Source organism: Massilia eburnea (genome assembly GCF_009720745.1).
Classification (GTDB): domain Bacteria; phylum Pseudomonadota; class Gammaproteobacteria; order Burkholderiales; family Burkholderiaceae_D; genus Rugamonas; species Rugamonas eburnea.
In genome coordinates this window covers 113248-168844 of the sequence record NZ_WNKX01000005.1, presented here as the reverse complement: position 1 = coordinate 168844, position 55597 = coordinate 113248, and the positions used below count along the sequence as shown (strand labels likewise).

The window sequence follows — 55597 nt, the reverse complement described above, 5'->3', positions numbered from 1 at the left end:
CAACCGATTCCTACGTTTATGCCCTGAACGGCAAGTGGGATATCGGCGACCGCCTGAAGCTGGAGGGTGACCTGTCGTACCAGACCAGCAAGTACCACTCGGAATTCACAGCCACCCGGATCGATCGCGTTGCACCGTCGATTAACGTCGACTTCAATGCCGGCGGCAACAACACCGCCTTCCATTTCAACAACGATGCCGACCTGGCCGATCCGTCCAAGTGGAATGTGGCGCAGTTCTACGATAATGCCAACCGCAATCAGGGCAGCGCCGCGACGGCCAACCTGACCGGCGTCTACGATGCCAACTGGGGCGCGCTGCAGACGATCCAGTTCGGCGCGCGTTTCGACGACCGCAAGGCATCCGAGGCCAACCGGACACAATCGGCCTTCTTGGGCCGCAACCTCGCCTCACTGGGTCCGCAGTATTCCTCCACCAACGCGAACTTCGGCACCGACATCTCGGACGTTCCGCGTTCATGGGTGGAACCCAATGCCTATTACATCCGCGACAATATCGACGAGTGGCGCAAGCTGTATAACTCGGCCGATGCAAACTTCCTGACGACGGACAAACTGAGCCTGCAGAAGACGTTCGAGGTCGATGAGAAGACGAACAACCTCTTCCTGATGGGGAATACCCAGAGCGAGCTGTTCGGCCGCCGCCTGCGCGGCAATTTCGGCGTGCGCTACGTCAAGGTCGATACCGACATGACCTTCTATAAGGTGGATGCCACCACCAAGGCCGTGACGCCGTCCAGTGCCAGCAAGTCGACCAGCAAGGTCCTGCCCAGCATGACCCTGATTTACGACGCATCCCCGGACGTTGTGCTGCGCACCAACTACGGTGAGACACTGCGCCGCCCGAACTTCGGCGACCTGAATCCTGTCCTGCAGCTTGGTGACGATGTGTCGAAAGTGGGTTATGGCTCGGGCAGCGGCGGCAATCCGGACCTGAAGCCGACGCGTTCCAAGAACCTCGACCTGACGGCTGAATGGTACTTCCAGAAGGACAGCGCACTCTACGGCACTGTGTTCAAGCGTAAGATCGACGGCCTGGTCGTGAACTTGCGCCACAGGGTGCACGTCGATCCGGCCAACGACCCGTTCCGCAACTCGACTTCGGGCGGCGACCACACGAACGGCTACGACTACGTCATCAACTCGCCTGTCAACGCCTCCAACGGCACGATCAAGGGCGCCGAGCTCGGCTTGATCTACTTCCCGAAAGGGCTGCCGAGCCTGCTGGACGGCCTGGGATTCCAGGGCAGCTATACGCGGCTCACCTCGTCGCAGAACGTGCCTGACGCCAATGATGCCGGCGTCATCGTCGCCCAGCTCGAGACACCGTTCTTCGGCGTCTCCAGGAGCTCGTACAACGCCACCCTGGCCTACGAGAAGGGCCCGCTCAGCGCGCGCTTGTCTTATGTCTGGCGCTCCGGCTTCCTGGCCAGCAACGAAGCAGCCTTGTTTGCCAATCCGATCGGTATCTGGCGCCATCCGGAAAAGAGTGTGGACTTCCAGGTCTCTTACAAAATCAACGACAACATGTCGTTCGATATCAGTGGTGTCAACTTGACGAACGAAATGCAACAGCAGTATTACCATTTCGGCAATGCTGGTAACGCCCAGGTGAGCAATTTCGGCACGGTCCAGGTCGGACGTTCGATCTCGGCAGGCCTCCACTGGAAGATGTAAGCCCCAGCGGTCGAGAAGACCACACTGGCGAGACAGGGCGTTGCTCGGTTCACTCCGGCAACGCCCATTTTCATTAGACTTGACTTGCCCTGGCGCCGCCGTGCCGGGCCAGCGCCAGTTCGCTGCAGCTTTTCAGCGGCCGCGTTCGACGTCGTCGCGCTCTGGACGGGCGCCGTCGGGCAGCGATTCAACGTGATCGACATCGATATCGCCGCCGTCCGGCGCCGGTGTATCGCCGCCCACACTGGCGCGTTCACCGGTGCCCTCGGCATCGGTATCGCTGTCGAGTTCGGTGTCCCGGGGGCCTGGCGGGCGTGCGCCCTGCAGGTCACTGCCGGAATCGGATGAATCGCTGGGGCCGAGCGCCCCGGTGCCATGGCCCTTGCGCAGTTCGCGATCGGGCTCGACTGGCATATTGTCCGGATCGAGGGTACTGGTACCTGACATGATGTCCTCCTGTTTGCAATAATTTAACAAATACCGCATCCAGGGGGCGCAGTGTTGGAAGATGCCAACACTATGTTACTCAGGCAATATTATAGAAATATCTTCAGTTTTATTAGCTTTGTACCAAATTTTCACCGTATGTATAAGGTTTTCCCAAGATGTAGCTATCAAAAAATACGCAACTAATGCTTACGCCGGGCTTACGTTTGGCGCTTGATACAGATCAAAATCGCATTTACCTAAGGTCAAGACTAGTACAATTCAGGCTTGAACAAATTGCACAGGAGTGCCTGCAGAATGAGTAGTTTTGACGCAACAAACAAGCGCCTGAAAAATATTCATACTCGCATCCCCGAATTCCCGGAAGACCTGGTACGCCTGCTGCGCATGACCTATCACGTCCAGAAACGCATGAAAGATCTGGCGAATTCGGTATTGCGCAAGTATGACCTGGTCGATGCCAGCTACATGGTGCTGGCGGTGCTGTATGGTTCGGAGAACGAGACGTCGACCGCATCCAACCTGGGTGAAGCCTGCATGGAAAAGCCGGCCAACCTGACCCGGGTCTGCAACGATCTGGAAGCGCAAGGCCTGATCACCCGCGGCAACCGCCCGGGCGACCGCCGCTGCGTGATGATCACCCTGACCGACGCAGGCCGCAACCTGATCGAACTGGTGATGCCGGAAGTCTGGACGCGCACCACGCGCGCTTATGAAGGCTACAACAGCGACGACATCCGGGTGCAGGAACAGCTGTTCAAGCGCCAGCTCGCCAACCTCGACGTCACCGCCTGACGAGACGTAAAAAAGGGGACGCGCGTTAAAAAGGGGACGTACCCCATTTCCGCTTTGCGGAAATGGGGTACGTCCCCTTTTTAACGCGCGTCCCCTTTAGTCTTATTACTTCTGGGGCTTGGTGTGTTTCATCGCGTAGATGAGGTGCTCCCACCAGTGTTCGCGTGACTGTACGCCCAGCATGCACTGGCGGTCGATCTCGTCCTTGAAGACCCTGTCGCGGCATTGCATGTTCATCAGCGCATTGCGCTGGTTTTCCGCATTGACCACGGCCACCACCAGCCAGAACACCAGCCCGCTCAGCAGGACCACCAGGGTCCAGGCCAGGTGATTGACCCAGGTGTGCTGCACCAGGCCGGCCTCGTCCGGAGCCGATTCCCTGTATGCGCGCATCACGCCTTCTTCACGATCTTCCATGGTTTACTTTTTCGTTGCTGCGACTTTGGCCACCAGGTAGTCCGCTACGGCGATGGCTGCTGCCTGCGACTGCTCTTCCGGCTGGCCAGGGCGGCCGGCCAGGGTTGGTGAAGTCATATAGCGGCCATCGATGATCAGGGTCGGTGCATATTCCACCTTGTACTGGCCGATCAGGCTACCGATACGCTTCATTTTAGACTCGACGCCGAACGATTTATAGACGCTTTCGTACTTGGCCTTGTCGACGCCGGCGCTGACCACCACGGCAGTCACGTCTTCTTCACGCATCAGGCGCTTGTGTTCCTTGTGGATGGCGTCAAACAGCTTCTGGCTGGCGATTTCCGGGGTGCCCATGGTTTCCAGGGTCACGTAGGCGCGTGCCAGCGGGTCTTTTTCGTTGCGGGCAAAGTGGATGCGGCGGAAGTGAATCTTGTCGGCATTCTGCTTGACCCAAGCCGAGATGCGCGGCTCGAGCGCATTGCAGTGCGGGCAAGTGAACATGAAGAATTCGATGACTTCAACCTTCTTGCCAGAAGCTTCGGTCGGCACTGGGGAAATGGTCGTGTATTCAACGCCCTCTTTCGGCTCGGCGGCGTAGGCGCCGGCGGCGGTGAACATCAGGGCGGCAGAGGCAATCAGCAGTCGCAGCAAGCGCATGGTCATCCTTACAGATAAATGGTAAACGCCGCGAGATTACCATTTTTTGCGCGCTGTGATCAGCCCCGCCGGCCAAAATGGCGCCGACGGGGCTTTTTTAAGCCTGCTTTAAGCGCTTAGAAGTCGTAGCGCGCCGATACTTTCAGTTGGCGGCCGTTGTCCGGGTAGATACCGCCGCGGCAGGAGAAGGCCTGGCTGTAGTGCTCCTTGTCGAACATATTGAGCGCGGTCAGGGCCAGCTCCCACTGGCCGAACTTGCGCGCATAGCGGCCGTCGACAGTGGTGTAAGCCGGCATGCGGGCGTCGCAGCTGTTGTCGAAATCGCCGCCGTAGCGCTGCTTGCCGACGCGCTGTACGCCGATGTCGGCGCTCTGGCCGTCCGCTGGCAGCCATGCCAGGCGCACCGTCACGATGTTCTTCGGCACCAGCGCCAGTTCGCGGCCGGCGTTCGGGCCGGAACGGAACTCGGCGTCAACCATCTGCAAGTGGCCTTGCAACTGCCATTCCTTGGCGAAACGGTAGCTGCCATCGAGCTCGAAGCCCTTGCGCTGGGTCGGGTCGAGGTTGGTGTTGACGCTGAACGGGCCGACCTTCGCAAAGTAGATCTCGTTTTCCAGGCGGGCGCGGAAGATGCGTGCGTCGATCTTCGCTGCGCCTTGCGCGTAGCCGAGGCCAAGCTCGGCGTCATGCGAAGTCTGGGTTTCGAGCGGCTTGTTCGGCAGCAGGGTAAAGCCGTTTTCGTCGGCGTTGGCGACGCGGTAGCTCTGGCCAAACTTGGCCCAGGCGGTCAGGCCAGGTGCGGCCAGCATGCTGCCCTGGACTTCCCATGCGTTGTGGGATTGCTTGACGTTGTAATTCGAACCGAATCCGCTGGTGTCGACGGAATCCTTGTCGAACAGTTCGCGGCGCACGCCGCCGGCAAGGCGGAATTGCTGCGGACCGGCGAATTTCACTTCGTCGCGCACGTAGAGCGCCTTGCTGCGCTGGGTGGTATCGGCCAGCGCATTGGTCACGCGGTTCCAGTGTGCGAAGTCGAAGCCGGTCACCAGTTCGTTGAGCAGGCCATCGAACTGGCCCAGGTGGCGCAGGCGCGGGGAGAACTGAGTCTGCTTGCTGGTGGCGGCATACTGGTAAGTGCCGAACGAGCTGACGTAGGTGGCGTCCATGTCGCGCTTGCGGTGCGACAGTTCTGCGGCCAGGTCGAAGGCGCCGACCTTCTTGTCCCAAGCTGCGGTGTAGCGGTCGCTGTTCAATTTGCCGAAGTCGTCCGGGCTGGTGCTCATGCGCGGGTTGGCCTGGAACTCCGCCTCCGACAGGCTGCCGGCAAAGCGCTGGTCCTGGCGTGCAATATCGGCACGCAGGGACATGCGGCCGAAGTCGCCGTTGAATTGCACGCCGCCGTTAAAGCGCGACTGCTTGAAATCGGCGTTGTCGCGGTAGTTGTCGGTACGCTGGTGGCCGGCCGAGGCATCGATGGCGAAACCGTCGAAGCTCTGCACCACGCTGGCGCGCGCTTCGCCGCTGTTGAACTGTCCCAGTTCGGCGAAGACGTTGCCGCTATGCTCGCCGGCGCGCGGACGCCTGGTGACGATATTGATCACGCCGCCGGTGGCGCCCTCCCCATACAGGACGCTGGCGCCGCCGCGCATGATGTCGATATGCTCCACCATGTCGATCGGGATGTTGGACAGGATCGGGCTGGCCAGTTCGTTCTCGTTCAGGCGCACGCCGTCCAGCACGATCACCGCGTTCTGGTCGCCATTGGTGCCGAAGCCGCGCAGGTCGAGGCTGAAGTCGTCCGGGCTGCCGATCAGGCTTTGGCGGCCGTACACGCCGCCGATCTTGCGGATCGCTTCGTTGACGCTGGAAACGCCGGCATTGCGGATTTCGGCCGCGGAAATGGTGGTGGCGCCGATCGGCAGCAGCGATGGATCGCTGGCGAAGCGCGAACCGGTAATGACGACGGTGTCGGATTGGGCTTGGGCCGGTGCGGCGAAGCACAGGGCTACAGCTGCGGCCAGGGCGCAGCGCGAGGTGATGAAGGTCATGATCAAACAGTAGAAAGAGTATCCGCCTGCGTCCCCGCAGCCGGAATCCACAGAAGACGCACCCTGCGCGGGCGCGCTTCCACCTCCCTGGCCGGTATCCGGGCTGGCAAGACTGACCGTTCCACCTTCCTGCTGTCGTGACTGAGCGCAGTGGCTATTGGCGCGGCCTGCCGTCATCAAGACGGCGCTTGCGTACCGTTGCGGGGGCAGCACTATGCGTTTCCCGTTTAACTGCACCCATGAACAGGGTGCGGGCACCAAGGCGCCGACATTATATAGCAGCCGGTTTCGCCCCTTGAAAATATTGGCAATTAACTGATACTCGGGCTATATTTTCGCGTTGCAAATTATTTAATGGAGACATATGCGCATCGCACAAATATTGGCTGCGGTCGCCCTGCTGGGTGGCGTAGCGGTCCAGGCCACGCTGTGGGCGGAAGGCGGTACCCCCGCCACCGTGCCGGAGGCGGGCGCCGGCATCCCGCTGGCGCCGGCCAAAGCCGCCGCCGTTACCCAGCCTAGCGCCGCCGGCGCCTGGGGCGGCATCCGCAGCGGCCAGGAAGCCACGCTGTCCGACCGCGTGGTGGACTACAAGATCGAGGCCAGCCTGGACCCGGTCAAGCACACCGTGGACGGCAAGCAGCGCCTGACCTGGCGCAACCGCAGCAACGAGCCAGTGCGCAGCGTGTATGTGCACCTGTACCTGAACGCTTTCCAGAATGCCGGCAGCACCTTCTTCACCGAGCAGCGCAAGAGCGGCACGGGCTTCCGCACCGGCGTCGACACCAAGGACGGCGACTGGGGCTATATGGAGCTGCGCAGGGTGCAGCAAGGCGGCGCCAACGTGCCGTGGACATATGTGCATCCGGACGGCGGCCCGGCCACCGACCAGACCGTGGTGCGCATGGACCTGCCGCAGGCGGTGGCGCCGGGCGGCAGCACCACGCTCGATATCAATTTCTTCGACCAGTTGCCGCGCGTGGTCGCGCGCTCCGGCTACTTCGGCACCTTCCACCTGGTAGCGCAATGGTTCCCCAAGATTGGCGTGCTGGAATTGCCGGGCGAGCGCGGCGCCACCGCGGTGCGCTGGAATGCGCATGAATACCACGCGCAATCGGAGTTCTACGCCGACTTCGGCGCCTACGACGTCAAGCTCACCGTGCCCAATGCCTTCACCGTCGGCGCCACCGGCGAGCAGCAGGGCGAGCCTGTCGAAAAAGACGGCAAGAGGACCTACCACTTCATGCAAGGCGACGTGCACGATTTCGCCTGGACCGCCGACAGCCGCACCGCCAAGCCGCTGACCAGCACCTGGCATGGCGAAGGCAGCCCGGAAGTGAAGATCACCGTGCTGTTCCCGCCGGAATACGCTTCGCATGCGGAGCCGGCGCTGAAGTCGACCAAGGACTCGCTGGACTACTTCTCGCGCACACTGGGCCCCTACCCCTACAAGACTGTGACGGTGGTGGTACCGCCCTACAACGCCAACGAAGCGGGCGGCATGGAGTACCCGACCTTCTTCACCGCCGATAATTTCGGCGACGTCTCGCCCGGCACCATCGGTGAAGCAGGCCTGGACTTTGTCACCATCCACGAATTCGGCCATGGCTATTTCTACGGCATCCTGGCCAACAACGAGTTCGAAGAGCCAATGCTGGACGAAGGCCTGAACGAGTATTGGGACAACCGCATGCTGCACGCGATCGGCCGCAAATACTATGCCGCCAGCAGCCTGACGCGCCGCCTGGGCTTTGCCCCTCAGGTGGACTTCCTGCACATCGAGCGCCTCGGCACCCCGCGCGATGAACCCGCCGACCCGATTGGCCAGAATGCCTACGACCGCCTGCAGGGCGTTGGGCCGGTCTACTCGCGCACCGCGCTGGCCATGCACGACCTGGAAGCCCAGCTGGGCAAGGAAGTGCTGGAGCGCTCCTTCAAGGAGTTCTACCGCCGCTGGAAATTCCGCCACCCGAGCATCGCCGATCTGCGCGAAACGCTGGCGGAAGCAAGCGGCCAGCGCGCGCTGGTGGAAAAAGTCTTCGCCCAGCAGGTCTACAGTATCGAACGGGTTGACGACCGCGTCGCCAAATTCAGCAGCGACGAACTGGTGCCGCTGCCAGGCATACACCTGGTGAACGGCAAGCGCGCCGAGCTGACCGAAGACCAGGCCGAGGAACAGGCGGACAAGCAGCGCAAGGCGTGGGAGAAGGCGCATCCGGATGCCAAGCCCGGCACCGGTCCCTTCCCTTACCTGACCAGGGTCACTGTGCGCCGCCGCGGCGCCGACGTGCCGCAAGTACTGGTGGTGGAATTCGCCGACGGCAGCAAGGAGACCGTCAACTGGGGCGGTGCGGAGCGCTGGCATACCTTCGAGTGGACCAAGCCGGTGAAGGCGGTTTCGGCCCGCATCGACCCGGACAACAAGAACCTGCTCGACGTGAACAAGCTCGATGACAGCCGCACCCTGAAGGCCGACGGCAGCGCCGCACGCCGCTGGACCTTCGACTTCGCCGCCATTATCCAATCCCTGATTGCCCTGATTGCCACCGTATGAAGCTGACCACCAATTTGAAAAATGCGGCCCGCGCCGCCCTGCAATGGCGCCTGCTGCTGGTGTGGCTGGCCGCGGTGCTGCTGCCCGCCCTGCTGTTCGCCCTGCCCGTCTGGAGTACGCTGTCCGAGCTGCTGAACCATTCCGTGCGTGCGCCCGAACTGGCCCGTGCGCTGGACCTGGTCGCCGTCACCGACGTGCTGAGTGAATTGCGGCGCAACGCAGTCGCACTGCAAGCCGGCGCCCTCGCCGCGCTGGCCCTCACGCTACTACTGTCACCCTTCCTCACCGGGGTGATCACCACTGCCGGCCGCGCGCAGGAAACGGCGCGCTTCCGCGAGCTGTTCGCTGGCGGCATTGCGGAATATCCGCGCATGTTTCGCATGCTTCTGTGGGCCATCGTTCCGCTGGGCGTCGCCCTGGCCATCGGCGGCGCGCTGGGCGAGGCGGCAGAGAAGCATGCGTTGACCGTGGCACTGGAATCCGATGCCTCGCACTGGACGACTGCGGCGCACATCGTTACCGTGATCCTGCTGTTGCTGGCCAACCTGACCCTGGACGCGGGCCGCGCGCAACTGGCCATCGATCGCCGCCGCACCTCCGCCGTCAAGGCCTGGTGGTGGGGCGTCAAGCTGCTGCTGCGCCGTCCCGCTGCCATGCTGTGCGTTTATCTGGTGCTGACCGTCGGCGGCCTGCTGCTGGTGTCCGTGCTGGCCGTGGCGCGCCTGCAGGTGGCAGGAAGCAATGCCTTGCTGCTTGCGGCAGCCTTCGTGCTGGCCCAGCTTATCGCACTGACGCTGGCCTGGATGCGCGCGGCGCGCCTGTTTGCGCTGATGTCGGTATCTGCAGCGAATCGCTGACCGGAGTATATTGGTGGGCATGTCTACCTTGCCCACCTTCTTCCTGTCACACGGCGGCGGCCCCTGGCCCTGGATGCGTGACCAATTCGGCAACGCCTACGACCAGCTCGAGGCATCGCTGCGCGACTTGCCGCGCCAGGCTGGCGGCAAGCCGAAAGCCCTTCTCGTTGTCACCGCGCACTGGGAAGGCCGCGACTTCCTGCTGTCATCGTCGGCCAGGCCGCCGATGATCTATGACTATGGCGGTTTCCCGCCGCATACTTACCAGATCCAATATCCTGCTCCCGGTTCGCCGGAGCTGGCGCAACGCGTGGCTTCGCTGCTGGGCGATCGCGCCAGGCTTGATCCGGCGCGGGGGTTTGACCATGGCACGTTCAGCGCCATGTATCCGGCGTTTCCGGAAGCGGATGTACCGATCGTGCAGCTTTCGCTAAGGCATGGGCTGGATCCGGCCGAGCACCTGGAGATCGGGCGCTTGCTGCGCCCTTTGCGCGATGAGGGTGTACTGATCGTGGGCAGCGGTTTGAGTTACCACAACCTGCGCGCTTTCAATGCCGTGGGGGCTGAGGCGTCGCACGTGTTCGATGCCTGGCTGCGCGAGACCATGGCGGAGGCGCCGGCGGAACGTACCGCGCGCTTGCTGGAATGGGAACGGGCCCCGGCTGCGCGCATGGCCCATCCGCGTGAGGAGCATTTGCTGCCCTTGATGGTGGTAGTGGGTGCGGCGGAGGATGCGGTTGCGGAAGTGGTGTATCACGAGGACCGCTTCATGGGGGCGCTGGCGGTCAGCAGCTTCAAGCTGGGCTGAAACCGGTAAACCGGTGTCAGACCCGCAGGGTCCGACACCGGCCCGCGGCCGCCGCGTGTCAAGTGTCTACCCCTGCGGGTCTGACACTGAGGTACCGGTTTCAGGTACCCCGCTTGCCCTTCATGCGCTCGGCTTCTTTTTCAGCCGCCTTGCGCTCCGCCTCTTCAGCCTTGATACGTTCAGCCTCGGCATGCGCCACCAGGGCCTCTGCGCGCGTCGCCGGCGTCTCCAGCGAAATCCGCCCCAGCGCCCCGCTGCGGTAATCCTGCAGCAGCATGTGCGAGGCCTTCTCGAAATCCCAATCCCCGCCCTTCAAGCGGTAGCTGCGCAGCTGCGCCACGCGCTCGATCAGCGCCACGCCATCCATCGCCGACACGTCCGCCTTGTAGCGCGCCTTCAGCAAATCCGGATAGCGCTTCAGCAATTCTTCCGCCAGCCACACCGCCACTTCCTCCTCGATCAGCGCATTGGCGCCGATCGCGTGCGAGGCCGCCAGCGCCATACCATCGGAAGGCATTTCGATCTTCGGCCACAGCAAGCCGGGCGTATCGATCAGCACCGTTTCCAGATCGAGGTAAATCTTCTGCTGCTGCTTGGTGACGGCCGGCTCATCGCCCACCTTGGCCACGCGGCGCTTGAGCAGCGCGTTCATCAGGGTCGACTTCCCAACGTTGGGAATCCCCATGATCATCATGCGCAATGGCTTGGTCGGTTCATTGCGGTGTGGCGCCAGCTTGCGCGCCTTGGAGATCACCTTGGCGACGTCGGACGGCTTCTTGGTGGTCATCGCATAGGCGGTGACGGTCTTGTCCTGTTCGAAATGTCGGATCCAGGCCGCGGTGGCGTCCGGGTCGGCCAGGTCGATCTTGTTCAGGATTTTCAGGCAAGGACGCTGGCGGAACTTGCGCAGTTCCTCCACCAGCGGATTGCAGCTGGCCGCAGGCAGGCGCGCGTCAACCACTTCGATGACGACATCGACGTCGGCCATCTGTTCCGCCGCCTTTTTCTTGGCGGCGTTCATATGCCCGGGGAACCATTGGATAGACATGCTCTTGCCTTACGAATCGAATGAACAATCCGCCATTTTACCTCAAGACCACCCTTCCGAACGAGGTGTCGGTACGCGGGCCGGCGGCCTTGGGCGCAATGCCAAAACGACAAGTTTGCAGCCAATTCACCGCATCGCGCACCACCACCGGATCGAAGCGGGCCAATTCCGGCACGATGCGCTGCGGCTTGCCTTCAGCGTCGACCAGGAAGCGCAGTTTGACATAGGCGCGGTGATCGACTTGCCGGTCAAAGTCGTCGTAGCGCAGGAAATGCGATGACGGGGCACAAGTCCCCGGCAGAAGCTTGGGCCGCAGCGGCGCCGGACCTTCCAGCGTCCACGCATATTGAATGGGGAATTCGACGCCCTCGCGCGCCGCATCCAGCCCCGGCTTGAAACGGCAGCGCGCCAAGCCTGCCAGCGCCGCCTGGTCGAGGATGCTCCAGCCGCTGCCCTGCTTCACCTGCGCGTTACGCACGGCGCCGTCCAGTCCAATCTGGAATTGCAGCGTGGTGGAGCCTTCGATTTCGTAGCGCAGGGCTTCGCGCGGCCATTCGGGCGCGGTGCAGCTGGCCGGCGTAGCCAGCGACTGATAGGGGAATGTACTGGCCCCGGCCAGCGCAATCAACAGCGGCAGCATCTCAGAGTTCCGCCAGTGCCTTCACATGGGCGACCACGCTGCGGCCAAGCGCGGACAGGTTGTAGCCGCCCTCCAGGCAGCTGACGATGCGGCCTTGCGCGTGCTGGCGCGCCACTTCCATCACCTGCTGCGTCATCCAGGCGTAATCGGCCTCCACCAGGCCCATGCCGCCCAGATCATCTTCGCGGTGCGCGTCGAAACCGGCGGAGATGAAGATCATCTGCGGCCTGAAGGCATGCAGCGCGGGCAGCCACTTTTCCTGCACCAGCGCCCGCACGGTGTCGCCTTTGGAACCCGCAGGCACCGGCACATTCACGCGGTTCGGCGTCTCCGGCAGCACTTCGCAATACGGGTAGAACGGATGCTGGAAGAAGCTGACCATCAACGCGCGCGGTTCGTTCAGTAACGCCTCCTCGGTGCCGTTGCCGTGGTGGACGTCGAAGTCGACCACCGCCACGCGCTCCAGGCCGCGCACGTCGAGTGCGTGCTTGACGGCGATCGCTACATTATTGAACAGGCAGAACCCCATCGGCTCGGTGGGACGCGCATGGTGGCCCGGCGGGCGGACCGCGCAAAAGGCATTGTCGATCTCGCGGTCGATCACCGCATCGGTAGCCGCAATCGCCGCGCCGGCCGCGCGCCGCGCGGCATTCCAGCTGTGGGCATTGAGCGAGGTATCGCCATCGATCGGGTAGTACTCGCCGGCGGCCGGCAGATGGTCGCGCACGATGGCGATGGCGTTGGCGGTGTGGTTGCGCGCGATCGACTCCACCTCGGCCAGCGGCGCATCGCGGTGTTCCAGCAAGTCGTCGATGTGGGCGTTGATCATCTGGTCTGCAATGGCTTGCAGGCGCGCCGGGCATTCGGGATGCCAGTCGCCCATCTCGTGGCGCCGGCAGTCGGGATGGCTGTAAATAGCTGTGCTCATGAATCGCGTTCTCGCATAGAATGCGTCTAATCTACCACGCGGCGGGATGAGACCCCAAACCATGTATACCAAATTGCACGCCGTCGCAGCCCAGGTCGGCCAGGTCATCGTCGGCAAGGAATTGCAGGTGCGCCAGTCGCTGACCTGCCTGCTGGCCGGCGGCCACTTACTGCTGGAAGACTTGCCGGGGGTCGGCAAGACCACGCTGTCGCATGCCCTGGCGCTGTCGCTGGGCCTGCAATTCAACCGCATCCAGTTCACCAGCGACCTGCTGCCGGCCGACGTGGCCGGCGTGTCGATCTATGAACGCGAGCTGAACGCTTTCACCTTCCATCCCGGCCCGATCTTCACGCAAGTGCTGCTGGCCGACGAGATCAACCGCGCGACGCCGAAGACCCAGTCCGGGCTGCTGGAAGCGATGGAAGAGCGCCAGGTTTCCGCCGATGGCGTCACGCGTCCGCTGCCCGAACCATTCTTCGTGATCGCGACGCAGAACCCGACCCACCAGGTAGGCACCTTCCCGCTGCCGGAGTCGCAGCTGGACCGTTTCCTGATGTGCATCTCGCTCGGCTATCCCGACGCCGCCGCCGAACGCGCGCTGCTGATGGGCGAAGACCGCCGCCAGATGCTCAAGCACCTGCCGCCGTCCATGACGCCTGCCGAATTGTCGGCCGCCCAGCAATCGCTGCGCCAGATCCACGCCTCTCCCGCCCTGATCGATTACGTCCAGGCGCTGGCGCAAGCGTCGCGCCAGAACGGTTTCTTCGCCGAAGGCCTGAGCCCGCGCGCCGCGCTGGCCCTGCTGCAGGCGGCGCGCGCCTGGGCCGCGCTGGAAGGGCGCGACCATGTGATGCCGGAAGACGTGCAAGCCGTGCTGGTGCCGGTGTGCGCGCACCGCCTGCGTCCACTCAAGTCTTCGCACGGCACCGCGCTGGCCAGCCGCGACCTGGTGCTGCAGCTGCAAAAGTCCGTCCCGGTTTAAGGCCATGTTTGCCGCGACGCGGAGATGGCTGCAAGGCTGGATCTTCCAGCTGAAGGAAAAGGAACCGGGCGAAGTGCAGCTGGTAATGCGCCGCGTCTTCATCCTGCCCACCAAAGCCGGTATCGCCTTCGTCGGCCTGCTGCTGATCATGCTGATCGGCTCGGTCAACTACAGCCTGGGCCTGGGTTTCGTGCTGACCTTCTTCACCGGTTCCTGCGCCCTGGTCGATATGTATTTGACGGCCAAGAACCTGGCCTTCCTGCGCCTGGCGCCGGGCCGCTCGCAGCCGGTGTTCGCGGGCGCCGAGGCCCAGTTCGAACTGTATTTGCGCAACGACACACCGCGCGACCGCTATGCCGTCTGGCTCGGGTTCCAGGACGAAGGCGAGCCGCGCCAGGCGGTCGACGTCGCCTCCGGCAGCAGCGCCACCGTGATCCTGTCGCGCCCCACCAGGGAACGCGGCTGGCTGACCGCCCCGCGCGTGCGCCTGTTTTCACGCTTCCCGCTTGGTCTGTTTGGCGCCTGGGCCTATTGGCAGCCGGACCTGAGAGTGCTGGCCTACCCGCTGCCCGAAGTGGCGCCGCCGCCCCTGCCCACCAGCGGCGCCGCGCGCGAAGACGGTTACGGCACCGTGGGCCTGGATAATTTCTCCGGCATCCGCAACTACCAGCCGGGCGACCCGATGCGCCACCTGGCGTGGCGCCAGATCGCGCGCCTGCATCCTGCCGATGGCGGCAACCTGGTCAGCAAGCATTTCGAAGGCGGTGCGGTGTCCGACCTGCTGCTGGACCTGAACGCCCTGCCGCCCCTGCTCGATATTGAACTGCGGCTGTCGCGCCTCGCTGCCTGGGTGCTGGAAGCGGAACGGCGCGCCCTGCCCTACGCCCTGGACGTCGGCCACCGCAAAATCGCGCTCGGCCTGGGCGAACTGCATTGCGCCGACTGCCTGCGCGCCCTGGCCCTGTACGGCAAGGAGGACCCATGATCGCCGGCATCGCCAGGCTGGCCGGCCCGCTGACACGCGACAAGTCGGACACCCTGCTGTTGCTGCTGGCGTCGGTGCTGGTGCTGCTGCCCCACTTCGGCCATTTGCCGCTGTGGACCTCCGCCACCATTTGCCTCAGCCTGCTCTGGCGCGCAGCCGTCACCTTGCGCGGCAGCCGCCTGCCGCCATTGTGGCTGCTGCTGCCCGTCTCAGTGCTGGCGATGGGCGGCGTCTACCTGAACTTCCACACCCTGCTCGGACGCGAAGCGGGCGTCACCATGCTGTCCTTGCTGCTCACCTTCAAGCTGCTGGAAATGCATGCGCGGCGCGACCTGTTCGTGGTGATCTTCCTCTCCTTCTTCCTGCTGCTGACGAACTTCTTCTACTCGCAATCGATCGCCACCGCTGCGGTCATGGTCGTGACGATCATCGTGCTGCTGGCGGCCCAGATCACCTTCCAGTACACGGGCCATGTGCCGCCACTGGCCACGCGCCTGAAGCTGGCCGGCCGGGTCTTCCTCGTCGCCGCACCGCTGGGCGTGCTGCTGTTCATTGGCTTTCCGCGCATCCAGGGTCCGCTGTGGGGCTTGCCTGGCGACGCAGGCGGCGGCAAGAGCGGCATGTCCGACAGCATGTCGCCCGGCTCCATGACCAGCCTGGCCCTGTCGGAAGAAGTGGCCTTCCGCGCCAAGTTCAGCGGCGCCGCACCGCTGCAGCAGCAGTTGTACTGGCGCGGGCCCGTGCTGAGCCGCTACGACGGCCGCACCTGGTCGCGCATCGGCGAACTGCAATCGCCGCGCCAGCTGGCGCTCCTGCAGCGGCAGATCGCCTATGCCGGCCCATCCTATCCCTACGAAGTGACACTGGAACCGGGCCGCCGGCAATTCCTCTTCATGCTCGAGCTCAGCGAGCCGGTGTTCAGGATCGAAGAGGCCAGTCCCTCTTACACCAGCGAGCTGGAACAGCTGGTGCAGGCCGCCAGCGACAAGCGCCTGCGCTACGACAGCGTGGCCCATCCCGCCTATGTTGCGCAAACGCAGCTGGCGCCCGAAACGCTGCAAACCTGGCTGCAGCTGCCACAGGGATTCAACCCACGCACCTTGCGCTACGCCGCACAGATCCAGGCCCTGCGCGAAGAGAAAGGCGACGCCGCCGCCATCGCCGCCGTGCTGTCCAATTTCCGCGACCACTTTGAATACACGCTGGAACCCGACCGGCTGGGCCGCGACGGTGTCGACGAATTCCTGTTTGATACGCGCAAGGGCTTTTGCGAACACTTTTCCGGCGCCTTCGTCTACCTCATGCGCGCAGCCGGCCTGCCGGCGCGCGTGGTGAACGGCTACCAGGGCGGAGAGTTCAATCCCGTCGACGGCTACTACACCATTCGCCAGTCCGACGCCCACGCCTGGAGCGAAGTCTGGCTTGGCGACAAGCGCGGCTGGACGCGCTTCGACCCGACCGCCGCCGTAGCGCCGGAACGCATCCGCAGCAGCCTGTCGCAAACCTTGCCGCAAGCAGCGCCATTCGGCTTGCAAGGCTTAGCCAACCTGGCGCGCGACCAGGGTTCCTGGCTGGCGAAACTACGTTTTGGCATCAGTGCGGTCAATAATGCGTGGAACCAATGGATCCTCGATTACAATCCCAACAGGCAGGAGAATTTCCTCAAAGAACTGGCCACCGCCTTTGGCGACTGGCGCTTGCTGGCCGCCCTGGTGGCCTGCGCCGTGCTGGCATGGCTGGCCAGGCAGCGCTGGACCTGGCGCGTGCGCGATCCCGTCGATACCGCCTACCTTGCCTTCTGCCGCCAACTGGCGCGGCATGGCCTGTCGAAGGCGCCGGACGAAGGGCCGCTGGGCCTGTCGCAACGCGTGCGGCAACTTAATTTGCCACGCGAGAAAATAGCTGCCATGACCGCATTCCTGGAGCTGTATGGCGCGCTCAAATACGGCGCGCCGTCAGCGCACAAAGATAACCCAGTCGCACGGCTGAAAAGTTTGCTGAAGCAATCCCGATGACATTCTTAAAGAAACTCCCCCCCACCCTGCTGGCCATGGCTTGCCTTGGCATTGCCCTGCCGCCCGCCGCCGATGCGGCTGCGCGCAAGCCGGCCAAAGTCAAGAAAGCCCCGAAGAAGCCCGCCATCGATTACGAAGGCGAGTTCGTCAACTTCGGCCAATGGAAAGAAGTGCAGCAATTCATGGGCGACCTGGAACAGAAAGATGGCGTGCCCCTCGCCGACAGTGAAAAACTGTTTCTCGAACTGCGTTATATCGACGCCGCCGTGCAGCTGATGAAGCCCGCGCCGCCAGGCAAGCCGAAGAACTGGCAAGCCTACAGCGCCCGCTTCATCGAGCCGAAACGCATCGCCGCCGGCGTCGAGTTCTGGAACGCCAACCGCGAAGCACTGGCGCGCGCCGAAGCACAATACGGCGTGCCGGCGGAAATCATCGTCGGCATCCTCGGCGTGGAAACCATCTATGGCCGCGACATGGGCAAGTTCCGCGTGCTCGACGTGCTGGCCACGCTGGCCTTCGCCTACCCGCTCACACCTAACCGCGATGCGCGCATGGAATTCTTCCGCAGCGAACTGGAAGCGACCATCGTGGCGGCGCGCCAGGCCGGCTTCGACCCGCTGTCGCTGGTGGGCTCCTACGCCGGCGCGGTCGGCATGCCGCAATTCATGCCAGGGAATATCTACAAGCTGGGCGTGGATTTCGATGGCGACGGCAAGGTCGACTTGCGCAATTCTCCCGCCGATGCGATCGGCAGCGTGGCCAACTTCCTGGTGGCGCATGGCTGGAAGCGCGACGACCCGCCGACGCTGGCCTATCCAGCCACAGTATCGCCCGAGCGGGCCTGGGAAAAATACATCGGCACCGGACTGGAAGCGCAATACAGCGCCGAAGCCTTGCTGGCCGACGGGGTGCATCCGGCCGTCGACTTGCCGCCCGGCCTGTACGGCCTGGTCGATTTGCAAAACGGCTCGGAGCCGACGGAATACTGGGTTGGCAGCAATAACTTCTTTTCAATCACTCAGTACAACCGAAGTTATTTCTATGCCATGTCGGTGGTCGAACTGGGGAAAGCGGTAAAGCTTTCATTGGAGGAAACGATGTAACGGGTTGTAACTTGTGTGATAAGCAAGAGAACGGAATTACCATAACACAAAAATTCAGGTAGAATTCTCTCAGAATGTTGCGATAGGACAACGCGTTTCGAGAGCAATATACTATTTTTTGTTGCACGCAAGTACTGCTGACCGCACTGTTGTACAATTGTGTATATATTATGAAACTTGTTAAACAGGAATCCGTTTGCGGATTGAGGGTCGTTAGCAGGACAACTTTAGAGAAGGAACAGAGGACATGACCAACCAAGTCGGTAATGATATGAACAACGAGTCGGAAGGCGATGATCTGCTGCAGTACAATCCGAATCGCCTGCTCGACACCCTGATCGAAAACCTGCGCCTGAAGAACGATGCGGCCCTGTCGCGCGCTCTGGAAGTAGCGCCGCCTGTGATCTCCAAGATCCGCCACCACCGCCTGCCGGTTGGCGCTTCGCTGCTGATCCGCATGCACGAGGTTTCCGACCTGAGCATCCGTGACCTGCGTTACCTGATGGGTGACCGTCGCAACAAGTTCCGCATCAGCGACAAGCAGTTCAAGCCAAAAGAAGGCGCCGGCGGCTCGACCGAAAACAAGGGCTGATTGCAGTCATTGTTTTACCCTCCCCGCCCGGGGAGGGTGAGCACTGCTTTGCTCAAGCCGGGAACACCCCGGTCGACAGGTAGCGGTCGCCGCGATCGCAGACGATGAACACGATCGTCGCGTTCTCCACTTGCTGCGAAATGCGCAGCGCAATCTCACAGGCGCCTGCTGCCGAAATCCCGCAGAAGATGCCTTCCTCCGCAGCCAGCCGGCGCGCCATGCGCTCCGCAGCCGCTTGCGACACGTATTCCACCTGGTCCACGCGCGCCTTGTCGTAAATCTTCGGCAGATAGGCTTCCGGCCATTTGCGGATGCCCGGGATGGAAGAACCCTCTTCCGGCTGCGCGCCGATGATACGGATATCCTCGTTCTGCTCCTTGAGGAACTGCGACACGCCCATGATGGTGCCGGTGGTGCCCATGGCGGAAACGAAGTGCGTCACGCGGCCTTCGGTGTCGCGCCAGATTTCCGGACCGGTGGTTTCGTAGTGCGCGCGCGGATTGTCGCCATTGGCAAACTGGTCGAGGATGATGCCCTTGCCGTCCTTCTGCATCTGGTCCGCCAGGTCGCGCGCATATTCCATGCCGCCGGTCTTCGGCGTCAGGATGATGTTGGCGCCGTAAGCGGCCATGCTCATGCGCCGCTCTTCGCTCAGGTTTTCCGGCATCAGCAGCACCATCTTGTAGCCGCGGATGGCAGCAGCCATGGCCAGCGCGATGCCGGTATTGCCGCTGGTCGCTTCAATCAGGGTATCGCCCGGCTTGATCTGGCCGCGCTCCTCGGCACGGCGCAGCATCGACATGGCGGCGCGGTCCTTGACCGACCCCGCCGGATTGTCGCCTTCCAGCTTGCCCAGGATGATGTTGCCGCGGGCGGCCGCTTCGGCGCCAGGAATGCGCACCAGCTGCACCAGCGGGGTGTTACCGATGGTATCGGCGATTGTCTTGTATGCCATGTTTCCTGCTTTGCGTTTGTTCTGTCAAACGGCCATTCTATCCGCTTCGGCGGCGAGCTGCAGTGACATGAATACATATCCCAGGCTTTCGCCGTCGATGCGGAACATATCAGCGATCTCGCCGGTCTGGACGAAACCGCATTTGCGGTACAGCGCCTGCGCCGGCACATTGCCCGCCAAAACTTCGAGGTCGATCCATGCGAGGCCCTGTTCACGCGCCCAGGCGGCAGCCGTCGCCACCAGCGCCGCACCCAGGCCGTTGCGGCGCGCGGCGCGGTGCACACCCATGCCAAGCAGGCAGCGGTGGCGCGCCGGCGCCTCGGGACGCGAACGCAGGTCGATATGGCCAATGATCTCCCCTTCGCGCACGGCGACCCACACACGGCGCCAGCCCTGCTGCCCGAAGCTGGCCTGCAAGCCAGTGCTGAAGCCATTCGCCTTCTCCGGCGGGAAGCCGGCGCTGGTGCGCGGCATCGGCTGGAACAAGGGCGCGCCATCGCGCCCGTTATCGAGCAGGTGGTCGTTCAGGTAATGGAAGAAGCTGGCCAGTTCTTCGAATTCGAGCGGCCGGATGATAAAGGTCATGGCAAATCATATCAGGGCGTCGAATTGCTTTAAACTACATTCATTACGACAGGAGTACCATCCCATGAGCGATACAGAAGTCATCTCCATTCCGTCCAGTCTGGAGAGCCGCCGGCACCAGGTCAACCCGGTGCTGACCGAGCAGGAAATCAAGCGCCTGCACCGTTTTGGCACGGTGCGCCAATATGCGCGCGGCGTACGCATTCTCGAAGCGGGCCACACCTGTTTTGGCTTGATCGTTCAGCTGAAAGGCACCATCACCATCTGCAAATACGATGGCCTGGGCAATTCCGAATTTTTGGCCGAACACGGGCCAGGCGAATTTACCGCAGAGGTATCGCAGCTGTCGGGCCGCCCCTCCCTGGTCAACGCTACGGCGAAAGACGATGTCGAGGTGCTGGAAGTGACGCCGGAAAACCTGCGCGCCCTGGTGATTGCGGAAGCGGAACTGGGCGAGCGCATCGTGCGCGCCCTGATCCTGCGCCGTGTGGGCCTGCTGGAGCGCGAAGGCGGCGGCCTGGTGCTGGTTTCGCCGCCGGGCAATGCGGCCCTGTTCCACCTGCGTTCCTTCCTGAGCAGCAATGGCTACCCTTACCGCATCCTCGATCCGAAAGATGACGAGCAGGCGCAAGCCCTCTGCGAGTACTACCAGCCTGGCCCGGACGACTGGCCGCTAGTGGTGTGCCCGGATGGCGTGGTGAAGATGAACCCGAGCAATGCGGAAATCGGCTACTGCATTGGCCTGCTGCCCGATATCGATACCGAAAAACTGTGGGACGTGGTCGTGGTCGGCGCCGGTCCCGCCGGCCTGGCGACCTCGGTGTACGCCGGCTCGGAAGGCTTGTCCGTGCTCGCACTGGAGCAGCGGGCCTACGGCGGCCAGGCTGCGGCCAGTGCACGCATTGAAAACTATCTCGGTTTCCCGACCGGTGTCTCCGGCCGCGCACTGGCGGGCCGCGCCTTCGTGCAGGCACAAAAATTCGGTGTGGAAGTCGCCATACCCGCGCCGGCCACACGCCTGCTGTGCGACAGCTGGCCCTTGCGCGTGGAGATTGCGGGCGGCCAGATGGTGCGCGCCAAGACCGTGGTGCTGGCCAGCGGTGCGCGCTACAAGCGCCCTGGCCTCGACAACATCGGCGAATTCGAAGGACGCGGCATCTACTTCTGGGCCTCCCCCATCGAGGCCAAGCTGTGCAAGGCGGAAGAAGTGGTGCTGGTCGGCGGCGGCAACTCCGCCGGACAAGCGGCCGTCTTCCTCTCGGGCCACGCATCCAAGGTGCATATGGTGATCCGCGGCGACGGCCTGAAGGCCACCATGTCGACCTACCTGATCGACCGCATCAAGGCCACGCCGAACATCGAGCTGCACACGCATACCGAAATCGTGGCGCTGGAAGGCAACGACGACGGCCTGTCGCGCGTGACCTTCCGCTGCAAGGATACCGGCGCCATCGACAGCTGCGACGTTTGCCGCCTGTTCCTGTTCATCGGCGCCGACCCGAACACGGCCTGGCTGGCCGACTGCGGCGTAGAGGTGGATGCGCAAGGCTTCATCCGCACCGGCTTCGACGCGGTCAAGGACCAATGCCGCGCCAAAATGACGCTGGCCGACGCACCGCAGCGCGCGCCGCTGGAGACCAGCGTGCCGGGCGTGTTCGCGATTGGCGACGTGCGTTCGGGCTCCACCAAGCGCGTTGCCGCAGGCGTGGGCGAAGGCGCGGCCGTGGTATCGCAGATCCACGCCTTCCTGGCCAACCTGCCGGCCGAACAAGCCGTCTAAAGCCCCAGCGCGATCCCGGCGATCGCCAGGCTGTTGTTCACGCAATGGCAAGCCCAGGCCGCAGCAAATGCGCGGCCTGGGCCCTGCTTCCGGAAATGAAGGTAGATTGCCGCCAGCACCGCGCCAAACACGAAGGTGATGGCGCCTTGCAGCGCACCGCCGCCACCGAGCATATGCCCGGCGCTGAAGAGAGCTGCACTGGCAAACAGGCTGACCATCGAAGGCGCAGCTAAGCGCTGCATAAGCTCGATTGGCAGCCACTGGGCCACAGCAGTCTCAAAGACTGGAGCCCAGATACTTCCCATGAAGGCAATCAGCCACAAATTATTTGTCGCGAGCATCGCGTCCGCCGCTACCGCTTGGTCGGCCGGCGGCGTTCCGACGAGCAGCGTCAGTAACAGCTGCCCTGCAACAAAGGACGCCAGTCCTGCAAGACCGCCTGCCAACACCGGTTGCCGTGACAGGCGGGCCAGCGTTGCGTGCATCTAGCGCAGCGGCGTCGGGTAGCTGGCGGGGCTAGCGTTGCCGTCCTTGTCGATCGCCTGGATGCCGAAGAAGAAGTTGTCCTTCGAGAGGCTGATCTTGGCGTCGGTCACGTTGCCGACGAACAGGCTGGCCTGCCAGTCGGCGGCGCCGCTCTCGCGCCATACGATGCGGTAGCCGGCAATGTCCGGCTCCTTGTTCGCTTGCCAGACAAAGGCCGTATCGTTTTCCAGCTCCTTGGTGCGCACCTGCACCTTGGCCGGCGCGGCGGGCGCATTGGCCAGGGTCGCCAGGGCCGCGGCATTCACGCGCGCCACCTGGGCGATGTAATTGAAGTCGTCGAATTCGGGCAAATCGCCGTACACCTTGCCATTCTCGGTGCGCAGGTTCTGGTGCTGGTGGCTGAAGTCTTCCGCCGGCTCGGTGAAGCGCAGGGCCGCATAACCCTTCTCCAGGAAAGGCATGTGGTCGCCGCCGCGCAGGTAACGGTCACGGCGCTGGATCACGTTCACCTTGAAGCCGGGCACGTAGCGTTCGCCCTGCTCTTTCACATGGCGCGCCAGCTGGCGCGACAAAGAATCATTCTCCCCGCCGGTAGACACCAGCATGCGCGTCGTCTCGCTGGTCTCCTTCTCGACCGGCAGGCCCTCGGCGAACAGGCGCACCGACTTGCCGTTGCTGTTGCCATGTTCGTCGTGCGAGCTGCCGATGATGTCGTTGGTGAACATGCCGGCGATATTGACGCCTTTCGCCTTCGCCTGCTCCGCATAATGGCGCGCACCAAGCAAGCCCTGCTCCTCGCCGGCGACGGCCATGAAGACCAGGGTGGCGTCGAATTTGTACTTGGCCATGACGCAGGCCATTTCCATCACCGCCGCGGTGCCGGAAGCGTCGTCATTGGCGCCGGGAGCGTCATTCTTTGCATCCATGATGTCGCTGTTGCGCGAGTCATAGTGGCCGCTGACCACATAAACGCGGTCTTTTGATTCGGCTTGCGCGCCAGGCAGCGTTGCGACCACGTTCACCACTTCGGTCGGGCGGCTGATGCGGGCGGAGACCGGCGCGATATGGCTGTCGAAAGCCACTTGCAGCCTGCCCGCGCCGCAACGCTCCATCTCAGACTTGATCCAGCGCCGCGCGGCCCCAATGCCGACCGTGTCGGATTCGGTTTCCGACATGGTGTGGCGCGTCTTGAAGCTGACCAGCTTGCGGATATTGGATTCAATGCGTTGCGCGGAAATTTCGCCGACGATCTTGTCGACTTGCGGCTGGTGGCGGTCTGTGTCCGGCGCGGCAGCGAAGGCGCTGGAAGCGGCCGCAGCGATTGCCGCGGCCAGCAGGGTGTATTTGGAATAAGCCATCTTGTGAGCAGGCGCCCCTAGTCATTTGTGCCTCATCTTAACGAAAGGCGACGCCCGCAGCAATGGCTTACTTCCAAGGCTTATTTCTTCTTCATGCTCTCTTTATGCGGCGCCGCGCTGTCGAGGGGTTTGCCATTCACCGTCAGCCCGGCTTCCGACAGCTTGGCGGCATTCTTGCCGCCGATGCCTTTGACGCGCTGTTCCAGGTCGGCCCAATCCTTGAACTCACCTTTTGCACGTTCGGTCATGATGGCCTTGGTCTTGGCCGGGCCAATGCCCTTGATGCTATCGAGTGCGGCCGCATCGGCCTTGTTGACGTCAACCTGGGCGAACGCCATGCCCATGCAAGCCACCAGCGTGGCGACGGCGAACAGCAGTTTCCTGATCATGATTGCCTCCAAATGTGGACACGAGAAGACCTCGTGCCGACACAACGTCCCGCGCGCCGGCCCGCTGACACGGGCTGCGCGGGATTTGAGGCAGATCAATCAACGTACAACTAATTCCACACGACGGTTCTTTGCGCGGCCCTCATCGCTGGCATTGCTGGCCACTGGCGCCATGTTCGCCACACCCTTCGGCAACATCCGGTTGGCGGGAATGCCGTACTTGGACGCCAGCGCATCGGCCACCGCCTGCGCGCGCTTCTGGGACAGGGCCAGGTTGGCTTCGAACTCGCCCTGGTCGTCGGTATGGCCGACGATAAAGACTTTCATCTTGGGCTGCGCCTGCAATGCCTTGGCCATCTGTTCCAGCTGCTCGCTGGACTGCTCGCGGATGACGGCCTTGTTGGTATCGAAGGTCACGCCGTACAACGCCACCTTGCCATCGCGCTGCAATCCTTCCTGGATGGCGCGCGTATCAACGGTGACCTTACCGCCCTCCATCACGGCAGGCTCGACGATCTGCACGAACTGGCGCACGCGCTGGAATTCAGGGAAGTCGGTCAAGCCGACCTGGACATAGGTATTGCCGCCCGGACCAGGCTTGACCGCGCTGATCAGGTGGAAGCGCGGCTGGTTGGCGCTGTTGAACATATTGGAGACCAAAGGATTGAATTCCTTCCAGTTCGCCTCGCGCGGCCACTCCTGCACCAGGCGCTGCGTGTTGGCCTTCTCACATTGATCGGTCTCGCAGGCATAGAGTGTCTTGAAGCCGGCTGCGGTCAAAGCCTGCTGGTAGTTGCGGTAAACCTCCAGCGCGCTACGGCCTTTCGGACCCCAGTAGAAGCGGTTGGCGGTCTTGCCCTCCACCTTGCGCAGCACCGGCTTGCCGGCCTCGGTATCGACGATTTGTGCCGGCCCCAGGTTCTCGCCGCCGAACATATAGAGCATCGAGCCCTCATAGCGGTGTAGCAAAGGATGGTCGCTGCCGCCGGCGATATCTTTGCTGAAATTGGGTTGGGCGTTTGCTTGGATCGAAATGGCGGCAAGGACAGCGAGGAGATAGGCGCGCATGGCAATCGTCGGTGGTTGATCGAATTGCCAATATAACAAAGAAGCTCCGCTTGCCGCGCCGGTAATCAGATGCCAGATTTACCACAAAATTAGAAATTGCGATGGCGCAACTAAAGATGTCCTGCCATACTTGAATTTTTGGCAATTTCAATCACCAATGCGCTCCTTGCATACCCTTAAATCCGAACTGCTGCGTATGGCGCTTTATGCCGTGCTGGCACTGGCCCTTGTCCCGACGGTCACCCTGCTTTTCAGCGGACATGTACTGAAAACCTGGGACCGTCAATTTATCGAAGCCATTGACGGCGACTTACGCAAGTCTGGCGAATCGGCGGCGGAACGCGAGCAAGTCCTAGCCCGCTTTCGCGCCAATCCGCCATCCACCGTGTGCGGCAACAATGATCCGGCGCTGGCGGACTACCGGGCCCGCGCTTGCGATCCGTGGGGCGACCAGTGGCAGTTCTACTGGGCGCACACGATCTCCAAAGCCATGCTGTTCTGGGGAGCCGCCGTGGCCGCAGTCATCGCCGCGCTATGCGTGGCCGCCCAACGCGACCGCGACGCCCAGTACCGCAGCCTGCTGATCGGCTGGCGCCTGCTGTCGTGGTCTGGCGCGGTTGAAGTGGTGGTACAGAATGCGATGCTGGCCTGGCTCTCGTTCTGGCTCACGGCCTGGTACCTCGAAAGGTATTCGGTCAAGCTGGTAATGCTCACTGGCATTGGCGCCGCTGCTGCCGCAGTGGTAGCCGTGGCCCAGATTTTTGCACGCACCAAATGGAAGTTCGAAGTCGAAGGTGAACTTGTGCGCGAACAGGATGCGCCGGCATTGTGGCAGCGCGTGCGCAACCTGGCCCAGACGCTGGGCACCGAACCGCCACGCCAGATCATCGGCGGCATCGATACCAACTTCTTCGTCACGGAAAGCCCGATCACGCTGGCCAAAGGGACTGTCGACGGGCGCAGCCTGTTCGTCAGCCTCCCGCTGCTTCGCGTGCTGGACCAGCGCGAAGCAGACGCCGTGCTGGCGCACGAACTTGCGCACTTCAGCGGCGGCGACACCGAACGCAGCGCAAAACTCGGCCCTGCGCTGTCGCAGTTCGACGGCTACATTGGCGCCATGCGCGGCAAGGTGATGACGCTGGTCGCCTTCTACCCGCTGATCGTGTACCGCACCGCACTGGAACTGGGCCTGATGCGCGAAAGCCGCGCACGCGAATTCCTGGCCGACCGCGCTGCCGCGCAGGCGGTTTCCGGACGGCCGCTGATTTCGGCACTGATCAAGATTTCCGCCTACGGCAACTATCGCGGCCAGATTGAAGAAGAGCTGTTCCAGCGCGGCGAACGCCATGAAGGTGAAATCGGCATTTCGGCCTACGTTGCGCAAGGCCTGAAGCCTTTCGCCTACTCCGACAAATTCCAGGATGCGATGGACGGCGCCAACATCCCGCACCCATTCGACTCACACCCCAAGCTGACCGAACGCATGGAGAATGTCAGCAGCCCGATTCCCGCCAAGCTGTTTGGCGCCGTCGTGGCGACCGAGGTGACGGCGAGCTGGTACAGCGAGATCCTGAACGCAGCCGACATCGAGAGCCGCCTCTGGAGCGCCTACGAATCACGCTTCGCCCAGGCGCATGAGCACGTGCTGGCCTATCGCTACCTGCCATCGAATGAACAGGAGCTTGCCATCGTATTGAAGTACTTCCCGCCACAGGATTTCGGCGCGGTTGCGGTAGCGTATGACGGCGTCACCGTCGCCAAGGACCAAAGCAATTACGGCTGGGACCAGATCAAGGGCATCAATTACGAAGACGGCTACGGCGGCGACGTGCTGAAGCTGACGGTGAAAGACCCAGGCAGCGGCAAGACCTCAACGAAGAAGGTGAAGCTGCCCGGCATCAAGCCCCACCGCGAACTGCTGAAGCAAACGCTCGGCGGCTACCGTCACCGGCACCAGGTCTCGCGCCAACAATCATAAAAGTCGGCGGAAGAAAAAAAGGGGACGTAACACATTTTCGGCTTTGCCGAAAATGTGTTACGTCCCCTTTTTTTCTTCCGCCCCCGAACTTTAGGCGAATAGTTCGTCGCGGGTGACGGTGGCGGTGCCGAGCTTGCCGACCACGATGCCGCCGGCGCGGTTGGCGGTTTCCACCGCTTCCTGCCAGCCGGCGCCGGAGCCCAGCATGGCGGCCATGGTGGCGATCACGGTGTCGCCGGCGCCGGAGACGTCGAACACTTCGCGGGCGCTGGCCTGGACGTTGAAGATGCCGCTGTCCGTGAACAAGGTCATGCCCTCTTCCGATCGGGTCAGCAGCAGTGCGTCCAGCGACAACTCTGCGCGCAAGTTCTGGGCTTTGGTGACCAGCTGTTCTTCGCTGCTCCAGCTGCCGACGATGCGCTTCAGTTCCGATTTGTTCGGGGTCAGCACGGTGGCGCCTTTGTAGGGCGAGAAGTCGTCGCCTTTCGGGTCGACCATCACGATCTTGCCGGCCGCGCGGGCGGTGGCGATCATTTCTGCGACGTCGACCAGGCCGCCCTTGTTGTAGTCGGACAGCACGATCACGTCGTATTCCGGCAGCAGGGTCTTGAACTGCACCAGCTTGTTACGCAGCACCGATTCGCTTGGCGCTTCTTCAAAGTCGATGCGGACCATCTGCTGCTGGCGGCCGATCACGCGCAGCTTGATGATGGTGGAGATGGCGTTGTCGTGCTTCAGGTAGCTGTGGATGCCGCCGCCTTGTAACAGCTGCTCTACTTCGGCGCCTGCTTCGTCGGCGCCGATGATGCCGAGCAGGCCGGCGTGCGCGCCCAGTGCGGCTGCATTACGTGCGACGTTGGCGGCGCCGCCCAGGCGGGCTTCGCGGCGTTCGATGCGTACCACGGGAACCGGGGCTTCCGGCGAGATGCGGCTGACGTCGCCGAACCAGTAGCGGTCGAGCATGACGTCGCCGGCGACGAGGATGCGTACTTTGTCGAGTGCGGGTGCTTTGCTCATGGTCTTAATTCATTACGTTGAGTTCTTCGGTGCGGCGCGGCGGGTAGGAATCCCAGCGGCTGCAGCCCGGGCAGTGCCAGTAGAACTGGCGCGCTTTGAAGCCGCAGTGGCTGCATTGGTAGCGGGCCAGCTTTTGCGTGTAGCCGTGCACCAGGTTCTTGACCATCGACAGCTCGGACAGCACCGAGGCCGGGGCATCCATCATGCGCGCTTCCAGCAGCTTGTCGAGGCCGAGCAGGGTTGGAGTGCGGCGCAGTTCATCGATCACCAGCTGCTTGGCGGTTTCCACGCCTTCCAGCTCGATGACGGCCTTGAACACCACTTCCAGCAGGTCGATCGAGGACGCTTGCTCGAGGTAGGATTTCAGCAGGCTGACGCCTTCCTGCGGGCGGCCTACCTTGCGGTAGCCATCCATCAGGCGCGTTGCCACCAGCGCGGTGTGCGGTACGGATTGCTGTTCGACGCGGCGCCACATCATCAGCGCGGCTTCGGTGTCGCCCTTGGCCAGCAAGGCGTCGCCGCACAGGATGGTGGCGCGTACGCTGGCGCGGTCGGCGTGCAGGGCTTTTTCCAGCAACAGTTCCGCTTCTTCGGGCTTCATGTGAACCAGCGCGTCCTGCGCCAGCTCGCAATAGAACTGGGAGATCTCTTTCTGGCGCGAGCCGGCGCCGGCGTCCTGCAGCGCGACGGCTGCATCGATCGCGCGCTGCCATTCTTTTTCGCGCTGGTAGATCTCGAGCAGGGCTTTGCGGCCTTGCACGGCGTAAGAGGTATCGAGCAGGCGGGTGTAGGTTTCTTCGGCGCGGTCCAGCAGGCCGGCTTTCAGGTAATCCTGGCCCAGCTCATATTCGGCGTGGGCGCGCTGCTCGGCCGGCAGGTCGGGCCGCGACAGGAGGTTCTGGTGTACGCGGATGGCGCGCTCCGTTTCGCCGCGGCGGCGGAACAGGTTTCCCAGTGCGAAGTGCATGTCGGCCGTTTCGGGATCGAGCTTGACGATCTCGATGAAGGAGTCGATCGCCTTGTCCGGCTGGTCGTTCAGCAGGTGGTTCAGGCCGCGGAAGTAGCCGCGCGGCAGGGTGCGCGATTCGGATACCACGGCGCGGATATCGACGCGGGCGGCGATCCAGCCCAGGGTGAAGAAGGCTGGGATGCCCAGCAGCCACCAGAATTCAAATTCCATATTTTTCTTATTGCTGGGTGTTGATGCTGTCCGGCATAGGGCGCTCGTTCACTTGCATGGCGGCGCTTTGCAGGGATTGGATGGTGGATTTCTGCTTGTTCGATTCGCGGCGCTGGCGGAACAAGGTTGGGGTGAGCGCAAGGATGCACAGGGCGGCGCCGGCGACGAAGAAGGCCAGCAGCATCAGCACCAGAGGGCCGCGCAGCTCGTAATTCAGGAACAGGTGCAGGTCGACTTCCTGCGTGTTTTTCAGGGCAAAACCAAAGAACAGGACAAACAGGACAACGCCGAAGGCGGTTGAAATAAATTTCATTCTCGGTTCCTATCTTTTTAAACCCGGTAAACCTGGGTCAGGCACAAGTGCCTGACCCTGTACGGTCTCGCAGCCGCAGGCCGCTGATCAGACAGGGGCTGACCCTCGGGTCAGACCCAGGTTTACCGGGTTTAAAACAACAAAAAAAGGGGCAGGCAAATGCCCGCCCCTTCATTCTACTTTGCCGGAGACTCAGTCCTCAATGATCGGTTGCCCGACCATCGCATCGACCCGCTCGCGCAGCTGCTTGCCAGGCTTGAAGTGCGGCACCCGTTTTTCAGGGACCATCACCTTGTCGCCGGACTTGGGATTGCGCCCAATGCGTGGCGGCCGCGAATTCAGGGCAAAGCTGCCAAAACCACGGATCTCGATGCGCTGGCCGTCGGCCAAGGCGTTGGTCATCGCATCGAGGATGGTCTTGACGGCATACTCCGCATCTTTAGCCACCAGCTGGGAGTAACGCTCAGCCAGTCGGTTGATCAATTCGGACTTAGTCATCTAAGTGCTCGGTAGATTAGTTCTTGTTGTCGAACTTAGCTTTCAGCAGCGCGCCCAGGCTGGTGGTGCCGGAAGCGGCGCTGGAATCAGCGGCCATCTTCGACATCACTTCAGCAGTTTCTGCGTTGTCTTTAGCTTTGATCGACAGCTGGATCGAACGTGCCTTGCGATCGATGTTGATCACCAGGGCTTCCACGGAATCGCCAACCTTCAGGTGGGTGCCGGCATCTTCCACGCGGTCGCGGGAGATTTCGGAAGCGCGCAGGTAGCCTTCAACTTCTTCGGACAGGGCGATCACGGCGCCTTTTGGCTCAACCGACTTAACGGTACCGGTGACCAGGGAGCCCTTGTCGTTCATGGCTGCGAAGTTGTTGAATGGATCGCCTTCCAGTTGCTTAACGCCCAGGGAAACGCGCTCACGCTCAACGTCGATTGCCAGAACCACGGCTTCCAGTTCGTCACCTTTCTTGAACTTGCGTACGGCTTCTTCGCCGGACTCGGTCCAGGACAGGTCGGACAGGTGCACCAGGCCGTCGATGTTGCCTGGCAGGCCGATGAACACGCCGAAGTCGGTGATCGACTTGATTGCGCCTTTGACCTTATCGCCCTTCTTGTGGGTCATGCCGAAGTCGTCCCAAGGGTTGGCCTTGCACTGCTTCATACCCAGGGAGATACGACGACGCTCTTCGTCGATTTCCAGGACCATGACTTCAACTTCGTCGCCCAGTTGAACGACTTTGTTAGGAGCCACGTTCTTGTTGGTCCAGTCCATTTCGGACACGTGAACCAGGCCTTCGATGCCCTGTTCAACTTCAACGAACGCACCGTAGTCGGTCAGGTTGGTGACTTTACCGAACAGGCGGGTGCCTTGTGGGTAACGACGGGACAGACCGGTCCAAGGATCGTCGCCCAGTTGCTTCACGCCCAGGGACACACGGTTCTTCTCTTGATCGTACTTCAGGACCTTGGCGGTGATTTCCTGGCCAACGGTCAGGACTTCGGATGGGTGACGTACACGACGCCATGCCAGGTCGGTGATGTGCAGCAGGCCGTCGATGCCGCCCAGGTCAACGAACGCACCGTAGTCGGTGATGTTCTTGACGACGCCGGTTACCACGGTGCCTTCTTTCAGGGTTTCCATCAGCTTCTGACGCTCTTCGCCCATCGAAGCTTCGATGACGGCGCGGCGGGACAGAACCACGTTGTTGCGCTTGCGGTCCAGCTTGATAACCTTGAACTCGAGGGTCTTGCCTTCGAATGGGGTGGTGTCCTTGACTGGACGGGTGTCTACCAGCGAACCTGGCAGGAAAGCACGGATGCCGTTGGTCAGAACGGTCAGGCCGCCCTTGACTTTGCCATTGACGGTACCAACGACGATCTCGCCGGATTCCATTGCTTTTTCCAGTGCCAGCCACGATGCCAGGCGCTTGGCCTTGTCACGGGACAGGATGGTATCGCCGAAACCATTTTCCAGCGATTCGATGGCCACGGAAACGAAGTCGCCTACTTTGACTTCCAGTTCGCCTTGGTCATTCTTGAATTCTTCAACAGGAATGAAAGCTTCCGATTTCAGGCCTGCGTTGACGATCACAAAGTTGTGGTCCAGACGCACGACTTCAGCGGAGATCACTTCGCCAGAGCGCATGTCTTGACGCGACAGGGACTCTTCGAAGAGGGCTGCAAAACTTTCCATTATTTATTTCCAGGTTAGCCAGTAAGGCCCGCACTATGCGGCTTCAACTGGGTTGAGGGTTGAACAAAAACAGCTATTTATTTATGGGCAGCGGCCCACCATTTCAACACCTGCTCGGTCGCTTCATCAGCGTTCATGGCAGACGTATCGAGGAGGTACGCACCCTCTGCCGGCGCCAGCGGCGCAATGGCCCGGTTCATATCCCGGTCGTCGCGCGCTTTCAAATCCATCAGCAGGTCTTGCATACTAGCAGAAATTCCCTTTCCGATCAATTGCTTATAGCGGCGATCGGCACGCGCTTCCACAGAGGCGGTCAAAAACACCTTCAGCTGGGCGTGCGGGAAGATGACGGAGCCCATGTCGCGGCCGTCTGCGACCAGGCCTGGTGTCTTACGGAAACTCAGTTGCAGGCCGTACAGGGCTTGCCTTACCGCCGGCAGGGCGGCGATTTTTGATGCTGTATTGCCAACTTCTTCGGCGCGGATGGCGTCGGTGACGTTTTCTTGCGACAAATAGATGGCGTCGCCGGCGAAATGGATGTTGAGGTGCTCGGCCAGCTTGGCCAGGGCGTGCTCGTCGTTCAGGTTGGTTTCGCGGCGCAGCGCCTGCAGCGCGGTCAGGCGGTACAGGGCGCCGGAATCGAGGAGGTGGAAGCCAAGCTTGTCCGCGACCTTGTGGGCCACGGTGCCCTTGCCGCTAGCGGTCGGGCCGTCGATGGTGATGACTGGGATGTTCGATGTTGGCATAAATTTAATTTAGACCCGGTAAACCTGGGTCAGACCCAAGGGTCTGACCCAGTCCGCGGCGCTGGCGGTAGCGGGTCTGGTTGGCTAAAAGTTAAACGCTACCACGCTTCGCGATCGACGCGAACGCGGAAAAATACTCAGGGAACGTCTTCGCGACGCATTTTGGATCATTGATGCGCACCTTGGCGCCCTGGCGGATGTATCCATCCAGCGATGCCAGCGAGAAGCACATCGCCATGCGGTGGTCATCATAAGTGTCGATGGCGGCCGGCTGCAACACGGCAGGCGGCGTCACGGACAGCCAGTCAGCCCCCTCCTCCACCGTCGCGCCCAGTTTGCGCAGCTCAGTCGCCATGGCGGACAGGCGATCAGTCTCCTTCACGCGCCAGGACGCGATATTACGCAAGGTTGTGGTGCCCTCGGCATACAACGCAGCCACGGCAATCGTCATCGCGGCATCCGGAATATGGTTGAAGTCCATATCAACCGCCTTCAGCGGACCGGAAGCGCTGGCCTCAATCCAGTTATCGCCCATGACGATGGTTGCGCCCATCTGCTCCAGCGCCTGCGCAAAGCGCACATCGCCCTGGATCGATTCGCGGCCCACGCCCTGCACCCGCACCGGGCCACGGCCAATCGCGCCGGCAGCAAGGAAATAGGAGGCGCTGGAAGCGTCGCCTTCAACGTGGATGATGCCAGGGCTCTTGTAGGTCTGCCCGGCTGGAATGGTGAACGAAGACCAGCCATCCTGCTCGACCACACCGCCAAAGCGGCGGATCAGGTTCAGGGTGATCTCGATGTAAGGCTTGGAAATCAGCTCGCCTTCCACGTCGATGGTCACGGCATGTTCGCGCGCCATCAGCGGCGCCACCATCAGCAGCGCGGTCAGGAACTGGCTCGAGACATCGCCGCGCACGGACAGGCGCTGCGACTTGAACTCGCCGCTGCGGATGTGCAGCGGCGGGTAGCCCTTGTTCAGCGTGTATTCGATGTCGGCGCCGGCGGCGTTCAGGGCGTCCACCAGGTCGCCGATCGGACGCTCGTGCATGCGCGGCACGCCATGCACCTTGTAGTCGCCGCCGATCACGGCCAGGGCTGCGGTCAGCGGGCGGATCGCGGTGCCGGCATTGCCCATGAACAGGTCGGCGGTGCGCAGCGGCCAACTGCCCTTCACGCCTTTCACGACGTGCACGGTGCTTTCGCCTTCGCGGTGTTCGGCCCACTCCACGCCCAGCGAGCGCAGTGCGGCCAGCATCACGGCGGTATCGTCCGACGCCAGCAGGTCGATGACGCGCGTCTCGCCTTCGGCCAGAGCGGCCAGAAGCAGGATGCGGTTGGAGATGGATTTCGAGCCTGGCAGGCGCACCGTGCCCTCGGCGCGGGCGACCGGCAGCAGGTCGAGGTAATGCGGATAATCAGTCATGCGTGTTCCTTATTCTGCCGCCGCGTCTTTCGGCAGCGGCGGCTCAGCCGCCTCGATGGTCTCGATCCATTGCCGGCGCGCGCGCTGGGCGTTGGCATAGGTAGCTTCAAGGGCGGCGGCGTCGCCAGCGGCCAGGCTGGCGCGCAAACGGGTTAATTGTGCCAGATATGCATCCAGCTCAGTCAGGAGTGCGGCCTGGTTGGCGAGGCTGATGTCGCGCCACATTTCAGGCGAGCTGCCGGCGATGCGGGTGAAGTCGCGGAATCCGCTGGCAGCATATTGGAACAGCAAATCCGAGTGGGGCTTGCGCTCGATGTCGTCTACCAGCGCGTAGGCCAGCAGGTGGGGAAGATGGCTGACGGCGGCGAACACCTTGTCGTGATCTTCCGGGGTCAGGGTGTGGATGATGGCGCCGCAAGCCTTCCAGGCGGCGGCCACGCGGTCCACGGCGGCGGGGTCGTTCTCGGCCAGGGGCGTGAGGACGGTTTTTTTGCCTTTGTACAAGTCGACGATGGCGGCGTCGGGGCCGTTGGTTTCGCGGCCGGCGATGGGGTGGCCGGGGATGAATTGCCTGACCCGCTCGCCCATGACGGCGCGGGCTGCCGCGACCACGTCGGTTTTGGTGCTGCCGGCGTCGGTGACGATGGTGGTGGCGTCGAGGTGGGGCAGGATCGATTGCAGGATGCGGGCGGTTTGCGCGACTGGTGCGGCCAGCAGGATCAGGTCGGCGCCGGCGATTGCTTCCTCAAACCCGGTAAAGCCGGGTCTGACCCAAGGGTCAGACCCATGGACTGCGGCGGTTGCGGACTGGGGTCTGACCCTTGGGTCTGCCCCAGGTTTACCGGGTTGGGCGGCAGAGTCGATGATGCCCAGCTCGAGGGCCCGGGACAGGAATGCCTGCGACCGATCGACGCCGACGATATGCTTAACAACGCCAGCCTGCTTCAGCGCCCGCGCAAACGAGCCGCCGATCAGGCCAACGCCAAAAATAACAACCTTATTAAGCACGGTCCTCCGCCAGCGCCTTGCGCAGCGCAGTAATCAGCACCGCATTTTCCTGCGGCAGGCCGATGGAAATACGCAGCCACTGCGGCAGGCCGTAGTTCCCCACCGGACGCACGATCACTCCCTGCTTCAGCAGCGCCAGGTTGATGCGCGCGCCAGCCGCGTCATCATTACCGACGCGCACCAGCACGAAGTTGCCGTACGAAGGCACATACTCCAGCCCCATATCCTTGAACGCCTCAACGAACTGCTCGTAGCCGGCAGTATTGTTGGCCGCCGACTTGTCCAGGAATTCCTTATCGTTCAGCGCCGCAATCGCAGCCGCCTGCGCCAGCGAGTTCACATTGAACGGCTGGCGAATACGGTTCATCAGGTCGGTCACTTCCGGTTGCGCCAGCGCGAAGCCCACGCGCAGGCCGGCCAGGCCGTACGCCTTGGAGAAGGTGCGCGACACCAGCAGGTTCGGATATTTCTTGACCCATGCAGCGGACTCGTACTGGTCTTCCTTCTTCAGGAACTCGTTGTAAGCCTCGTCCAGCACCACGACCACGTTGGCGGGCACCTTCTGCAGAAAGGCCTCGATCTCGGCGCCGGTGACGAAGGTACCGGTCGGGTTGTTCGGGTTGGCGATGAACACCAGCTTGGTGTCCGCTTCAATCGCGGCAGCCATCGCATCCAGGTCGTGGCCATGGTTCTTGGCCGGCACCACGATGTGGCGCGCGCCGATGCCCTGGGTCGCCAGTGCGTACACGGCGAAGGAGTATTGCGAGTACACCACGGACTGGCCGCGCTCAACGAACGCGTGTGCAGCGATTTCCAGGATGTCGTTGGAGCCGTTGCCCAGGGTGATCCAATCCATCGGCACGTCGTAGCGCTTGGACAGCGCCATTTTCAGGTCGAAGGCGTTGGCATCCGGGTAGCGGCCCAGTTCAGCGGCGGCAGCGGCCATGGCCTTCTGCGCAGATTCCGGCACGCCGAACGGGTTTTCGTTCGATGCCAGCTTGACGATGGACTCTTCTTTCAGGCCGAACTCGCGCGCCACTTCGGAGATAGGCTTGCCAGCCTGGTAAGGGGCGATTGCGCGAACGTATTCAGGGCCGTAATTCTTGGACATGGATCTAATCTCTTTAAAGGTCAGGTGAGGCTGGTCGGGTAAGAGCCCAGCACTTTGAAGAAGGCAGCGTTGTCCTTGAGTTCGGACAAAGCCTTTGCCACGGACGGGTCTTGTACGTGCCCTTCGACGTCTACATAGAAATAATATTCCCAGGTGCCGACACGTGCCGGACGCGATTCAAAGCGCGTCATCGACACGCCGTGCTTGGCCAGTGGCGCCAGCAGCTGGTACACGGCGCCGGCCTTGTTCGGCACCGCCAAGATCACCGAGGTGTGGTCGCGGCCCGACGGGTTGGTCTGCAGGCTGCCGATCACCACGAAGCGGGTGCGGTTGTGCGGGTCGTCCTGGATGTGGGCGTTGACCACACCCAGGCCATACTGCCCGCCGGCGTGCTCACTGGCGATGGCGGCAATGGTCGGGTCCTGCCCTGCCATGCGCGCCGCTTCGGCATTCGAGGCCACGGCGCGGCGCTCGATATGCGGGAAATGTTCGTTCAGCCAGACCTGGCACTGGGCCAGCGCCTGCGAATGGGCGCAGATCACTTGCACGCCATCCATGGTGCCGGTCTTGGTCATCAGGCTGTGATGCACCGCGATGGCGATTTCGCCGGACACCAGGCAAGGCGTGGCCAGCATCAGGTCCAGCGTGCGGTTGACCGCGCCTTCCGAGGAATTCTCGACCGGCACCACGCCGAAATCGGCGGTGCCGGCTTCCGCTGCGCGGAAAACTTCATCGATGGAGGCGCATGGAATGCCGTCGACGGCGGTGCCGAATTGCGCGTACACCGCCTGCTCGCTGAAGGTGCCGGCCGGACCGAGATAGGCCACGGTGACGCGGCGCTCCAGCGCGCGGCAGGCCGACATGATTTCGCGGAAGATGGTCTGCACTTCGCGGCCGCCCAGCGGGCCGGGGTTGCGTTCGGCCACGCCGCGCAGCACCTGGGCTTCGCGCTCGGGACGGAATACGGGCGCGTTGGTTTCGGCTTTTACGTGCCCTACTTCCTGCGCTACTTTGGCGCGCTCGTTGAGCAGCGCCAGGATTTGCGCGTCGATCGAATCGATCTTTTCGCGGAGGGGTTTCAGTTTGTCTGTCATCAGTTTGCGTTCACTTTGTGCCGCCAAATCCGGCAATTCTGGGTCAGACCCAAGGGTCAGACCCTGATACGCGGCGGTCGCGGACGTTGGGTCTGCCCCTTGGGTCTGACCCAGGTTTACCGGGTTCAGCGCCCAGCAAATTCGTTCAAATAATCGACCAGCGCTTGCACGCCCTCGATCGGCATCGCGTTATAAATCGATGCCCGCATACCACCGACGGACTTGTGGCCCTTCAGCTGCAACAGCCCGCGCGCCTTCGCACCGGCCAGGAATGCTTCATTTTTAGACTCGTCGCGCAGGTAGAACGGGATATTCATGCGCGAGCGGTATTCTTTTGCGACGCGATTCTGGTAGAAGTCGTCGGCGTCGAGCGCCTGGTACAGCAGCTCGGCTTTCTCAATATTACGCTTTTCCATGGCGGCCACGCCGCCCTGCTTCTTCAGCCACTGGAACACCAGGCCGGCGATATAAATGCCGTAGGTGGGTGGCGTGTTGTACATCGATTCGTTTTCCGCCACGTTCTTGAAATCGAAGGCGGATGGGCAGAATGGCAGCGCCTTCCCGATCAGGTCATCGCGCACGATGACCACGGTGACGCCGGCCGGGCCGATATTCTTCTGCGCGCCGCCAAAGATGACACCGTACTTGCTCACTTCCACTGGCCGCGACAGGATATGGGACGACATGTCGGCCACGATATCGGTATCGCCCTGCACCGTCGGCACGAAATTGAACTCGACGCCGTCGATGGTTTCGTTGGTGCAGATATGCAGGTACGAGGCGCCAGGCGTCAGCTTCCATTCTTCCTGCACGGGGACGCGGTCGAAACCAGTGGCTTGCGACGAAGCCGCCACGTTGACGCGGGCATAGCGCGCCGCTTCCTTGATCGACTTGCTGGACCAGGAGCCGGTCTGGATGAAATCAATGGTACTGTCGGCGCCGCCGCACAGGTTCATCGGCAGCACGGCGTTCTGCGACAGGCCGCCGCCCTGCATGAACAGGATTTTGTAGTTGTCCGGCACGGCCAGCAGTTCGCGCAGGTCGCGCTCAGCGGCCTTGTAGATCGAAATGAATTCCGGACCACGGTGGCTCATCTCCATCACCGACATCCCGCTGCCATGCCAATCCAGCATTTCAGCGGCCGCCTGTTGCAGCACTTCCTTAGGCAGCACGGCCGGACCGGCCGAGAAATTGTAGATGTTCGCCACGATACTCATCCTCTGTTCCGTTACTCAAAAACTTCCATCACTTCGGCCATCAGCTTTTCGACGCGCGGCATCACGATCTGCTGCGAAACAGCCATCGATTCCGCCGCGATGGCAGGCGTTTTCGCCATCATCTTCTTGCCCAGCGGGGTGCGATAGAAAGCCGCCAGCTGGTTGATTTCTTCAAGGCTGTAATTGCGCGCGTAAATCTGGGTCACCGCCACTTGCATTTCGTCGATCAGCGCAGGATCGGCAAACATCGTGCGCATCTTGCCAACCATAACGGGCAGTTTGCTCTTTGCCAGTTCCAGCGCTTGTGCTTTCTGTTCGGCGTTGAGTTTCTTGTTTGCGTTGATTGCAGCCTCCATGGTCTGCGCCATGGCCGGCTCCATCTGCTGCATGCTGGCCTTCATGGTCTGCTCCATCAGGCTACGGTAATTCATCGAATCCAGCAGCTTGCTCACGGCAGAAACCACAGCCGGGTTGGGCGCCGGCGCGGCAGGTTTATCGGCGGCATGAGCGCTGACAAATGCAAAGGCAGCAACCAGGGATACGGCAAATTTCTTCATCGTGGCTTTCAATTTACTTCGTTTGTTGAATCACGCGCTTGGCGCGTTCCTGCACCAGCTTTTGCGCCACCTGGGCGCTTTCGCCCATCAGCACCGGCATCACTTCCAGCGACTTCTTGCCCACAGGGCTGCGGTAGAACGCTGTCAAGGCCTTCACTTCATCCGCCGTGAAATGGCTCGCATACAGCGGGATCAGCTGGTTGCACAACTGGTCGACCAGTTTCGGGTCGTTGAATTCCTTTTGCAATGCCACGGTCACGGCCGGCATGCGGCGGTCCACGATCGCCATCTCCATCGTGCGCTGCTGGTCGGTCAGGTTCGGCTTGTTGCGCACCACCTCCTCCGCGCGCATGCGCAGGAGCTGCGGCAAAGTCTTCGCCAGGTTCTGCACTGAGGCAGCCATATTGGCACGTGCATTGGTCGCGTCCATCAGTTCGCGGATTGAGGCGTCGCTCGCCGGCCCTGCATGGGCGCTGGCGGCGAGAGCGAATGCCATGGCTGCGAAGGCGATTTTCTTCATGCTCAGGCCTTATTTCTTGCGGAACTGTTCCATCGCCTTCTGGATGCGGGGCCCGGTGACGCGCTGGCTGATGGCCATGGACTCACCCATGATCTGCGGCATCAGTTGCAGGCTCTTCGCGCCGATTGGCGTGCGATAGTAGGCGGCAATCTGCTTCACTTCATCAGCACTGAAATGGCGCGCGTACAGCGCGACCACCTCGGTCTCCATCTCAGAAATGACTGCCGGGTCGTTCATGACGTTCCGGATCACTTCGGCCATCTTCGGCAGGTCCGCGTCGAGTTTTTTCATTTGCTCCTTGCGCTGTACATCCGTCAGGGAGGTATTGCCATTGATCGCAGCTTCGGCTTGCTGGCGCATCATGTTCGGCATGGCCTTGGACATCTGCTCCACCGACGCCTGCCAGGTCGCGCGGTAATGCATCGCATCGAGCAAATCACGCACTGCGGCAGTGGTCGCATTAGCCGGCGCAGGCTCAGCGGCGTAAGCGCCTTGCGCCAGGGCGAGGGAGGCAATCAGTGCTACGATGATTTTCTTCATTGTTTATTCGCTTTTCGAATTTGGAACGTTGAAAAAAACTAACGGGCCCGGCCTGATCGCTCAGACGGGGCCCGTTGCGGGTCAGCCTTATTCGGCTGCTTCGCCGCCTTCTGCTTCCGCCTCCGGCTCGTCGGCGTCTGCTTCGACGATGCGTTGCAAGCCCGAGAGCTTGGTGCCGTCCTCCACCGCAATCAAGGTCACGCCCTGGGTCGCACGGCCCATCTCGCGGATCTCCGAGACGCGGGTGCGAATCAGCACACCGCCGGTGGTGATCAGCATGATCTCGTCAGTCTTCTGCACCAAAGTCGCCGCCACTACCTTGCCGTTACGCTCGGAAGTCTGGATCGCGATCATGCCCTTGGTACCGCGGCCGTGGCGGGTGTACTCCGTGATCGGGGTACGCTTGCCGAAGCCGTTTTCGGTTGCGGTCAGCACCGACTGCTCTTCGTTCTCGGCCACCAGCAACGCGATCACGTTCTGGCCCTCTTCCAGGTTCATGCCGCGCACACCGCGCGCGGTACGGCCCATCGGACGCACATCGTTTTCGTCGAAGCGCACCGCCTTGCCGGCGTCGGAGAACAGCATTACGTCATGCTTGCCGTCGGTCAGCGCCGCACCGATCAGGAAGTCGCCTTCATCGAGGTCGACCGCGATGATGCCGGCCTTGCGCGGGTTGGAGAAGTCCTTCAGCGGGGTCTTCTTCACAGTACCCAGGCTGGTCGACATGAAGACGTAGTGGTCTTCCGGGAAGGTGCGGTTTTCGCCGGACAGCGGCAATACCACGGTGATCTTCTCGTTGTCCTGCAGCGGGAACATGTTCACGATCGGCTTGCCGCGCGAAGTACGCGACCCTTGCGGCACTTCCCACACCTTCAGCCAGTACATGCGGCCGCGGTTGGAGAAGCACAGGATGTAATCGTGCGTATTGGCGATGAACAGCTGGTCGATCCAGTCTTCATCCTTGGTCGCTGCCGCCTGCTTGCCGCGGCCGCCGCGCTTCTGGGCGCGGTATTCGGACAGCGGCTGGGCCTTCATATAGCCCATGTGCGACAGCGTCACCACCATGTCCTGCGGCGTGATCAGGTCTTCGGTCTCAAGGTCGGTCGCATTGTTCTCGATCGACGAACGGCGTGGATCCTTCTCGCCGAATTCCAGCTTGGAAGCGTTCAGTTCGTCGGTAATGATGGCGGTCACGCGGGCCGGCTTGGACAGGATGTCCAGCAGGTCGGCGATCAGGGCCATCACTTCCTTGTACTCGTTGACGATCTTGTCCTGTTCCAGGCCCGTCAGGCGCTGCAGGCGCATTTGCAGGATTTCGCCTGCCTGGTCGTCGGACAGCTTGTACAGGCCATCCGGCTGCATGCCGTAGTGCTTAGGCAGGTGCTCAGGACGGAAGGCTTCGATGCCAGCCTGGCCTTCTTCGCCGGTACGCTTCAGCATCTCGCGCACCAGGGACGAATCCCAGGCCTTGTTCATCAGTTCCTGCTTTGCGATCGGCGGCGTTGGCGCGGCCTTGATGATGGCGATGAATTCGTCGATGTTCGCCAGCGCCACAGCCAGGCCTTCCAGCACGTGGCCGCGCTCGCGGGCCTTGCGCAGTTCGAAGATGGTGCGGCGGGTGACGACTTCGCGGCGGTGCGACAGGAAAGTCGCCAGCAGGTCCTTCAGGTTCATCAGCTTCGGCTGGCCGTCCACCAGGGCGACCATGTTCATGCCGAAGGTGTCCTGCAACTGCGTCTGCTTGTACAGGTTGTTCAGCACCACTTCCGGCACTTCACCGCGTTTCAGCTCGATCACCACGCGCATGCCCGACTTGTCGGACTCGTCGCGGATGTCGGAAATGCCTTCCAGCTTCTTGTCGCGCACGTTTTCGGCGATGCGCTCCAGCAGGGACTTCTTGTTGACCTGGTATGGCAGCTCGTCGACGATGATCGCGGTGCGGCCGCCTTCCTTGCCGTATTCCTCGAAGTGGGTCTTGGCGCGCATGACGACGCGGCCACGGCCGGTGCGATAGCCATCGCGCACGCCGGACACGCCGTAAATGATGCCGCCGGTCGGGAAGTCCGGCGCCGGGATCAGTTCGATCAGTTCATCGATCGAGCAATCCGGGTTGGACAGCACGTGCAGCGCGCCATTGATCACTTCCGTCAGGTTGTGCGGCGGGATGTTGGTCGCCATACCCACTGCGATACCGGAAGAACCGTTGATCAGCAGGTTAGGAATCTTGGTCGGCAGGACGGTAGGCTCTTTCTCCTTGCCGTCATAGTTAGGCGCGAAATCGACGGTTTCCTTGTCGATGTCGGCCAGCAGTTCCTGCGAGATCTTGTCCAGGCGGCACTCGGTATAACGCATCGCCGCGGCATTGTCGCCGTCGATGGAACCGAAGTTACCCTGGCCGTCGACCAGCATGTAGCGCAGCGAGAAGTCCTGCGCCATACGCACCAGCGTGTCGTAAATCGACGCGTCGCCGTGCGGGTGGTACTTACCCATGACTTCACCCACGACGCGGGCGCACTTCACGTAAGGGCGGTTCCACACGTTGTTCAGTTCGTGCATCCCGAACAGGACGCGGCGGTGTACGGGCTTCAGGCCGTCGCGAGCGTCCGGCAGAGCTCGGCCAACGATCACGCTCATGGCGTAATCGAGGTAGCTCTTGCGCATCTCTTCTTCGAGGGAAATTGGGATTGTTTCTTTTGCGAATTGATCCATTGGCGGGTCGATCTATATTGTCCAGGCGTACAAGCCTGCGATTTTAGCATGGCGCCCGGTGGCCTTGGAGAAAGTCATCGGGTTGACACAAAAGCACCTTATTATGACCGCTGCGTTGCAACAAAACAACATTTTGGTCGGATACGCGAAACCGGCCTTTTCCCCGCCTTTTGATGTGCTTTTGCAAAATATGGCAAAATGGACGAGAAATTAATGGAAAATTTAGTTTCAGTAGCTTTACACCCGAATAAGGAAAAGACCAATATGAAGAAACTCCTCGCCACTCTGTTCGCTGCGTCTTCCGTTCTGGCAGGCCCTGTTCTGGCTCAAGAAAAGCCAACCGCACCGCCATTCGCACCAGTGACCCAGGACATCCAGGCCCCAACGCCAAAAAGCGCCTATGTGCAGGACCAGCGCGGCGTGATCGCCCGCAACCCTTTCGGCCTGTGCTGGCGCACCGGCTACTGGACCCCGGCTGACGCCGTGCCAGGTTGCGACCTGCCGCTGTGCACCCCACCGGAAGAATTGAAGGATGGCAAGTGCGTCCTGCCGCCAGCGCCGCCAGCACCCGAGCCAGCGCAGCCGCCAGTGGCCGTGCCGCCAGCACCAGCGCCAGCCGCTCCAGTGCCGACCGCTGAAAAAGTTTCCTTCGCAGCCGACGCATTCTTCGACTACGACAAGGCCGTCCTGAAGCCGGAAGCCAAGGAAAAGCTGGACGACATGGTCAGCAAGCTGAACAGCATCAACCTGGAAGTGATCATCGGCGTCGGCCACACCGACTCCATGGGCACCGACGCCTACAACGACAAGCTGTCCCTGCGCCGCGCAGAAGCCGTTAAAGCTTACCTGCTGAGCAAAGGCGTGGAAGCCAACCGCGTGTACACCGAAGGTAAAGGCGAGAAGCAGCCAATCGCGGACAACAAGACCGCCGAAGGCCGCGCCAAGAACCGTCGCGTGGAAATCGAGGTTGTAGGCACCAAGAAGTAATTCCCGGCGCACTCGCGCTATTGCCAGCCCCGCCCCGTGCGGGGCTTTTTTTTGGAAAAAGGGGACGTAACACATTTTTTTTCGCGAAATGTGTTACGTCCCCTTTTTCGCCCTCTGCTATCATCCCGCCTATGAACGCCGACCCATTAGAACTGCAAAAATTCAGCGAACTGGCCCATCACTGGTGGGATCCCACGTCCGAATTCAAACCCCTGCACGAAATCAATCCGCTGCGCCTGGAATGGATCAACGCCCGCGCCCCCCTGGCCGGGAAGAACGTGATCGACATCGGCTGCGGCGGGGGCATCCTGTCCGAATCCATGGCCCGCAAAGGCGCCAAGGTGACCGGCATCGACCTGTCCGAGAAAGCCTTGAAAGTGGCCGACCTGCATAGCCTTGAATCGGGCGTACCGGTGCGCTACAAACTGATCGCTGCCGAAGAAATGGCAGCGGCGGAAGCCGGCCAATTCGACGTCGTCACCTGCATGGAAATGCTGGAACACGTGCCCGATCCAGGCGCCATCGTGCGCGCCGCCGCCACCCTGGTGAAGCCGGGCGGCCACGTCTTCTTCTCCACCCTGAACCGCAACGCCAAGGCCTACCTGTTCGCGGTAATCGGCGCCGAATACCTGCTGCGCATGCTCCCCAAAGGCACGCACGATTATGAAAAATTCATCACGCCGGCCGAACTGTCGCAATACGCGCGCACCGCAGGATTGCAGGTAGATGCACTGAAAGGCATGGGCTACAATCCGCTGACCAAGGTCTATTCCTTGAACAACGACACCAGCGTCAATTACCTGGTGGCCTGCACCCGCCCTGAATAAGAAGCACTTTCCATGAGCCTGTACCCTGCCCCGCGCGCCATCCTGTTCGACCTGGATGGCACCCTGGCCGACACCGCGCCCGACCTGGCCGCCGCCCTCAACCTGCTGCGCACAGTACGCGGGCTGGAGCCGACGCCATACGAGCTGCTGCGTCCGCAGGCTTCGCATGGAGCGCGCGGCATGATTGGCGTGTCCTTCGGCCTGAAGCCGCAGGATGACGGCTTCGACGAACTGCGCGACGGCTTCTTCAGCAATTACGAAGCCGCGATGGTGGTGCACAGCACCCTGTTCGAAGGCGTCAACGAACTGCTGGCAGGCATTGCCGACGCCGGCCTGCGCTGGGGCATCGTGACCAACAAGCCAAAACGCTTCACCGACCCGCTGGTGCCGCAAATCGGCCTGGCGCTGGCCAGCTGCGTGATTTCCGGCGACACCACCCCGCACGCCAAACCCCACCCTGCCCCGCTGCTGGAGGCGGCATCCCGCCTCGGCCTGGCGCCGGAAGAATGCTGGTACGTCGGCGACGACCTGCGCGACATCCAGGCCGGGCACGCCGCAGGCATGCGCACCATCGCCTGCCAATGGGGTTATTGCGGCGCGATCGAACCGGCCGCCTGGGGCGCCGACCACCTGCTGGCTTCGCCGGCGGAATTGCTGGCCCTGATCCGCGCAACCGTTCCATCCCCGACTTCGTTGGCCGCCTAGAAACAACGTTATAACTTGCCCAACAGCAATAAGTTTCTATACTATAGTCAGTAGTACAGATCTGGAGACTTTATGAACGGCGACGACAACATCGAGGCTGCGCTGCCACCGCGCAGCAGCGCTCCCCAGCGCTGGGATGCCTCGGTTGCCGAGAGCCGCTTCTATTGGTACGACCTGCTGGTGAACGACCCGCTGGTGCCCGATTTTCGCGACCCGATCGGCCGCTACCAGCGCCGCATGCAGTTCGCGCTCGACGCGACCATGGAAAAGCACCTGCTGTTCTTCGTCGTCTCACGCCCCAGGCTGCGCTTCGACACCAAGAAGGGCGCGAGCTGGGGCTTCTTCGGCCTGAAGCTGACGGTGCCACTGCTGGCCGGCGTCGACAACCGTAAGGAATCGATCACGCTGGAACTGGAAGTGCCGTTCGAAGCCACGTTCAAGAAGCCGATCGTCACCCTGCACGACAAATACCTCACGCTGAACTGGGGCGCGCTGACGGAATGCTATTCCGCCCACGACCTGCTGCAGAAATTCCCCAATGAGCTGAAGTACGAAAGCACCGTGCAGTACGTCGGCATCACGCGCGACCCGCAAGCGCGCTTGGCCAAGGGCCGCCTGCCTGCCGTCAACCGCATTGTCGAAGAAAACGACGGCACGCTCGACACCTTCCTGCTGGTCAAGCGCATGGACGTCAACGTGGAAACCACCGTTGCCGACCCGATGGGCGAAGCCTCGACGCGCTCGCATGTCGAAGTGATGGAAGCGGCGCTGATCCGCTACTTCGAAGGCGAAAAGCCCGCCCACCACGGCACCATCGAAAGCAACAACAGGCGCGACCACCTGGCGCAGCTGGTCGACACGTACCAGCTGCAAAGCCTTACAGTCGACCTGGGCTTCAAGGAAGCCGACAGCTTCGACGACCTCAAGTCCGCCAACGCCCCGCTATCGCGCCGCCACCTGGTCGAATTCACGTTCGGCCCCGGCGGCGCCATCCACCCTTCCCGCCTGGCCGACGACGCCCGCCCGCTGATCTCCCTCGAAGAGTAACGCTCACGAAAAGATTCATGTAGAATAGAGTTTCCTTCTGTGGGGACGACCTGGTTTCGACGTGGGTTGCAAAGCAGAACAGGGCATACCGAGGGCTGGTCACCTCGTAAATACATCCAGAAACAAACTAACTGCAAACGATAACTCGTACGCACTGGCAGCTTAATCGCTGACCTGCCCGACAACACCTCGCCCTTCGGGTGTGGCCGCAAGGCCGTGTTGGGTCATTTAGAAGGGATCGGACTTCGAGGGTTCACTTCGAGAAGTCCTAAACTTAAGGTGAATCGCCTGTCCGCAGCGTGCACATCCGCGTCGTACAGGTTAAATTAAATGATAGTGCTAAGTATGTAGAACTGTCTGTAGAGTGCTTGCGGACGCGGGTTCGATTCCCGCCGTCTCCACCAACTGAACATCCCGTAGTATCCAACGCCGTCCCAGTGACGGCGTTTTCCATTCTGCGCCACGCCGCAACCCGTCCCATCGAATTCCAAAAAATCCCAACCGTTCCACCCCAAAATGGCGGTACGATTGGTGGTATTTCCAAAAAACCATCACGCAGTCTGACTTTGATTTGGGGGTATTGCCAATGAGCACGGTTATCACGGACTTGCAGATTCGCAACTTCCTGCGAACGGCCAAAACCAATGACAAGTTCTCGGTCGGCTGCCATGGTCTGCACATCAAAGTCAGTGCGGCTGGCACCCCGTACTGGCACATCAAGTACCGCCGCCCCGTCGATGGTAAAGAAAGTACTTACTCGCTGGATGAACCATACCCGTTCATCTCCCTGGCCGACGCAAAGGAAGAAGCACGTCGCGTGCGCAAGTTGCTCAAGTCCGGCATTGACCCGGTTGTTGAACGCCGACTTGCGCGGGCTTCACGGGTAGCGGAAAACCAGGTGACCTTTGAACAAGCTGGGCGTGAGTGGCTGGCCAAGAGCAAGGTCGAGTGGAGCGAAGTCCATTTCACCAAGTCCAAACGCGCCCTGGAGCGCGACGTGTTCCCTGACCTTGGCAAGCTACCCATCAGCGCCATCACCGCCGCCATGATCGCCCACACCATTGAAAAGGTATGCAAGCGCGGTGCGGTCGAAACCGGGAAGAGAGTCCTCCAGCACGTCACTGGCATTTTCCGCTTCGCCGACGGGAAGGACTACTGCAAACATAACCCAGCTTTATCGGTGCCGGAAGTCCTGCCGAAGGCGAAACAGAAGTCACGTATGTCCGCGCTGCTTGACTGGCGTGAACTTGGCGAAGTGATGCGCGCCGCAAAACAAGCGCGAGTCAGTCCAGCGGTGTACCACGCCCACCTGCTGCTTGCCCTCACGGGGACCCGCATCAGCAACGTTGTCGGCGCCTTTTGGTCGCAGTTTCACCTAGACCTGGAACAGCCGGAGTGGGTCATTCCCCGCAACCTGCTCAAGAAAAAAGATGCCCGCCTGCCGGACCTGGTCATCCCGCTCCCGCCAGAACTGACCCGGGTGTTGAAGGCTTGGCGCCAAGTCACCGGCGGCGAAGGCTTCGCATTTCCATCACCAAGTAAAGACAAGGAATCCGTTTCGCGTGAAGCGCTGGAGAAGTTCTATCGAGAGACGCTTGAACTGCGCGGCAAGCACACCCCGCACGGCTGGCGCAGCTCGATGACCACCTTGGCCAAAGACACCGGCATGGACAAGGACGCCATCAAGATTGCGACCGACCACGCGCACGCCAGTGATACCGAAATGCGCTACGACCGGGGCTGGCGCTGGCCGCAGCGCATTGAACTATTTGCTTGGTGGGAAAAGAAGCTGCTGGAAGAAGAAGCAGGTAACGTCATCCCCCTACCCCGTCCGCAGCGCTCCGTAACGAAATAGTGGACGGCTCTCACCCTTTGTCGCACCACAGCAACACCTATAGAAAATTTAAAATCCGCAGAACTCACAGGCTGGCCCTGCGGGGCTTCAGCAAGGACATCGGCTGCTGCTCGAACTCCCGGAAATTTAGGCGCACAGGGTTTCCCTGTGACGCACTGTTTTCTACCGAAATTGGGCCTGACAAAGCCGTATTTTCTATAGAGATTTCTGGGTAAGATGCAATCACCGACGCAGCCCAGCCCAAGCGAAACTGCCCTCCGGTAAAAAAGGCGACGCCCCAGGTACTTGGCGGTACCTGAGGCGTCTGATGTTGCAGTCACAGCGAACGCATGCTCACAGTGGCTATCCGTGCGGGATAGTTCAAGAGTAGCGCCGCGACAGGTTTCGGTCAATCGCTATCTTGCTATATATGGCGTGATCCGGTCCCTGCTGCCGCAGCTACTTTGTTCATTGTGGTTATGCGTTTGCCCCTACCCAAGGAGCATTACATGACTACTTTGCAGTTCCTCCGCCTCCCGGCAGTTAAAGCCCGCACCGGCAAATCCCGTAGCGCGATCTACCGCGACATGCGCGCTGGTACGTTCCCGCAGTCGATCCGCGTGGGCTTGAACTCGGTCGCCTGGTCCTCCCAACACATCGACGATTGGCAAGCCGCCCGCCTGCAAGGCTTCCCGAAGTAAGGCCTGGCCAGCCCGCGCTGTGCCATCAGGTTTCCTTCGGGCGTACAACGCTCGACGCAAGCCCCTTAGCAGTTCAGCGCGACTGCTCACTTCGCCCTCGGCATCACATGTCGGCTGAAGCCTCCCGGCTCAGCATCCAAATTTGGATTCTCCGCGCCCCCCCAGAGCGGCGCCGCACCATTGAAAGGATTTACCATGGCCACCAACTCCGCAACCGTCATGCGCATCAAGACCCTTAGCCGCAAGACGACCCGCGCCAGCAGCAACGATGAAGTCCTGCACGTTTGCGCCCGTCACAACCTGCGCGAATTCCAATCCACTTGCCACGACCACGAAACCGGCAACATCAATCATCACCTCAGCGAATTGAACGTCATCCTGCGCGGCGCACACAGCGCTGACGAGGTCGCATCGCAAGCGCAAAAGCTGATGGACGCAGCCGAAGTAGCGGTCACCCGTGTCAACGCGACGATGGGGGCCGAAGTAGTATTCTCCCTGGACCCCGCCATGAAGCAGACCGCTACCGAGTACTTCCGTGATTGCGTGGATTGGCTCGCTGGCTACTACGGGGTACCAATCCTCAGCGCCGTTTGCCACTTCGACCAACCCATGCCGCATTGCCACGTCCTGTTGCTGCCACTGCGTGATGGCATCTGGCTGGGCAGCAAGCTGTTCGGTGATCGCGGCGCAGTCGCTGCATTGCATGAAGACCTGTACCGCAAGGTTGGGGCCAAGTACAACGTGCCACGCAGCGTCACCCGCAAGAAGGTCCCCTACAAGACGCGCCGCAAACAGTCATCCGAACTGGTTGCAGCGCTCCAGGCCAAGCCAGACTTGCTGAACGCAGCGCCAGTAGCCAACGCGCTCATCGAAATGATCCAGGTGGCCCCGGACAAACTGGCAAACGTTGTCTATAGCATGCTGGATAGCCAGAACGACCAGCACGATGACGGCCCCGCCGATATCGCCGCTTAAACTCTAAGAGGAAAGGCGCGGTGTAACGCACCTCGGAAAAACCCCTATCCTGTGTTAGCAGATTTGCCGTACCGACACAGGAGGGGGCTGGCGGGGCAAGACAAGCCGTGCAACGGGTCCCGCCAACAGTCGAAAACTCACGGTCCAAATTTGGAGCGTCAGCATAAGCCGGGGCTGAATATGCGGCTCAATTTTGAGCCACGACTTCATCGAACTTGAACCTGGTTTGCAGCAAGGTTTGCACCCTCTACGCGAGAGCCGCAGGGTGCGCACCATCAGCGTATTCTCGCGTAAAGGGCGTTGTTTTTCTGTTGCGCGGCCACCTGGGTACGCAGTACGCATTTCAGTACGCACCGTCTACACGCGAGAAAACAGGGCCGTCGATTGCCCTCACGCCTCGGCAGTCCGCCATCCTGCTCGACACCTGACCGCAAGGACGAAGAGTCCGAACGAAAAAACCGATATCCCGGCCAGGGGCATTAGCGCCGGTGGCGTGCCGGAAGGGTCCAACGCCATAGCGAACACTAGCGGGCCACTTGCCTTTGCCAACAATGCTGGTGCCGCCAGTGCGCCGGAAATCGCGCCATACTGCTTGCGGCCAAACATCGCCGCAGGCAACGTCCCTCGCAGAATCGTAAGGACACCGTTACTTAGCCCGTACAGAATGCTGAACACGCCAACCGCGTATGCGTACTTGCCGAACAGCGCGAGCGCAAGCAGTGCGGCAGGCAATGCGGCAAACGTGTACGCGCCAATGACGGCAGGCGGCGTGCCGGCGCCCCAGGTGCGCTCCAACAACCTCCCGATGACCTGCATCGGGCCAATCAGAGCCACCAGCAGAAGCGCCAATTCCATGCCATGCCCTAGGGTCTGAATGACACGAATCAGGTGAACAGACAACGCTGAGAAAATGAAGGCATTGAACGCGAAGGCCCCAACCAAAAGCCAGAATTGCGGCTGCCGCACGGCCTGCGGCAGCGTCACGCCAGCGTGCGGAGAGCTACCCAAATGTTCATGGTGTTGGCCACCAAGCATGAAATGCAGTGGCATGCACAAGACCACCTGCACAACAGCATATATCATCAAGGTGTCGCGCCACCCGACCCGGGTTGCCAACGCTTCGGTCAACGGCCAGAAGACCGTGCTGGCAAGCCCGCCCACTAAGGTCACCGTCGAAATTGCCTTTGCAGCATCACTCATCACCAACCTGTTCAGCGTAGCAAAAGCCGCCTCATACAAGGTCAGCGACATGGCCACTCCGAGTACGGACCATGCCACCACATAACCGCTGAATGAGCCAGCCGAAGCCATAACCCACAGCCCCACCGCCGCCGCAACAGAACCCAGCACCATGATCCAGCGCCCGCCATGCCGGTCAATCGCAATCCCGACTGGCGTCGCCGCAAGTCCGGCTACCAGCACGCACCATGAAAACGCACCAAAGGTCTGGCTGGCCGATAGCGCGAGGTCGGCTTGAATTCGGGTCGCCAACACGCCAAAAGCGTAGTACAGCATGCCCCAGGAGGTAATCTGTGTAACCGCCAATATGGCAATGGGTTTCCGGTTTTGCATTACCGCCCTTTCATAGCGCCGCCCGGCAGCAGCCTGGCATGAACATGGATAACACCTGCTGCACGAACGACGAACGCGCTGGATATTGGGATGGCTGGTACAGTCCCACTGCTACGGGATCATTTTCCTTCGGACTGTATCTGAACGTGCCGAACACTATGTCCCACATTACCAGCGCCCTGCCAAAGTTGCGATCACCCTCTTTAGCATTGTCCGCGTGATGCCAACGGTGAACCTCGTTGGTGCTAAACACATAGTTCAGCCAACCGCTTCGCAGCGGCAGGTTGGCGTGTTGCAGCATCAGGACTGGATAGGTCAAAGCCAAGTACCCAAAGATGACGTCGTTCGGCGTTCCGATCAGCAGCAGCGGCGCGAACCCGAGCACGTAGTTAATCCCATAGTTCAGCGGGTGAATACGGAAGTTATTCAACCAGTACAGGCGCTCGCTGCTGTGATGCAGTGCATGCAACCACCACAGGGCGGGCAGGCGGTGATGCAAGCGGTGCGACCAATAGCTGGTGAACTCGGCAATCGCGGCTGCGAGCACCACCTGCGCGAGAAACGGCCACTCAATTGGAAAGAGTGCCGAGCCAGCGGCCTGCACACTCGGTCCTACCACCGCAAGCAACACCACCGGCAGCATCCACTTCAGCAAGGGATCGATCACAGCGAAAAGCAATGTCGCGCTGGTGACGTCGGCGCGCAGGTCCCCTTGGTTAGCAGTCCAGCCGATCCGATATGGCAGATATCGTTCAGCAAATGCGGCGGCAATCAGGATCAGGACATTCGGGACAACCACCGCAAGTTCCAGGTCGATGCCAAAAGTCTTCGCGCCAAGGAACGAGCCTACGCTAAGCATTAAGCCCGCAGGAAGGAAATACCGGGCACCCAGGGTTTTAAACATAACGCCTCCACCTCTTTAAGCGCAGCAAGCGCTGGCTTTGGGAGCAGGGGCGCACGATGACAACGTTGAACAACCCAAACGGCCCTGTGCTTTCTCTGTCTCATCCAGCGCACAGCAAGCCGAACTTGCATCGACGGCGGGTCCGCCACAACAACCCGGCTCCGAAGCAGCGTTACCGTCGTAGGCGAAGTGGGTGTTACATACGCCTGTTTCTGGCAGGTCCAGCTGCACGTCATCAGCTGCGGCCATATCACCAACCAGACTCGCCACCACTGAACGAACCTGCTCATAACCAGTCGCCATGAGAAAATTCGGGGCGCGCCCATAGCTCTTGGCGCCGACCGCGTAGTAGCCCGGCTCAGGGTGGGCCAGCTCACGATGGCCGTGTGGACGGACCGTACCGCAGCTATGTTCATTCGGATCGATTAACGGGGCCAGTGCATCGGTACTCTCCAGCCAAGGATCGTGCCGAACACGCATTTCGCGGGTCAGCGTCAAGTCAGGGCGCGCTCCAGTCGCAGCAACTATGCGATCAATGCCGTCGATGGCTACCTGCTCGCCGTTTGGCGCCTCGCCAACGGCTTGGATGCCCTCAGTGGTCTGATGCAACGCGGTCATGCGGAAGTTAGTGTGCAATTCCAGCTTGCCAGAATCTCGCAGCGACTTCAGACGCAGGCCCAGTTGGCCGCGAGCTGGCAGGCCATCGGCGTCGCCGCCACCGAACACCCGCGCCAATTGATCGCCGCGAGTCGCCCACACGATGGACGTGCCAGGCACGGTTTCCGCGATGTCTGCCAGCGCCAGCAACGTGCCGGCTGCGGAGTGGCCCGCACCGACGACCAGCGTGCGCTTCCCGGCGTAAGTGGTGCGGTCGATCCCTGCAACATCAGGCATACCGTAAGCAATTTGTGCTGCCAAGCCAAGTTCACCCAATGCCGGCAGGCCATTTGCACCCAAGGGGTTCGGGTTCGCCCACGTCCCGGTGGCGTCAATCACGGCTTGCGCATGATAGTCGCGTTCACCATTCGGCCCCACCACTCGGATAACAAACGGCGCTTGTTCTCGCCCCCGGCTTTTCACCTTGTCGAAACCCTGTCGTGTCACCTGGATGACCTTGTGCCCCAGCTTCAAGGCCGACGCAATCTCTGGCAGCTCGGCCAACGGGGTAAGATACGCCTCCAACAGTTCGCCAGCGGTGGGTAGGCCATCGTGTGCCGGTGAACGCCAGCCACTCAGTTCCAGCAGTTTACGCGCCGCTTTATCAATGTTGTACTGCCAAGGCGAGAAGAGTCGCACATGCCTATAGGTGTTGAGGTTTGCGCCGATTTCATCGCCTCGTTCAAAGATGAGTGGGCGCAGGCCACGTTGAATCAAGTGAGCTGCTGCGGCCAAGCCCACAGGGCCAGCGCCAAGCACTGCAACTGGAAGTCCGTTCAAGGTCATCATGATGTTGTTCCTTTCGATCAGAGCTTGGCAACCATGGCGGTCGCCGATGCCGGGCATACGCCCTGGAATTCACGGGATGCTTGCAGGGCTGAAGGCGTATCAGCGCGGGCAATCTCACTAAAGCCTCGTTTGCTGAAGAAGGCAGCAGCGGTGGTGGTCAGCAGGTACAGCTCGACGACGCCACGTTCTTTTGCCTGAAGGCGTAGGTTCTGGAGGAGTTGCTGTCCCACTCCGGTGCCGCGCAAGCTGGCATCCACCGCGACAGAGCGCAGTAACGCTGTCACGGCATACTGCTCGAAGCCGCCAGTGCACAACAGGTGACCACCAACTTCGCCCACTACGAAGTTTTGAAGGTGATCCGCAGCGCCTTCCAAAGGAAGCCTTGCCGCAACCAGCAGCTCCTCGATTCCAGGCCAATCGGCAGGCGTCGCCGGACGGAAGGTCATCTCATTTTTCATGTATCGCTCCATTTCTAATTCGTCGAATTACGAATAGATAAGTAAAAAATTTTCAAAGACAACCGATCAGCTTCTTCAACTGCTCCAGCCGTTCGGGATTGACGCAATAGCAGACCCGCTGTTCATCGGCAGAACCAAGGATCAGTCCAGCCTGCTTGAGGATAGTGACGTGCTGCGAAATGGTTGATGGAGCCAAAGGCAACACATCGGTCAGGCTGCCGAAGTAACACGCGCCATAAGCCGCCAGATAGCGCAGTAGCTGCACCCGCGCAGGATGGGCGAGCGCCTTGCACAGCGCAGCCAGCTCATCGACATCCAGCTCAGGCAGGTCAGTTTTCGTGTTTGGGGTGCAGCAGCTAATCATGTTCATCAGGCAATTCGTCAATCGACGAACGAAGAATATTCCCCATGTCATCAAGCTGTCAAGATATTTCGATATTCTTTGAAACGTCGTATCAATGTGCCATAATCGGGCCAACGACGATAAAGGACAGGACATCACACATGGAAACCAAAGCCGTAATTGCCGCGCTGGCCGCACTGGCCCAAGAATCGCGCTTGGGCGCGTTCCGCCTGCTGGTGCAAACCGGGCCAGAGGGACTTGCCGCAAGCAAGATCGCCGAAGAATTGGACGTGGCCCCGTCCTCGCTGTCGTTCCACCTGAAAGAGCTGACCAATGCGGGACTGATCGAGTCCCGCCAGGAAGGCCGCTTCATCTACTACAGCGCGAACTTCGACACCATGAACAGTGTGCTGTCCTATCTGACCGATAACTGCTGCGCGGGCCAAAGCTGCGCTCCTTCCACCACCATCAAATCCTGCAAACCATGAACGTACTGATTCTCTGCACCGGCAACTCCTGCCGCTCCATCTTGGGCGAAGCGACCTTCAACCACCTGGCCCCAGCTGGCTGGCACGCTATCAGCGCTGGCAGCAAGCCTGCCGGTTACGTCCATCCTCGCTCACTGGCCCTGCTGGAACGCGAAGGCATTTCGACGGCGGGCTACCACAGCAAGTCGTGGGACAACCTGCCGGTCACACCGGACATCGTCATCACCGTTTGCGGCAGTGCCGCTGGCGAAACCTGCCCGGCCTACCTTGGCCCAGTGATGCGCGCCCACTGGGGCGTGGAAGACCCTGCCCACGCAACTGGCACCGATGAAGAAATCGACGCGGCCTTCATGAAGGCCTACCGCATCCTGCGCCACCGCATCGAAACCTTCTTCGCGCTGCCGCTGGAAGAACTGAAAAATGACCCAGCGCGCATGAAGGCCGAGCTGGAACGCATCGGTACCTTGCTGCCTTGATGGAGAACGGCATGAGCCAGAAGACTTACAACGTCC

55 protein-coding genes, 1 other RNA gene and 1 riboswitch (2 of these 57 running past the window's edge) are annotated in these 55597 nt (G+C 61.5%); of the genes, 23 read left to right on the top strand and 33 right to left on the bottom strand.

The window, feature by feature from the left end; all coding sequences use genetic code 11:
- Positions 1-1697 carry the 3' portion of a TonB-dependent receptor gene (locus GM658_RS08580; RefSeq protein ID WP_155453599.1) on the top strand. Its footprint begins 1168 nt before the window's first position, so the window shows 1697 of its 2865 coding nt (coding positions 1169-2865); its start codon lies off the left edge, out of view; it ends in the stop codon at positions 1695-1697.
- Positions 1698-1829: 132 nt separating this feature from the next.
- Here the strand turns inward: GM658_RS08580 and GM658_RS08575 are convergent, their stop codons facing one another.
- Entirely contained in the window at positions 1830-2144 is a 315-nt protein-coding gene (locus GM658_RS08575; protein WP_155453598.1) for a hypothetical protein, read from the bottom strand.
- Between the two features lie 297 nt (positions 2145-2441).
- On the opposite strand from GM658_RS08575, the gene GM658_RS08570 reads away from it, so the two are divergent.
- Positions 2442-2939, top strand: coding sequence for a MarR family winged helix-turn-helix transcriptional regulator (locus tag GM658_RS08570; RefSeq protein WP_155453597.1), 498 nt, complete (start codon positions 2442-2444; stop codon positions 2937-2939).
- Positions 2940-3044: 105 nt separating this feature from the next.
- Here GM658_RS08570 and GM658_RS08565 read toward each other — a convergent pair whose 3' ends face one another.
- The 3 genes from GM658_RS08565 to GM658_RS08555 all read right to left on the bottom strand — a co-directional run bounded on the left by GM658_RS08565 (position 3045) and on the right by GM658_RS08555 (position 6061).
- Complete coding sequence (locus GM658_RS08565; protein ID WP_170298736.1) at positions 3045-3356, bottom strand: hypothetical protein; 312 nt, start codon at positions 3354-3356, stop codon at positions 3045-3047.
- 3 nt (positions 3357-3359) lie between these two features.
- A complete protein-coding gene (locus GM658_RS08560; RefSeq protein WP_229416821.1) occupies positions 3360-4013 on the bottom strand; it encodes a thiol:disulfide interchange protein DsbA/DsbL in 654 nt (217 codons plus the stop codon).
- Positions 4014-4129: 116 nt separating this feature from the next.
- Positions 4130-6061: a TonB-dependent receptor gene (locus GM658_RS08555; RefSeq protein ID WP_155453596.1), complete on the bottom strand. Its 1932-nt coding sequence runs from the start codon at positions 6059-6061 to the stop codon at positions 4130-4132.
- A 72-nt stretch (positions 6062-6133) separates the two neighbouring features.
- Positions 6134-6338, bottom strand: a riboswitch (cobalamin riboswitch).
- Positions 6339-6425: 87 nt separating this feature from the next.
- Here GM658_RS08555 and GM658_RS08550 point away from each other — a divergent pair.
- From GM658_RS08550 to GM658_RS08540, 3 genes are read left to right on the top strand one after another with little or no spacing between them, the layout of a single operon-like run.
- A complete protein-coding gene (locus GM658_RS08550; protein ID WP_155453595.1) occupies positions 6426-8615 on the top strand; it encodes a M1 family metallopeptidase in 2190 nt (729 codons plus the stop codon).
- The gene (locus GM658_RS08545; protein ID WP_155453594.1) at positions 8612-9472 is read left to right on the top strand and encodes a hypothetical protein; all 861 of its coding nucleotides are present in this window, start codon (positions 8612-8614) and stop codon (positions 9470-9472) included. Before GM658_RS08550 ends, GM658_RS08545 begins: the two co-directional genes overlap by 4 nt.
- A 19-nt stretch (positions 9473-9491) precedes the next feature.
- A complete protein-coding gene (locus GM658_RS08540; protein ID WP_155453593.1) occupies positions 9492-10280 on the top strand; it encodes a DODA-type extradiol aromatic ring-opening family dioxygenase in 789 nt (262 codons plus the stop codon).
- A 100-nt stretch (positions 10281-10380) separates the two neighbouring features.
- On the opposite strand, the gene ylqF is transcribed toward GM658_RS08540, so the two are convergent.
- Genes ylqF through GM658_RS08525 form a run of 3 tightly spaced genes read right to left on the bottom strand, consistent with a single transcriptional unit; the run spans position 10381 to position 12896 of the window.
- The gene (gene ylqF, locus GM658_RS08535) at positions 10381-11328 is read right to left on the bottom strand and encodes a ribosome biogenesis GTPase YlqF (RefSeq protein ID WP_155453592.1); all 948 of its coding nucleotides are present in this window, start codon (positions 11326-11328) and stop codon (positions 10381-10383) included.
- A 37-nt stretch (positions 11329-11365) separates the two neighbouring features.
- The gene (locus GM658_RS08530; protein WP_155453591.1) at positions 11366-11968 is read right to left on the bottom strand and encodes an energy transducer TonB; all 603 of its coding nucleotides are present in this window, start codon (positions 11966-11968) and stop codon (positions 11366-11368) included.
- Between the two features lies 1 nt (position 11969).
- On the bottom strand, positions 11970-12896 hold the full coding sequence (locus GM658_RS08525; RefSeq protein ID WP_155453590.1) for a histone deacetylase family protein: 927 nt from the start codon (positions 12894-12896) through the stop codon (positions 11970-11972).
- Between the two features lie 61 nt (positions 12897-12957).
- On the opposite strand from GM658_RS08525, the gene GM658_RS08520 reads away from it, so the two are divergent.
- The 5 genes from GM658_RS08520 (at position 12958) to GM658_RS08500 (ending at position 18573) form a co-directional block, all read left to right on the top strand.
- A complete protein-coding gene (locus GM658_RS08520) occupies positions 12958-13878 on the top strand; it encodes an AAA family ATPase (protein WP_155453589.1) in 921 nt (306 codons plus the stop codon).
- Positions 13879-13882: 4 nt separating this feature from the next.
- Positions 13883-14863, top strand: coding sequence for a DUF58 domain-containing protein (locus GM658_RS08515; RefSeq protein WP_155453588.1), 981 nt, complete (start codon positions 13883-13885; stop codon positions 14861-14863).
- Entirely contained in the window at positions 14860-16878 is a 2019-nt protein-coding gene (locus GM658_RS08510) for a transglutaminase TgpA family protein (RefSeq protein ID WP_155453587.1), read from the top strand. Before GM658_RS08515 ends, GM658_RS08510 begins: the two co-directional genes overlap by 4 nt.
- Positions 16875-17981, top strand: coding sequence for a lytic murein transglycosylase B (gene mltB / locus GM658_RS08505; protein WP_155453586.1), 1107 nt, complete (start codon positions 16875-16877; stop codon positions 17979-17981). Before GM658_RS08510 ends, mltB begins: the two co-directional genes overlap by 4 nt.
- A gap of 247 nt (positions 17982-18228) precedes the next feature.
- Complete coding sequence (locus tag GM658_RS08500) at positions 18229-18573, top strand: hypothetical protein (RefSeq protein ID WP_130314953.1); 345 nt, start codon at positions 18229-18231, stop codon at positions 18571-18573.
- Positions 18574-18625: 52 nt separating this feature from the next.
- Here the strand turns inward: GM658_RS08500 and cysM are convergent, their stop codons facing one another.
- Both cysM and GM658_RS08490 read right to left on the bottom strand, forming a co-directional pair.
- Positions 18626-19528, bottom strand: coding sequence for a cysteine synthase CysM (gene cysM / locus GM658_RS08495; protein WP_155453585.1), 903 nt, complete (start codon positions 19526-19528; stop codon positions 18626-18628).
- A gap of 24 nt (positions 19529-19552) precedes the next feature.
- Positions 19553-20113, bottom strand: a complete 561-nt coding sequence (locus GM658_RS08490; RefSeq protein ID WP_155453584.1) for a GNAT family N-acetyltransferase — start codon at positions 20111-20113, stop codon at positions 19553-19555.
- Between the two features lie 64 nt (positions 20114-20177).
- Between GM658_RS08490 and GM658_RS08485 the strand changes: the two genes are divergently transcribed.
- Positions 20178-21893, top strand: a complete 1716-nt coding sequence (locus GM658_RS08485) for an FAD-dependent oxidoreductase (protein WP_155453583.1) — start codon at positions 20178-20180, stop codon at positions 21891-21893.
- On the opposite strand, the gene GM658_RS08480 is transcribed toward GM658_RS08485, so the two are convergent.
- The 4 genes from GM658_RS08480 to GM658_RS08465 form a co-directional block, all read right to left on the bottom strand.
- On the bottom strand, positions 21890-22378 hold the full coding sequence (locus GM658_RS08480; protein WP_155453582.1) for a type II CAAX prenyl endopeptidase Rce1 family protein: 489 nt from the start codon (positions 22376-22378) through the stop codon (positions 21890-21892). The genes GM658_RS08485 and GM658_RS08480 overlap by 4 nt on opposite strands.
- A complete protein-coding gene (locus GM658_RS08475) occupies positions 22379-23737 on the bottom strand; it encodes a M20/M25/M40 family metallo-hydrolase (protein WP_155453581.1) in 1359 nt (452 codons plus the stop codon).
- Between the two features lie 80 nt (positions 23738-23817).
- Complete coding sequence (locus GM658_RS08470; protein ID WP_155453580.1) at positions 23818-24126, bottom strand: ComEA family DNA-binding protein; 309 nt, start codon at positions 24124-24126, stop codon at positions 23818-23820.
- A 99-nt stretch (positions 24127-24225) separates the two neighbouring features.
- Entirely contained in the window at positions 24226-25194 is a 969-nt protein-coding gene (locus GM658_RS08465) for an OmpA family protein (protein ID WP_155453579.1), read from the bottom strand.
- A 166-nt stretch (positions 25195-25360) separates the two neighbouring features.
- Between GM658_RS08465 and GM658_RS08460 the strand changes: the two genes are divergently transcribed.
- Positions 25361-27172, top strand: a complete 1812-nt coding sequence (locus GM658_RS08460) for a M48 family metallopeptidase (RefSeq protein ID WP_170298734.1) — start codon at positions 25361-25363, stop codon at positions 27170-27172.
- A 90-nt stretch (positions 27173-27262) separates the two neighbouring features.
- On the opposite strand, the gene rfaE1 is transcribed toward GM658_RS08460, so the two are convergent.
- The 15 genes from rfaE1 to gyrA form a co-directional block, all read right to left on the bottom strand.
- On the bottom strand, positions 27263-28189 hold the full coding sequence (gene rfaE1 / locus GM658_RS08455; protein WP_155453577.1) for a D-glycero-beta-D-manno-heptose-7-phosphate kinase: 927 nt from the start codon (positions 28187-28189) through the stop codon (positions 27263-27265).
- A 4-nt stretch (positions 28190-28193) separates the two neighbouring features.
- Positions 28194-29369 (bottom strand): lipopolysaccharide assembly protein LapB, encoded by a 1176-nt coding sequence (lapB, locus tag GM658_RS08450; protein WP_155453576.1) that lies wholly within the window; start codon positions 29367-29369, stop codon positions 28194-28196.
- A gap of 7 nt (positions 29370-29376) precedes the next feature.
- A complete protein-coding gene (locus tag GM658_RS08445; protein ID WP_155453575.1) occupies positions 29377-29682 on the bottom strand; it encodes a LapA family protein in 306 nt (101 codons plus the stop codon).
- A gap of 192 nt (positions 29683-29874) precedes the next feature.
- Positions 29875-30180 carry an integration host factor subunit beta gene (locus GM658_RS08440; RefSeq protein ID WP_028100433.1) on the bottom strand — a complete coding sequence of 102 codons (306 nt, stop codon included), beginning with the start codon at positions 30178-30180 and terminating at the stop codon, positions 29875-29877.
- 16 nt (positions 30181-30196) lie between these two features.
- On the bottom strand, positions 30197-31873 hold the full coding sequence (gene rpsA, locus GM658_RS08435; RefSeq protein WP_155453574.1) for a 30S ribosomal protein S1: 1677 nt from the start codon (positions 31871-31873) through the stop codon (positions 30197-30199).
- Between the two features lie 77 nt (positions 31874-31950).
- Positions 31951-32619: a (d)CMP kinase gene (gene cmk, locus GM658_RS08430; RefSeq protein ID WP_155453573.1), complete on the bottom strand. Its 669-nt coding sequence runs from the start codon at positions 32617-32619 to the stop codon at positions 31951-31953.
- Between the two features lie 91 nt (positions 32620-32710).
- Positions 32711-34042 (bottom strand): 3-phosphoshikimate 1-carboxyvinyltransferase, encoded by a 1332-nt coding sequence (gene aroA / locus GM658_RS08425; protein ID WP_155453572.1) that lies wholly within the window; start codon positions 34040-34042, stop codon positions 32711-32713.
- A 9-nt stretch (positions 34043-34051) separates the two neighbouring features.
- Positions 34052-35050: a prephenate dehydrogenase gene (locus GM658_RS08420; RefSeq protein WP_170298733.1), complete on the bottom strand. Its 999-nt coding sequence runs from the start codon at positions 35048-35050 to the stop codon at positions 34052-34054.
- A complete protein-coding gene (hisC, locus tag GM658_RS08415; RefSeq protein WP_155453570.1) occupies positions 35043-36161 on the bottom strand; it encodes a histidinol-phosphate transaminase in 1119 nt (372 codons plus the stop codon). The genes GM658_RS08420 and hisC overlap by 8 nt, the downstream gene beginning before the upstream one ends.
- A 20-nt stretch (positions 36162-36181) precedes the next feature.
- Entirely contained in the window at positions 36182-37255 is a 1074-nt protein-coding gene (pheA, locus tag GM658_RS08410) for a prephenate dehydratase (RefSeq protein ID WP_155453569.1), read from the bottom strand.
- 125 nt (positions 37256-37380) lie between these two features.
- Positions 37381-38472 carry a 3-phosphoserine/phosphohydroxythreonine transaminase gene (gene serC / locus GM658_RS08405; RefSeq protein ID WP_155453568.1) on the bottom strand — a complete coding sequence of 364 codons (1092 nt, stop codon included), beginning with the start codon at positions 38470-38472 and terminating at the stop codon, positions 37381-37383.
- 11 nt (positions 38473-38483) lie between these two features.
- A complete protein-coding gene (locus tag GM658_RS08400) occupies positions 38484-39029 on the bottom strand; it encodes a DUF2059 domain-containing protein (RefSeq protein ID WP_155453567.1) in 546 nt (181 codons plus the stop codon).
- Positions 39030-39042: 13 nt separating this feature from the next.
- Positions 39043-39549, bottom strand: a complete 507-nt coding sequence (locus tag GM658_RS08395; protein ID WP_155453566.1) for a DUF2059 domain-containing protein — start codon at positions 39547-39549, stop codon at positions 39043-39045.
- 9 nt (positions 39550-39558) lie between these two features.
- Positions 39559-40089 (bottom strand): DUF2059 domain-containing protein, encoded by a 531-nt coding sequence (locus GM658_RS08390; RefSeq protein ID WP_155453565.1) that lies wholly within the window; start codon positions 40087-40089, stop codon positions 39559-39561.
- 87 nt (positions 40090-40176) lie between these two features.
- Complete coding sequence (gene gyrA / locus GM658_RS08385) at positions 40177-42798, bottom strand: DNA gyrase subunit A (protein ID WP_155453564.1); 2622 nt, start codon at positions 42796-42798, stop codon at positions 40177-40179.
- Positions 42799-43062: 264 nt separating this feature from the next.
- Here gyrA and ompA point away from each other — a divergent pair, with 264 nt between their 5' ends.
- From ompA to GM658_RS08345, 8 genes are all read left to right on the top strand, one after another.
- A complete protein-coding gene (gene ompA / locus GM658_RS08380) occupies positions 43063-43785 on the top strand; it encodes an outer membrane protein OmpA (RefSeq protein ID WP_155453563.1) in 723 nt (240 codons plus the stop codon).
- Between the two features lie 131 nt (positions 43786-43916).
- Complete coding sequence (ubiG, locus tag GM658_RS08375) at positions 43917-44612, top strand: bifunctional 2-polyprenyl-6-hydroxyphenol methylase/3-demethylubiquinol 3-O-methyltransferase UbiG (RefSeq protein ID WP_155453562.1); 696 nt, start codon at positions 43917-43919, stop codon at positions 44610-44612.
- 12 nt (positions 44613-44624) lie between these two features.
- Positions 44625-45317, top strand: a complete 693-nt coding sequence (locus tag GM658_RS08370) for an HAD family hydrolase (RefSeq protein ID WP_155453561.1) — start codon at positions 44625-44627, stop codon at positions 45315-45317.
- 72 nt (positions 45318-45389) lie between these two features.
- Entirely contained in the window at positions 45390-46364 is a 975-nt protein-coding gene (locus tag GM658_RS08365; RefSeq protein WP_155453560.1) for a hypothetical protein, read from the top strand.
- 41 nt (positions 46365-46405) lie between these two features.
- Positions 46406-46768: a transfer-messenger RNA gene (gene ssrA, locus GM658_RS08360) on the top strand.
- Positions 46769-46950: 182 nt separating this feature from the next.
- Entirely contained in the window at positions 46951-48219 is a 1269-nt protein-coding gene (locus GM658_RS08355; RefSeq protein WP_155453559.1) for a tyrosine-type recombinase/integrase, read from the top strand.
- A gap of 488 nt (positions 48220-48707) precedes the next feature.
- Positions 48708-48899 (top strand): helix-turn-helix transcriptional regulator, encoded by a 192-nt coding sequence (locus GM658_RS08350; protein ID WP_155453558.1) that lies wholly within the window; start codon positions 48708-48710, stop codon positions 48897-48899.
- Between the two features lie 195 nt (positions 48900-49094).
- Complete coding sequence (locus GM658_RS08345; protein ID WP_155453557.1) at positions 49095-49874, top strand: plasmid recombination protein; 780 nt, start codon at positions 49095-49097, stop codon at positions 49872-49874.
- Positions 49875-50264: 390 nt separating this feature from the next.
- Here the strand turns inward: GM658_RS08345 and GM658_RS08340 are convergent, their stop codons facing one another.
- Genes GM658_RS08340 through GM658_RS08320 form a run of 5 tightly spaced genes read right to left on the bottom strand, consistent with a single transcriptional unit; the run spans position 50265 to position 54624 of the window.
- The gene (locus GM658_RS08340) at positions 50265-51446 is read right to left on the bottom strand and encodes an MFS transporter (protein WP_155453556.1); all 1182 of its coding nucleotides are present in this window, start codon (positions 51444-51446) and stop codon (positions 50265-50267) included.
- Positions 51447-51456: 10 nt separating this feature from the next.
- Positions 51457-52350 (bottom strand): sterol desaturase family protein, encoded by an 894-nt coding sequence (locus GM658_RS08335; protein WP_155453555.1) that lies wholly within the window; start codon positions 52348-52350, stop codon positions 51457-51459.
- Positions 52351-52365: 15 nt separating this feature from the next.
- The gene (locus GM658_RS08330; RefSeq protein ID WP_229416820.1) at positions 52366-53796 is read right to left on the bottom strand and encodes an FAD-dependent oxidoreductase; all 1431 of its coding nucleotides are present in this window, start codon (positions 53794-53796) and stop codon (positions 52366-52368) included.
- A 17-nt stretch (positions 53797-53813) separates the two neighbouring features.
- A complete protein-coding gene (gene arsN2, locus GM658_RS08325; protein WP_155453554.1) occupies positions 53814-54254 on the bottom strand; it encodes an arsenic resistance N-acetyltransferase ArsN2 in 441 nt (146 codons plus the stop codon).
- 52 nt (positions 54255-54306) lie between these two features.
- Positions 54307-54624, bottom strand: coding sequence for an ArsR/SmtB family transcription factor (locus GM658_RS08320; protein ID WP_229416819.1), 318 nt, complete (start codon positions 54622-54624; stop codon positions 54307-54309).
- A gap of 134 nt (positions 54625-54758) precedes the next feature.
- On the opposite strand from GM658_RS08320, the gene GM658_RS08315 reads away from it, so the two are divergent.
- The 3 genes in view from GM658_RS08315 to GM658_RS08305 are tightly spaced (at most 11 nt apart) and all read left to right on the top strand, a layout consistent with a single transcriptional unit that may run on beyond the window.
- Positions 54759-55085 (top strand): ArsR/SmtB family transcription factor, encoded by a 327-nt coding sequence (locus tag GM658_RS08315; RefSeq protein WP_155453553.1) that lies wholly within the window; start codon positions 54759-54761, stop codon positions 55083-55085.
- Positions 55082-55561, top strand: coding sequence for an arsenate reductase ArsC (locus tag GM658_RS08310; protein ID WP_155453552.1), 480 nt, complete (start codon positions 55082-55084; stop codon positions 55559-55561). Before GM658_RS08315 ends, GM658_RS08310 begins: the two co-directional genes overlap by 4 nt.
- 11 nt (positions 55562-55572) lie before the next feature.
- On the top strand, positions 55573-55597 hold the beginning of the coding sequence (locus tag GM658_RS08305) for an arsenate reductase ArsC (RefSeq protein ID WP_155453551.1). Its footprint extends 476 nt past the window's final position; the window shows 25 of its 501 coding nt (coding positions 1-25); the start codon lies at positions 55573-55575; its stop codon lies beyond the right edge, outside the window.

What these genes read in the sequence shown, in the direction of transcription:
- GM658_RS08575 (WP_155453598.1), bottom strand. Translation starts at nt 2,144, where the DNA reads ATGTCAGGTACCAGTACCCTCGATCCGGACAATATGCCAGTCGAGCCC.
- GM658_RS08570 (WP_155453597.1), top strand. Translation starts at nt 2,442, where the DNA reads ATGAGTAGTTTTGACGCAACAAACAAGCGCCTGAAAAATATTCATACT.
- GM658_RS08565 (WP_170298736.1), bottom strand. Translation starts at nt 3,356, where the DNA reads ATGGAAGATCGTGAAGAAGGCGTGATGCGCGCATACAGGGAATCGGCT.
- GM658_RS08560 (WP_229416821.1), bottom strand. Translation starts at nt 4,013, where the DNA reads ATGCGCTTGCTGCGACTGCTGATTGCCTCTGCCGCCCTGATGTTCACC.
- GM658_RS08555 (WP_155453596.1), bottom strand. Translation starts at nt 6,061, where the DNA reads ATGACCTTCATCACCTCGCGCTGCGCCCTGGCCGCAGCTGTAGCCCTG.
- GM658_RS08550 (WP_155453595.1), top strand. Translation starts at nt 6,426, where the DNA reads ATGCGCATCGCACAAATATTGGCTGCGGTCGCCCTGCTGGGTGGCGTA.
- GM658_RS08545 (WP_155453594.1), top strand. Translation starts at nt 8,612, where the DNA reads ATGAAGCTGACCACCAATTTGAAAAATGCGGCCCGCGCCGCCCTGCAA.
- GM658_RS08540 (WP_155453593.1), top strand. Translation starts at nt 9,492, where the DNA reads ATGTCTACCTTGCCCACCTTCTTCCTGTCACACGGCGGCGGCCCCTGG.
- ylqF (WP_155453592.1), bottom strand. Translation starts at nt 11,328, where the DNA reads ATGTCTATCCAATGGTTCCCCGGGCATATGAACGCCGCCAAGAAAAAG.
- GM658_RS08530 (WP_155453591.1), bottom strand. Translation starts at nt 11,968, where the DNA reads ATGCTGCCGCTGTTGATTGCGCTGGCCGGGGCCAGTACATTCCCCTAT.
- GM658_RS08525 (WP_155453590.1), bottom strand. Translation starts at nt 12,896, where the DNA reads ATGAGCACAGCTATTTACAGCCATCCCGACTGCCGGCGCCACGAGATG.
- GM658_RS08520 (WP_155453589.1), top strand. Translation starts at nt 12,958, where the DNA reads ATGTATACCAAATTGCACGCCGTCGCAGCCCAGGTCGGCCAGGTCATC.
- GM658_RS08515 (WP_155453588.1), top strand. Translation starts at nt 13,883, where the DNA reads ATGTTTGCCGCGACGCGGAGATGGCTGCAAGGCTGGATCTTCCAGCTG.
- GM658_RS08510 (WP_155453587.1), top strand. Translation starts at nt 14,860, where the DNA reads ATGATCGCCGGCATCGCCAGGCTGGCCGGCCCGCTGACACGCGACAAG.
- mltB (WP_155453586.1), top strand. Translation starts at nt 16,875, where the DNA reads ATGACATTCTTAAAGAAACTCCCCCCCACCCTGCTGGCCATGGCTTGC.
- GM658_RS08500 (WP_130314953.1), top strand. Translation starts at nt 18,229, where the DNA reads ATGACCAACCAAGTCGGTAATGATATGAACAACGAGTCGGAAGGCGAT.
- cysM (WP_155453585.1), bottom strand. Translation starts at nt 19,528, where the DNA reads ATGGCATACAAGACAATCGCCGATACCATCGGTAACACCCCGCTGGTG.
- GM658_RS08490 (WP_155453584.1), bottom strand. Translation starts at nt 20,113, where the DNA reads ATGACCTTTATCATCCGGCCGCTCGAATTCGAAGAACTGGCCAGCTTC.
- GM658_RS08485 (WP_155453583.1), top strand. Translation starts at nt 20,178, where the DNA reads ATGAGCGATACAGAAGTCATCTCCATTCCGTCCAGTCTGGAGAGCCGC.
- GM658_RS08480 (WP_155453582.1), bottom strand. Translation starts at nt 22,378, where the DNA reads ATGCACGCAACGCTGGCCCGCCTGTCACGGCAACCGGTGTTGGCAGGC.
- GM658_RS08475 (WP_155453581.1), bottom strand. Translation starts at nt 23,737, where the DNA reads ATGGCTTATTCCAAATACACCCTGCTGGCCGCGGCAATCGCTGCGGCC.
- GM658_RS08470 (WP_155453580.1), bottom strand. Translation starts at nt 24,126, where the DNA reads ATGATCAGGAAACTGCTGTTCGCCGTCGCCACGCTGGTGGCTTGCATG.
- GM658_RS08465 (WP_155453579.1), bottom strand. Translation starts at nt 25,194, where the DNA reads ATGCGCGCCTATCTCCTCGCTGTCCTTGCCGCCATTTCGATCCAAGCA.
- rfaE1 (WP_155453577.1), bottom strand. Translation starts at nt 28,189, where the DNA reads ATGAGCAAAGCACCCGCACTCGACAAAGTACGCATCCTCGTCGCCGGC.
- lapB (WP_155453576.1), bottom strand. Translation starts at nt 29,369, where the DNA reads ATGGAATTTGAATTCTGGTGGCTGCTGGGCATCCCAGCCTTCTTCACC.
- GM658_RS08445 (WP_155453575.1), bottom strand. Translation starts at nt 29,682, where the DNA reads ATGAAATTTATTTCAACCGCCTTCGGCGTTGTCCTGTTTGTCCTGTTC.
- GM658_RS08440 (WP_028100433.1), bottom strand. Translation starts at nt 30,180, where the DNA reads ATGACTAAGTCCGAATTGATCAACCGACTGGCTGAGCGTTACTCCCAG.
- rpsA (WP_155453574.1), bottom strand. Translation starts at nt 31,873, where the DNA reads ATGGAAAGTTTTGCAGCCCTCTTCGAAGAGTCCCTGTCGCGTCAAGAC.
- cmk (WP_155453573.1), bottom strand. Translation starts at nt 32,619, where the DNA reads ATGCCAACATCGAACATCCCAGTCATCACCATCGACGGCCCGACCGCT.
- aroA (WP_155453572.1), bottom strand. Translation starts at nt 34,042, where the DNA reads ATGACTGATTATCCGCATTACCTCGACCTGCTGCCGGTCGCCCGCGCC.
- hisC (WP_155453570.1), bottom strand. Translation starts at nt 36,161, where the DNA reads ATGTCCAAGAATTACGGCCCTGAATACGTTCGCGCAATCGCCCCTTAC.
- pheA (WP_155453569.1), bottom strand. Translation starts at nt 37,255, where the DNA reads ATGACAGACAAACTGAAACCCCTCCGCGAAAAGATCGATTCGATCGAC.
- serC (WP_155453568.1), bottom strand. Translation starts at nt 38,472, where the DNA reads ATGAGTATCGTGGCGAACATCTACAATTTCTCGGCCGGTCCGGCCGTG.
- GM658_RS08400 (WP_155453567.1), bottom strand. Translation starts at nt 39,029, where the DNA reads ATGAAGAAATTTGCCGTATCCCTGGTTGCTGCCTTTGCATTTGTCAGC.
- GM658_RS08395 (WP_155453566.1), bottom strand. Translation starts at nt 39,549, where the DNA reads ATGAAGAAAATCGCCTTCGCAGCCATGGCATTCGCTCTCGCCGCCAGC.
- GM658_RS08390 (WP_155453565.1), bottom strand. Translation starts at nt 40,089, where the DNA reads ATGAAGAAAATCATCGTAGCACTGATTGCCTCCCTCGCCCTGGCGCAA.
- gyrA (WP_155453564.1), bottom strand. Translation starts at nt 42,798, where the DNA reads ATGGATCAATTCGCAAAAGAAACAATCCCAATTTCCCTCGAAGAAGAG.
- ompA (WP_155453563.1), top strand. Translation starts at nt 43,063, where the DNA reads ATGAAGAAACTCCTCGCCACTCTGTTCGCTGCGTCTTCCGTTCTGGCA.
- ubiG (WP_155453562.1), top strand. Translation starts at nt 43,917, where the DNA reads ATGAACGCCGACCCATTAGAACTGCAAAAATTCAGCGAACTGGCCCAT.
- GM658_RS08370 (WP_155453561.1), top strand. Translation starts at nt 44,625, where the DNA reads ATGAGCCTGTACCCTGCCCCGCGCGCCATCCTGTTCGACCTGGATGGC.
- GM658_RS08365 (WP_155453560.1), top strand. Translation starts at nt 45,390, where the DNA reads ATGAACGGCGACGACAACATCGAGGCTGCGCTGCCACCGCGCAGCAGC.
- GM658_RS08355 (WP_155453559.1), top strand. Translation starts at nt 46,951, where the DNA reads ATGAGCACGGTTATCACGGACTTGCAGATTCGCAACTTCCTGCGAACG.
- GM658_RS08350 (WP_155453558.1), top strand. Translation starts at nt 48,708, where the DNA reads ATGACTACTTTGCAGTTCCTCCGCCTCCCGGCAGTTAAAGCCCGCACC.
- GM658_RS08345 (WP_155453557.1), top strand. Translation starts at nt 49,095, where the DNA reads ATGGCCACCAACTCCGCAACCGTCATGCGCATCAAGACCCTTAGCCGC.
- GM658_RS08340 (WP_155453556.1), bottom strand. Translation starts at nt 51,446, where the DNA reads ATGCAAAACCGGAAACCCATTGCCATATTGGCGGTTACACAGATTACC.
- GM658_RS08335 (WP_155453555.1), bottom strand. Translation starts at nt 52,350, where the DNA reads ATGTTTAAAACCCTGGGTGCCCGGTATTTCCTTCCTGCGGGCTTAATG.
- GM658_RS08330 (WP_229416820.1), bottom strand. Translation starts at nt 53,796, where the DNA reads ATGATGACCTTGAACGGACTTCCAGTTGCAGTGCTTGGCGCTGGCCCT.
- arsN2 (WP_155453554.1), bottom strand. Translation starts at nt 54,254, where the DNA reads ATGAAAAATGAGATGACCTTCCGTCCGGCGACGCCTGCCGATTGGCCT.
- GM658_RS08320 (WP_229416819.1), bottom strand. Translation starts at nt 54,624, where the DNA reads ATGAACATGATTAGCTGCTGCACCCCAAACACGAAAACTGACCTGCCT.
- GM658_RS08315 (WP_155453553.1), top strand. Translation starts at nt 54,759, where the DNA reads ATGGAAACCAAAGCCGTAATTGCCGCGCTGGCCGCACTGGCCCAAGAA.
- GM658_RS08310 (WP_155453552.1), top strand. Translation starts at nt 55,082, where the DNA reads ATGAACGTACTGATTCTCTGCACCGGCAACTCCTGCCGCTCCATCTTG.